49 protein-coding genes, 1 tRNA gene and 1 pseudogene (2 of these 51 only partly in view) are annotated in these 57,671 nt (G+C 41.5%); 20 read left to right on the top strand and 31 right to left on the bottom strand.

Annotated features, from left to right (window positions below):
- Together pncA and G457_RS0111585 are read right to left on the bottom strand one after the other, a co-directional pair.
- Positions 1-435 carry the 5' portion of a bifunctional nicotinamidase/pyrazinamidase gene (gene pncA / locus G457_RS0111580; protein ID WP_035483706.1) on the bottom strand. The gene continues 198 nt to the left of window position 1, outside the view, so the window shows 435 of its 633 coding nt (coding positions 1-435); the start codon lies at positions 433-435; its stop codon lies off the left edge, out of view.
- A complete protein-coding gene (locus G457_RS0111585; RefSeq protein WP_026946633.1) occupies positions 422-1,909 on the bottom strand; it encodes a nicotinate phosphoribosyltransferase in 1,488 nt (495 codons plus the stop codon). The genes pncA and G457_RS0111585 overlap by 14 nt, the downstream gene beginning before the upstream one ends.
- 179 nt (positions 1,910-2,088) lie before the next feature.
- On the opposite strand from G457_RS0111585, the gene G457_RS0111590 reads away from it, so the two are divergent.
- The 3 genes from G457_RS0111590 to G457_RS0111600 all read left to right on the top strand — a co-directional run bounded on the left by G457_RS0111590 (position 2,089) and on the right by G457_RS0111600 (position 4,267).
- Positions 2,089-2,682, top strand: coding sequence for an RNA polymerase sigma factor (locus G457_RS0111590; RefSeq protein WP_162142702.1), 594 nt, complete (start codon positions 2,089-2,091; stop codon positions 2,680-2,682).
- Positions 2,672-3,436 (top strand): hypothetical protein, encoded by a 765-nt coding sequence (locus tag G457_RS0111595; RefSeq protein ID WP_026946635.1) that lies wholly within the window; start codon positions 2,672-2,674, stop codon positions 3,434-3,436. Before G457_RS0111590 ends, G457_RS0111595 begins: the two co-directional genes overlap by 11 nt.
- A gap of 102 nt (positions 3,437-3,538) precedes the next feature.
- Positions 3,539-4,267, top strand: coding sequence for a hypothetical protein (locus tag G457_RS0111600; protein ID WP_026946636.1), 729 nt, complete (start codon positions 3,539-3,541; stop codon positions 4,265-4,267).
- Positions 4,268-4,339: 72 nt separating this feature from the next.
- Here G457_RS0111600 and G457_RS0111605 read toward each other — a convergent pair whose 3' ends face one another.
- The 3 genes from G457_RS0111605 to G457_RS0111615 all read right to left on the bottom strand — a co-directional run bounded on the left by G457_RS0111605 (position 4,340) and on the right by G457_RS0111615 (position 8,858).
- Complete coding sequence (locus G457_RS0111605) at positions 4,340-6,937, bottom strand: CHAT domain-containing protein (RefSeq protein ID WP_155847137.1); 2,598 nt, start codon at positions 6,935-6,937, stop codon at positions 4,340-4,342.
- Between the two features lie 162 nt (positions 6,938-7,099).
- Entirely contained in the window at positions 7,100-7,975 is an 876-nt protein-coding gene (locus G457_RS0111610; protein WP_026946638.1) for a hypothetical protein, read from the bottom strand.
- 55 nt (positions 7,976-8,030) lie between these two features.
- Positions 8,031-8,858 carry a DMT family transporter gene (locus G457_RS0111615; RefSeq protein ID WP_262900061.1) on the bottom strand — a complete coding sequence of 276 codons (828 nt, stop codon included), beginning with the start codon at positions 8,856-8,858 and terminating at the stop codon, positions 8,031-8,033.
- Between the two features lie 105 nt (positions 8,859-8,963).
- Between G457_RS0111615 and G457_RS0111620 the strand changes: the two genes are divergently transcribed.
- Entirely contained in the window at positions 8,964-9,413 is a 450-nt protein-coding gene (locus G457_RS0111620) for a peroxiredoxin (protein ID WP_026946640.1), read from the top strand.
- 1 nt (position 9,414) lies between these two features.
- On the opposite strand, the gene G457_RS0111625 is transcribed toward G457_RS0111620, so the two are convergent.
- A complete protein-coding gene (locus G457_RS0111625) occupies positions 9,415-10,065 on the bottom strand; it encodes an ABC transporter ATP-binding protein (RefSeq protein WP_026946641.1) in 651 nt (216 codons plus the stop codon).
- Positions 10,066-10,204: 139 nt separating this feature from the next.
- On the opposite strand from G457_RS0111625, the gene sucC reads away from it, so the two are divergent.
- The 6 genes from sucC to G457_RS0111660 all read left to right on the top strand — a co-directional run bounded on the left by sucC (position 10,205) and on the right by G457_RS0111660 (position 18,328).
- A complete protein-coding gene (gene sucC / locus G457_RS0111630; protein WP_026946642.1) occupies positions 10,205-11,419 on the top strand; it encodes an ADP-forming succinate--CoA ligase subunit beta in 1,215 nt (404 codons plus the stop codon).
- A gap of 10 nt (positions 11,420-11,429) precedes the next feature.
- Positions 11,430-11,503 (top strand) — tRNA-Arg (locus G457_RS0111635).
- Between the two features lie 186 nt (positions 11,504-11,689).
- A complete protein-coding gene (locus G457_RS0111645; protein WP_026946643.1) occupies positions 11,690-14,002 on the top strand; it encodes a PSD1 and planctomycete cytochrome C domain-containing protein in 2,313 nt (770 codons plus the stop codon).
- Positions 14,003-14,004: 2 nt separating this feature from the next.
- Positions 14,005-15,459, top strand: coding sequence for a DUF1501 domain-containing protein (locus G457_RS0111650; RefSeq protein WP_024282747.1), 1,455 nt, complete (start codon positions 14,005-14,007; stop codon positions 15,457-15,459).
- The gene (locus G457_RS0111655; RefSeq protein WP_026946644.1) at positions 15,460-17,586 is read left to right on the top strand and encodes a c-type cytochrome domain-containing protein; all 2,127 of its coding nucleotides are present in this window, start codon (positions 15,460-15,462) and stop codon (positions 17,584-17,586) included. It begins immediately after the preceding gene.
- A 4-nt stretch (positions 17,587-17,590) separates the two neighbouring features.
- Entirely contained in the window at positions 17,591-18,328 is a 738-nt protein-coding gene (locus tag G457_RS0111660) for a sugar isomerase domain-containing protein (RefSeq protein WP_051260801.1), read from the top strand.
- Here the strand turns inward: G457_RS0111660 and G457_RS0111665 are convergent.
- From G457_RS0111665 to G457_RS0111685, 5 genes are all read right to left on the bottom strand, one after another.
- Positions 18,325-20,865 carry a family 20 glycosylhydrolase gene (locus G457_RS0111665; RefSeq protein WP_035483708.1) on the bottom strand — a complete coding sequence of 847 codons (2,541 nt, stop codon included), beginning with the start codon at positions 20,863-20,865 and terminating at the stop codon, positions 18,325-18,327. The two genes, G457_RS0111660 and G457_RS0111665, sit on opposite strands and share 4 nt — an antisense overlap.
- 27 nt (positions 20,866-20,892) lie before the next feature.
- Positions 20,893-21,768 carry a formate/nitrite transporter family protein gene (locus tag G457_RS0111670; RefSeq protein WP_035483710.1) on the bottom strand — a complete coding sequence of 292 codons (876 nt, stop codon included), beginning with the start codon at positions 21,766-21,768 and terminating at the stop codon, positions 20,893-20,895.
- A 39-nt stretch (positions 21,769-21,807) separates the two neighbouring features.
- The gene (locus G457_RS0111675) at positions 21,808-22,716 is read right to left on the bottom strand and encodes a hypothetical protein (protein ID WP_155847138.1); all 909 of its coding nucleotides are present in this window, start codon (positions 22,714-22,716) and stop codon (positions 21,808-21,810) included.
- 203 nt (positions 22,717-22,919) lie between these two features.
- Complete coding sequence (locus G457_RS0111680; protein ID WP_026946649.1) at positions 22,920-23,318, bottom strand: group III truncated hemoglobin; 399 nt, start codon at positions 23,316-23,318, stop codon at positions 22,920-22,922.
- Positions 23,318-24,562, bottom strand: coding sequence for an alkaline phosphatase family protein (locus tag G457_RS0111685; protein ID WP_026946650.1), 1,245 nt, complete (start codon positions 24,560-24,562; stop codon positions 23,318-23,320). Before G457_RS0111685 ends, G457_RS0111680 begins: the two co-directional genes overlap by 1 nt.
- A 349-nt stretch (positions 24,563-24,911) precedes the next feature.
- Between G457_RS0111685 and G457_RS21385 the strand changes: the two genes are divergently transcribed.
- Positions 24,912-25,295 carry a single-stranded DNA-binding protein gene (locus G457_RS21385; protein WP_035483712.1) on the top strand — a complete coding sequence of 128 codons (384 nt, stop codon included), beginning with the start codon at positions 24,912-24,914 and terminating at the stop codon, positions 25,293-25,295.
- Positions 25,296-25,413: 118 nt separating this feature from the next.
- On the opposite strand, the gene G457_RS0111700 is transcribed toward G457_RS21385, so the two are convergent.
- Genes G457_RS0111700 through G457_RS0111715 form a run of 4 tightly spaced genes read right to left on the bottom strand, consistent with a single transcriptional unit; the run spans position 25,414 to position 31,974 of the window.
- Positions 25,414-28,818, bottom strand: a complete 3,405-nt coding sequence (locus G457_RS0111700; RefSeq protein WP_026946651.1) for an efflux RND transporter permease subunit — start codon at positions 28,816-28,818, stop codon at positions 25,414-25,416.
- 3 nt (positions 28,819-28,821) lie between these two features.
- Positions 28,822-29,958, bottom strand: coding sequence for an efflux RND transporter periplasmic adaptor subunit (locus G457_RS0111705; protein WP_026946652.1), 1,137 nt, complete (start codon positions 29,956-29,958; stop codon positions 28,822-28,824).
- Positions 29,959-29,998: 40 nt separating this feature from the next.
- Positions 29,999-31,357, bottom strand: coding sequence for a TolC family protein (locus G457_RS21390; protein ID WP_035483714.1), 1,359 nt, complete (start codon positions 31,355-31,357; stop codon positions 29,999-30,001).
- The gene (locus G457_RS0111715) at positions 31,354-31,974 is read right to left on the bottom strand and encodes a TetR/AcrR family transcriptional regulator (RefSeq protein ID WP_051260811.1); all 621 of its coding nucleotides are present in this window, start codon (positions 31,972-31,974) and stop codon (positions 31,354-31,356) included. Before G457_RS0111715 ends, G457_RS21390 begins: the two co-directional genes overlap by 4 nt.
- A gap of 227 nt (positions 31,975-32,201) precedes the next feature.
- On the opposite strand from G457_RS0111715, the gene G457_RS0111720 reads away from it, so the two are divergent.
- On the top strand, positions 32,202-33,005 hold the full coding sequence (locus G457_RS0111720) for an alpha/beta fold hydrolase (protein ID WP_026946654.1): 804 nt from the start codon (positions 32,202-32,204) through the stop codon (positions 33,003-33,005).
- Here the strand turns inward: G457_RS0111720 and G457_RS0111725 are convergent.
- From G457_RS0111725 to G457_RS0111745, 5 genes are all read right to left on the bottom strand, one after another.
- Positions 33,002-33,364, bottom strand: a complete 363-nt coding sequence (locus G457_RS0111725; protein ID WP_026946655.1) for a DUF2116 family Zn-ribbon domain-containing protein — start codon at positions 33,362-33,364, stop codon at positions 33,002-33,004. The two genes, G457_RS0111720 and G457_RS0111725, sit on opposite strands and share 4 nt — an antisense overlap.
- Positions 33,365-33,429: 65 nt before the next feature.
- Complete coding sequence (locus G457_RS0111730; RefSeq protein ID WP_026946656.1) at positions 33,430-34,038, bottom strand: class I SAM-dependent methyltransferase; 609 nt, start codon at positions 34,036-34,038, stop codon at positions 33,430-33,432.
- A 124-nt stretch (positions 34,039-34,162) separates the two neighbouring features.
- On the bottom strand, positions 34,163-36,820 hold the full coding sequence (locus G457_RS0111735; RefSeq protein WP_026946657.1) for a PQQ-dependent sugar dehydrogenase: 2,658 nt from the start codon (positions 36,818-36,820) through the stop codon (positions 34,163-34,165).
- A 98-nt stretch (positions 36,821-36,918) separates the two neighbouring features.
- Positions 36,919-37,617: an XRE family transcriptional regulator gene (locus G457_RS0111740; RefSeq protein WP_026946658.1), complete on the bottom strand. Its 699-nt coding sequence runs from the start codon at positions 37,615-37,617 to the stop codon at positions 36,919-36,921.
- Positions 37,618-37,821: 204 nt separating this feature from the next.
- Complete coding sequence (locus tag G457_RS0111745) at positions 37,822-38,220, bottom strand: four helix bundle protein (RefSeq protein ID WP_026946659.1); 399 nt, start codon at positions 38,218-38,220, stop codon at positions 37,822-37,824.
- Positions 38,221-38,582: 362 nt separating this feature from the next.
- On the opposite strand from G457_RS0111745, the gene dinB reads away from it, so the two are divergent.
- Positions 38,583-39,773 carry a DNA polymerase IV gene (gene dinB, locus G457_RS0111750; RefSeq protein WP_026946660.1) on the top strand — a complete coding sequence of 397 codons (1,191 nt, stop codon included), beginning with the start codon at positions 38,583-38,585 and terminating at the stop codon, positions 39,771-39,773.
- 84 nt (positions 39,774-39,857) lie between these two features.
- On the opposite strand, the gene G457_RS0111755 is transcribed toward dinB, so the two are convergent.
- The 5 genes and pseudogenes from G457_RS0111755 to G457_RS21395 form a co-directional block, all read right to left on the bottom strand.
- A complete protein-coding gene (locus G457_RS0111755; RefSeq protein WP_026946661.1) occupies positions 39,858-40,982 on the bottom strand; it encodes an ATP-binding protein in 1,125 nt (374 codons plus the stop codon).
- A 102-nt stretch (positions 40,983-41,084) separates the two neighbouring features.
- Positions 41,085-41,711: a hypothetical protein gene (locus tag G457_RS0111760; protein ID WP_026946662.1), complete on the bottom strand. Its 627-nt coding sequence runs from the start codon at positions 41,709-41,711 to the stop codon at positions 41,085-41,087.
- A complete protein-coding gene (locus G457_RS0111765; protein WP_026946663.1) occupies positions 41,708-42,082 on the bottom strand; it encodes a GntR family transcriptional regulator in 375 nt (124 codons plus the stop codon). Before G457_RS0111765 ends, G457_RS0111760 begins: the two co-directional genes overlap by 4 nt.
- Before the next feature lies 1 nt (position 42,083).
- Positions 42,084-42,932 (bottom strand): hypothetical protein, encoded by an 849-nt coding sequence (locus G457_RS0111770; protein WP_026946664.1) that lies wholly within the window; start codon positions 42,930-42,932, stop codon positions 42,084-42,086.
- Positions 42,929-43,777: pseudogene (locus G457_RS21395) on the bottom strand (ABC transporter ATP-binding protein). Before G457_RS21395 ends, G457_RS0111770 begins: the two are co-directional and overlap by 4 nt.
- A 295-nt stretch (positions 43,778-44,072) precedes the next feature.
- Between G457_RS21395 and G457_RS0111785 the strand changes: the two are divergent.
- The 4 genes from G457_RS0111785 to G457_RS0111800 are packed head-to-tail and all read left to right on the top strand — an operon-like array spanning position 44,073 to position 46,481.
- A complete protein-coding gene (locus tag G457_RS0111785; protein ID WP_026946666.1) occupies positions 44,073-44,522 on the top strand; it encodes a DM13 domain-containing protein in 450 nt (149 codons plus the stop codon).
- Positions 44,523-44,525: 3 nt separating this feature from the next.
- A complete protein-coding gene (locus tag G457_RS0111790) occupies positions 44,526-45,419 on the top strand; it encodes a hypothetical protein (RefSeq protein WP_026946667.1) in 894 nt (297 codons plus the stop codon).
- On the top strand, positions 45,412-46,038 hold the full coding sequence (locus tag G457_RS22245; RefSeq protein ID WP_051260806.1) for a Crp/Fnr family transcriptional regulator: 627 nt from the start codon (positions 45,412-45,414) through the stop codon (positions 46,036-46,038). Before G457_RS0111790 ends, G457_RS22245 begins: the two co-directional genes overlap by 8 nt.
- Positions 46,035-46,481: a hypothetical protein gene (locus G457_RS0111800; RefSeq protein WP_026946668.1), complete on the top strand. Its 447-nt coding sequence runs from the start codon at positions 46,035-46,037 to the stop codon at positions 46,479-46,481. Before G457_RS22245 ends, G457_RS0111800 begins: the two co-directional genes overlap by 4 nt.
- A 78-nt stretch (positions 46,482-46,559) precedes the next feature.
- Here G457_RS0111800 and G457_RS0111805 read toward each other — a convergent pair whose 3' ends face one another.
- The 4 genes from G457_RS0111805 to G457_RS0111825 all read right to left on the bottom strand — a co-directional run bounded on the left by G457_RS0111805 (position 46,560) and on the right by G457_RS0111825 (position 52,569).
- Positions 46,560-48,008, bottom strand: coding sequence for a HAMP domain-containing sensor histidine kinase (locus tag G457_RS0111805; protein WP_026946669.1), 1,449 nt, complete (start codon positions 48,006-48,008; stop codon positions 46,560-46,562).
- A gap of 12 nt (positions 48,009-48,020) precedes the next feature.
- The gene (locus tag G457_RS0111810; RefSeq protein WP_026946670.1) at positions 48,021-48,719 is read right to left on the bottom strand and encodes a response regulator transcription factor; all 699 of its coding nucleotides are present in this window, start codon (positions 48,717-48,719) and stop codon (positions 48,021-48,023) included.
- 109 nt (positions 48,720-48,828) lie between these two features.
- The gene (locus tag G457_RS0111815; protein WP_026946671.1) at positions 48,829-49,665 is read right to left on the bottom strand and encodes an alpha/beta hydrolase; all 837 of its coding nucleotides are present in this window, start codon (positions 49,663-49,665) and stop codon (positions 48,829-48,831) included.
- Between the two features lie 369 nt (positions 49,666-50,034).
- Complete coding sequence (locus G457_RS0111825; RefSeq protein WP_026946673.1) at positions 50,035-52,569, bottom strand: phosphoenolpyruvate carboxylase; 2,535 nt, start codon at positions 52,567-52,569, stop codon at positions 50,035-50,037.
- Positions 52,570-52,802: 233 nt separating this feature from the next.
- Between G457_RS0111825 and G457_RS0111835 the strand changes: the two genes are divergently transcribed.
- On the top strand, positions 52,803-53,834 hold the full coding sequence (locus G457_RS0111835; protein ID WP_248602856.1) for a lactonase family protein: 1,032 nt from the start codon (positions 52,803-52,805) through the stop codon (positions 53,832-53,834).
- Here G457_RS0111835 and G457_RS0111840 read toward each other — a convergent pair.
- Positions 53,831-54,898 carry an o-succinylbenzoate synthase gene (locus G457_RS0111840; protein ID WP_026946675.1) on the bottom strand — a complete coding sequence of 356 codons (1,068 nt, stop codon included), beginning with the start codon at positions 54,896-54,898 and terminating at the stop codon, positions 53,831-53,833. The two genes, G457_RS0111835 and G457_RS0111840, sit on opposite strands and share 4 nt — an antisense overlap.
- A gap of 58 nt (positions 54,899-54,956) precedes the next feature.
- Between G457_RS0111840 and G457_RS0111845 the strand changes: the two genes are divergently transcribed.
- Positions 54,957-56,174 (top strand): S-adenosylmethionine:tRNA ribosyltransferase-isomerase, encoded by a 1,218-nt coding sequence (locus G457_RS0111845; RefSeq protein ID WP_248602860.1) that lies wholly within the window; start codon positions 54,957-54,959, stop codon positions 56,172-56,174.
- 4 nt (positions 56,175-56,178) lie between these two features.
- On the opposite strand, the gene G457_RS0111850 is transcribed toward G457_RS0111845, so the two are convergent.
- Positions 56,179-56,595 carry a LytR/AlgR family response regulator transcription factor gene (locus tag G457_RS0111850; RefSeq protein WP_026946677.1) on the bottom strand — a complete coding sequence of 139 codons (417 nt, stop codon included), beginning with the start codon at positions 56,593-56,595 and terminating at the stop codon, positions 56,179-56,181.
- Between the two features lie 92 nt (positions 56,596-56,687).
- Between G457_RS0111850 and G457_RS22250 the strand changes: the two genes are divergently transcribed.
- On the top strand, positions 56,688-57,671 hold the 5' portion of the coding sequence (locus G457_RS22250) for a hypothetical protein (protein WP_051260808.1). The gene runs 507 nt beyond the window's last position; only the first 984 of its 1,491 coding nucleotides appear in the window; the start codon lies at positions 56,688-56,690; its stop codon lies beyond the right edge, outside the window.

Raw genomic sequence — 57,671 nt, forward strand, 5'->3', positions numbered from 1 at the left:
CCTTTCAATTCCTCTTTCCTTCAAATAATCTCCCAAACCAGTATCTCCTCTGCGGGCATTATCAAAAAAACCAGAATAAGAATCTACTCGAGGGTTAGTGCCTTTTTGAAATACTGCTGCCCAATTACTAGGATCCAGGTCTTCATGGAATTCTGACCCATGTTCACCTTGTACGCAGTGAACCGGCCAAAGAATTTGATCAATGCCATCTAAATCTATCAGTTCACCGGGCTTTTTTCCACTGTGATTTGCTGCGAAGCTTAAGTGATCTTCCGGATGCAAATCTTGCGTAGCGACTACGCAAGAAAATAAAGGCTGAATGGAATTGATTAGCGGGATGATTTGATCTCCTTCGCTAACCTCCAAGGCTCCTCCAGGCAGAAAATCATATTGTAGGTCAACTATAATTAATGCGTCCTTATCAGTTAGATTCATCTTCAATTTCTTTAGCTTTTAAAACCAAGTCCATGCGCAAATGGTGCAGATTTTCTTCCAAACCAACCGGATAGACATGGGGATTGACTAGTCGCTTGTGGGTTTTGTCAAAGGTCTTCAATTGATCCTGAGTCCGCTTCCTGATGGACTGAATATCCGGACATTTATAGACTTTTTTCCCTTTTTCAAAAATCGGCTTTAGTAATTCCTCACTTTGATAAAAAGCAGGCATAATCCGCTTTCTTCTAGTAGCATCAATAGGATCGATGATGACAGTTCCTTTAGAGTCAACTTCTTGACCCTCGAGGTAAATCATATCTGCGACAGCTTTTCCGCCTGAAAAATACCTTCGGACATTATGCACCCCTGGAATATTGATTTTAAGTGATTGTTGGGAAACCTTGATTTTTGGAATCCATTCACCCTCAGGACTCTTAATTCCCGAAAGTTTATACACCGCTCCCAATGCCGGCTGATCAAAGGCAGTGACTAATTTGGTACCTACCCCCCAAACATTAATCGAGGCTTCCTGCGTTTTCAAGGAAGAAATCAAGTACTCATCCAAATCATTGGATGCAACGATTTTCGCATTGGGAAAGCCTGCTTGATCTAGGAGTTCACGGGCTTGATTGGAAAAGTAAGCCAAATCACCGCTGTCGATTCGGATTCCGATGAGTTCCTTTCCCATGCTTCGAAGCTTTTCTCCTACTTTGATAGCATTTTTCACTCCCTGAATCGTATCATATGTATCCACCAAGAAGACAGACTGATCAGGAAACGCATCTGCATAAGCTTCAAATGCCTCTAACTCCGTCTCAAAAGACATAATCCAGCTGTGAGCGTGAGTGCCAGAAACAGGAATCCCAAATAACCTTCCCGCCATGACATTGCTTGTAGAAGTACATCCCCCGATAAAGGCCGCCCGGCTTGCGGCAAGCGCTCCGTCAATCCCTTGAGCTCTCCGAAGACCAAATTCCAAAACAGGTTCTCCTTTTGCGGCCAATGTAATTCTAGCCGCCTTGGTTGCAATCAAGGTTTGAAAGTTCACGATATTAAGTAGTGGGGTTTCGAGTAATTGACACTGAATCAGGGGACCTTTCACTCGAAGCATGGGAGCATTGGGGAAAACGATAGTCCCCTCCTCCACTGCCTCGATATCACATGAAAAACGCATCTCACTGAGGTAATCCAAGAAACCCTTTTCGAATTGGGGAGAACCGTCAGGAGCTTTCATCCCTGCCAGGTAATCGATATCCTGCTTTTCAAATCGAAAATTTCTACAATAATCCACCACGTATTCCAATCCGGCAGCCACGGTAAAACCACCATTAAAAGGGTGCTTTCTAAAAAAAAGGTTAAATACAGCCTCCTGATCACCTTTCCCCGCCTTCCAATAGGCATAAGCCATGGTCAGCTGATAAAAATCCGTAAGCAGAGCAAGGCTGCCAGTGTAGAGGTCTTTGGTGATTTTCATAAAATTTTCCTTTCCATCAAAAATAAAGGTGTCAAACGGGTATCAAGAGTTTTTTAGGGAATTTTTCAATGAAACAGAAGTCTTTTCTCTTCTAGTCAAGATTTTATTTACCTATTTTGATTACATTTTTACGAGTGAACACGACTTATTATTGAAAGCGGATGAAGCTAGAAAAAAACTTGAGCGATCTAGAAATTACTGAAATGATCCAGAGGAATTCGAATCCGAATAAGGCAATAGCACAGCTTTACGAACAGCATTATGATATGCTAGAAAGTATGGTAATACAAAATTCAGGAACAGAAGAGGAGGCTGCAGATATCATTCAAGAATCCATGCTAGTGATGGTTCAAATGATAAAGACAGGAAAGTTCAGAGGCGAATCTACGATCAAATCCATGCTTTACAGCATTTCCAAAAATAAATGGATATCCGAAATCAGGAGAAAAAGAAGCAGTCAGGCACGACATGAAAATTACCTGACAAAACATGAAGAAAATGAACTGGATGTCAGCGAGGCAATCACCCATCAGGAGAATTTAAATTTCGTCATGACTTTGTTTGATAAGCTTGGTGAAACGTGCAAAAAAATACTCAAGCTCTTCTACTACGAAGACATGGCCATGAAAGAAATCTGCGAGAAAATGGAGTTCAGCTCCGAGCAGGTATTGCGGAATAAAAAATATAAATGTCTCAAATCATTAATTGAATCAGTAAAGTCTTCTCCCCATATCGGAGAACAACTCTTGAAATCATTAAGAAATGAAAAATAAACTAGACTTATTCATTTTGGAAGATTACCTAGACGGTAAACTCAGCATGGACCAAAATCAGGCCATTGAAGAAGAAATAAAAAACAATCAATCACTGGCTGATGAACTCGATGCCTTGAAAATCAGCCGGGAAGCAATTGAATTGGCTGGTTGGAAATCGACAATTCAGGATGTGCAAGCTTCCTACTTATCCGAAAGAAAAAAGAAACCATCCGATGGAACCAAAACCATCTCCAACTTTCAACAATGGAGCATTCGAGTGGCAGCTTCTATGACGATTCTACTTGTAGGGTTGGCCTCATTTTTGGTAATTTCTACTACACCTCAAGGGGTAAATGAAGATTTTCTTTCCTACAATATCCCAGTCATGAGAGGTGAATCGGCTGAGATTTCTTCTTTGAAAAAGGCCTTTAATGAGTATGATTTTGAAGAAGTAGTAGCGCTGGCAAAAGGCAACAGTGACTTGACCATAGAGGGAAAATTTATTCTAGGGATGGCCTTCCTGGAGCTACGGGAAGGTAAGCTTGCTGTCGATGAATTACGGGAGATTGAGACTGTCAATGAATCCTCTTCTGAGAAAATGTATGTAGAAGAGATAGACTATTATCTCATGCAAGGCTACCTTCTAAGTGGCGAATATGATCTAGCTCAAAATCAACTTGAAAAAATCCGATCAAATCCGAGACACAAATATCACCAAACTATTAATCGCTGGGACGCACTAAAAATCAAAATTTTGGATTTGAAATATTAATCAGATCTAAACTGAGAAAAAAAATTAAAAAAAATCCTTCGAAGCGGTTACAAATATTTATCCGGCTCCGACCTACTACCAAACAATCAAAAATACTAAACCATGAAAAGATACCCATTAATTGCAGCAGTTGCCACTATGATTGGCTTTGCTTCTTGCTCTGAAGAAAATGATCCTATCGCTATCGGAGATGGTGATGTACAAATGGCAGTAGGCGTTAAACTCGCCAATTCATCCAATCCAAATTCAAGAATCATGGAAGAAGGAGTACAGATTAATTCCGGGTTCATCCAAGTCAAGGAAATAGAATTGGAAGTCGAAGGAGAAGATGACAATGGAAGATTCGAGCGAGAAATTGAATATTCATTCCCAGAGATCAAAAAGATCAATTTTGATCAGTTCTCTTCTGATGCTGACTTTTTCATCAATATAGCCTCAGGTACTTACGAGGAAATCGAGTTTGAAGTGGATCTGATTGATCACCGAAATGAACCAAGCATTTACCTCGAAGGGACCTTTACAAAAAGTGACGGCAGCTCGGTTCCCCTGCGTCTTGAAGTTTATGGAGATGATGACGATGATTTGGATTTTGAGTTAGAATTGGAAGGAGATGATGATGAGTTATTCTTCTTCGATGGATCAAATAATCCTTTCGCCTTGATGGAGATAGATGCAAGTAAGTGGTTTTTAGCTGTATCTATTGTGGATTTAGAGGATGCGGAGCTCACTGATGGTGTTTTGGTGATTTCCAGAGACCAAAATAGAGGTATCTACAATCGAATTCTCGAGCGAATAGAAAACTCCTTAGATATCGAGCTAGAGTTGGACTAGGGCACTGACTCTTTCGATCCGATCCGGCAGAGTAATTTGCCGGATTTTTTTATTCTAAATCCGACTGATTTTCTATCTCCGGCGAGAAATTAAAAACCAATAAATCAATCCGGCCAAAATCAGGATAATTCCCACAATGAGAATAAGCTGAATCATGGAGCTCCAAATAGATTTCTCCTGAATCTGCCCCACCAGGACAAAATTGGTCCAATAAGGAGTATCCCGAAACTGTACCATTTCTGGATCTTGGAGTAAGCTTAGCTTTGCCTCCCTTAGTGCCTCAGCATAAGTCAAACCCGCGTCTAGCCCCTTGTAAAACTCTTTTGATAAATAGGCTGCTACCCGATCTTCTGTGAGCCATAGCGTGGATATAAGATTATCAGCTCCTGCAAATGAAAAAGCCCGAGCCAGACTGACAAGACCTTCTGATTCACTGAATTTGCCAGACCCGGTCTCACAGGCACTCAAAAATACCAATTCGACCTGATCAAAAGCTTGATACCTCAATTCGTTTTCGAAAAGTCTATAATCTCCTTCAGGATAAAATGCCACAAAAGATGCCTCATTATCTTCATCAGAAGCGATGGCATGGGTAGCTAAATGAATAACTTTATTTTGATCTGCTTGAGCTAGAAATCGCTGAAGTGTGGCTTCAGAGCCCTGAATCTTCAAGCCCGGCAAGCTCTCAATTTCAGCTGCCGATCCATGTAGAACGGGAAGTCCCAATCCCTCTGGACCTGAGCTCCTATCAAAAGGTGCAAAGCTTATCATGCTCGATCCATTCCAAGGAGAGAGTTCTTGAGTTTGAATTTGAAGGGCCGAAAATTGGTAGCTGATCGGTAGTTTTTCGATAAGCATTTCTCCATCAACGTAAAGCTCATCAAAGGAAACACCAGAGAAAGCACCATGTGGAACAATCATTAACAGTTTGGATTCACTGATTTCATTTCCCCAGTTTTCAAAAACCCGAACACTCAGTGAATCAATAAATTCAGGGATTTGATATCGCATACCTGACTTCCAAGATCTAATTTGCTCTTTCCATGCCAGTACTTTATCTCGATCCTTTTCACTCCAATCAAAGATTTTCCAGTCAAGATTTTTATTGCTCAGCAATGAAGTGACTAGGTAATCATCAGCTTCAAAAAAGGATAGTAAAACAGTGTTGTCAGGCAGTCTATTTTGAATGTTTGCTAGAGTGAGATTAGCAGAATCCTCTTCTGTTTGGGAAAACTCCTTGATCTCATCACGAAGTCTAGATAGGCTGACCTGTAATTCAGTGTATTCAGATTTGAGATCTACGAGCTGAGATTCATCAAAATTCTCATACTGATCTCGATAATTTTTAGCCAATTTTTGTAAAATCAATCGCTCTTCCTCAAGCAGTTTCTTTGGAATAGCTGATTTTTGCCGTCTCTTAGTTTCCAAGATACCCAGCCTGAGTGCGGTTGACTTACTCTGTTCTGCCCAAAGGAATACTTGATTTTTGATTCTTTCTTCATGACTGCTTCGGGAAAAATCTATTAACTGCCTAATTGCTAATTGGTAGGCTTGTAAAACCTGATCACCCAAGAATATTCTGGCCTCATCATTATCGAAATTTGCTGATATAAATTCAGCTAATGCAAAGGCAGATTCATAAGAATCCCAGCCTAATTCGAAAAATTCGGCTTCTTGGTTTATCCTGTATAAACTCCAAGCTGCACGAGCCTTAGAGACCAAGCTTTCAAAAAGTGTAACTGCACCCATTCCCAAGGAAAGTTCTTTGGGGTTGTCAAAGATATCTTCTGAATTAAAACTGGGATGTAACTCTCTGACAGATAAATGATAATAAGTGACTGCTTCTTGAAGCCTGTCTTGCTTTGATTTAAAATCTCCAAAGTTGGCTAAGAAGATACCTCTTTGGTAGTTTTTAGAAGGTATTTGGAGGCTATCCAAGGCAAACTGTGTGGCCTGGAGCAGACTATCTACTTTTGATAGATTATTTTGAAGGAGAAATGCTTTCGTTTGGAGGTTCAAGTAGGATAAGTAATTCGTACCAGAAACGCCATCGATCTGACTCAGTACTTCCAAAGCTTCTCCTCCCCTTTTTTCCTTTAGAAAAGTATTTGCCAGGTTAATCCGAACTTGATTGGAGTTGATATTCCAATCAAGGAGTTGGAGGTAAATCGAACGCGCACTATCGTATTCTTCTAAATGGTAGAGCGCGGAGGCTTTATTGCTCAAAAAACTGTAGCGGGCAAATTGTGCATAATCTCCGGAAGTCTCCAAGTATGATTCTGCCTGTGTGAAATATTGAATACTTTGAAGATAATTCCCGGTCTCGAAGTAGTAGACTCCCAAGGCATTAAAAAGCCGCTCTGGCAAGGTCCCTGTACTGATTTGATCCTGAAGACGTTCAGCTTCTTTCAGATGAAAAATCGCGCTGTCAAGTCTACTCATCCGAAAAAGAACCTCACCGAGGTACAAGTTTGAGGCATAGACCAAGGTATCTGGCTTTTGAAATCCCTTTGTGAAAAATAAGGCCTTACGGTAGGTGTTTGCAGCTTCTGACTGCAAGCCGTAGATCACTTGTAGGTTACCCAAATGCTCGGCAGCTCTTATGAAATCGAATACTTCATCAGAATCTGGAACCTCAGAGAGAATTTCTGAATAGAGTTCCATTGCCATTCTATCATCTTTCTCCTCTGGAAATGGTAAAAAATAAAGAGAATCAGCCTTTTGGATTTTTTGATTTTTCTCTTGCCCTTTGACAATTAGAGGTATAAAAAAAATGCTAAAACATAAAAGACGACTCCAAAGATTTGACACTATTAGGGACTGTTAAAGCCCCTACTGTAGATTCGCCACTATTACAATAAATGGTGGCCTTGGCACTCTTCGGGGCCTGGTTTGATTTGCTATCCTGAAATTAGACGATTTTCCTGATCTAAGCTCATTGATTAGATCACTTTTTTCTTCAATATCATCCAAAAGAGCCTGTGGGATATCGGCCACTGTTTCATAATAAAAGAAACGCAACGGAATAGAATTTAATGCTTCCCCGCTCAAATCTGCCAATCTATAAAATAACTCAACATCAAGAACTTCTCCATTCACAGGAGTGGCACCGAAAGTACCATTTTCCACTGTCTCCAATAAATCAAAGATGCCATCACTTGAAATCTCAAATCCTAAATCCTCTAATAACTGCCCGGTAGGATTCTCGGTATCAAAGTCACAACTACTATCGTCATCGTCATCATCATCATCGTCGTCATCATTACAAGGTAGGGCAAGCCCTGGAACTCCGTTGTATATAGGCGCTGCCAAGGTTTGATTTTGATCCAAAACATACACTCCATCCAGGTAATTGACTCCTCCAATAGTCAGAAAAGTCTCACATGTCTGGTTGCTTCCCTGAGGAGTAAATGTGATTTTGTATTTAAGACCTGTTTCACTCGCATTGATATCGATAACTCCTGAACTAGGATCGATTGCTAAGCCATTTGGACTTGCTTCGAAAGTTCCTTGGATAGGATTAGTAGGGCTTACAAGTATATTTTGTGTGGCATTCAAATAATATATCGTATCCGCGTAGGCAAACTGGTTACAGTCAAAATTTAACTGACCATTTCCTGGAGGATCTTCCGTTTCTTCTACACAAGAAAAAATGGAAAGGAATATCAGCGCGAATGCTATTAGTGATAGAAAAGATTTAGGGCTCATCTTTAAAGGTTTTCTTTTAAGTCGCATCTCACTTTCAAAATGTAACCACTTCATACTACTTTTCTCTTAAATTCAATAATATTCCCAGTACAACCAAGCCCATACCTATGTAAGAACCAAGCGTAAATGTCTCTTCGAAAAAGATATACCCAAAAAACAATGCATAAATCATTCCCAAATATGTTAGGCTTGAAACTTTAGACACATTTGAGTTTTGATATGCTAAAGTCAGGAAGTATTGTGCTGCCTGAGTACAGATTCCAATCCAAAGCAATATCGCCCAATCCCAACCCACGGGATTTACCCAATTGAATAATACAATAACCGAGGCAATGGGTAAGGTCACTAGAGGAAAGTAAAAAATAATCACCAAAGGGTGCTCAGTATTCTTCAATTTTCGGATCACATTGTAAGCCAAGCCCGAAAAAAGTGCAGAAATAATTCCTATGCTGGCATAAAGCAAATCCACTCTCGGATCAAAACCTTGCACCACAATCACACCTAGAAAAGCCAAACCAAAATAGAAGAATTGAATAGGCTTGACCCGTTCCTTAACTAGAAATATCCCCAAAATCGTGGTGAAAATCGGTGATAGGTATTGAATGGTCACAGCACTTGCCAAGGGGATTTTCTGAAGCGTGTAGAAAAAGGTAATCAGTCCGATCGATCCAACTACACCTCTGATTACCAGTAGTTTTTTATTGTTTCCAAAGACATATACACCCTGACTTTTCAGAAAAGCATAACTGAAAATAAGGCTAAAAATGGAGCGAAATAGGATGATTTCGATCGCCGGAATATGAGGGATAAACTTCACAGACACATTCATCAAGGCAAAGAATATTCCTGCCAAAATCATGGACTGCACGCCGGATAGTTTCAAGGTCGGGGTATTTTTTAATCAGTTGGAGCAAGTAAGAAAGAAAGAATCATTTTTCTTTACTTTGAGTTCAAGCTAACAAACAGTTTTAAATACAGTTTCAAACTCATGGCATTAAAAATTGGCACCCAAGCACCAGACTTTTCTGTAAAAGGGACTTCTGGACTTTCACTGAATCTACATCAAGACCTATCTGGAAAAAGCTTTGTATTATACTTTTATCCGAAGGACTTTACCCCCGGCTGTACAGCGGAGGCTTGTGAGTTTAGAGATCAATTTGAGGCTTTTCGGGATTTGGATATTCCTGTCTTTGGAGTAAGTAGAGATTCTATCGAGACACATGAGAAGTTCAAAAAAACTCATAAACTTCCCTTTGAGCTTTTGGCAGATGAATCCGGAAAAGTTTGCAAAGCGTACGACGCGCTCATTCCACTCATCAAGATGCCCAAGCGAATCACCTATTTCATCGATTCGGACATGAAAATTGCCGGAGTATTTCAGGATATGTTTGAATCAAAAAAGCATATCGATGCCATGCTGAAAAAGTTGAAAAAGTAGGCTAGACCATTACTCCATCCTTCATTTCCAGCTTTCGATCAGCCATGGCTGCCAGCTCTTCATTGTGAGTGACGATGACAAATGCCTGTCCTAGTTCATCCCGAAGCTTGAAAAAAAGCTCATGAAGCTGATGGGCATTTTGCGTATCCAAGTTTCCACTTGGTTCATCTGCGAAGATAATTTTGGGATCATTGATCAAAGCTCTGGCCACAGCCACTCGCTGTTGCTCCCCTCCCGAAAGTGCAGAAGGCTTATGGTCCAATCGATGACTGATTGACAGGATTTCTGCTAGTTCTGAAGCTCTTTTTTTCAACTTAGACTCGGATTGCCCTTGGATAAACCCGGGGATCAGAATGTTTTCTAAGGCCGTAAATTCCGGCAACAGATTGTGAAACTGAAAAATGAAGCCTACCGTCTGATTGCGAAAGGTGGCTAGCTTATCTCGATTCAGGGCGAAGATATTTTTCCCTTCAATCAAAACCTCTCCGGAATCAGGATCATCTAAAGTGCCCAAAATATGTAAAAGCGTACTTTTTCCAGCACCGGAGGAACCTACGATGGAAACAATCTCCGAAGATGATATTTCAAGGTTTACTCCTTTCAAAACATGAAGGTTTCCGTATGACTTATGAATCTCTCTGGCAGTCAGCATTATAGATTTCTTTCTAAAGGATTAGCAAGTTGGATATTTTTAGAAAACGGGAATTAAAGGCTTTTTTTTGATAAAAAAGGATTTTTTCAGGTTTGATTTATAAAGCTGAAGGGCTTAACTTCGCCAAAAATTTTGAGCAATGAACATACACGAGTATCAGGCGAAAGAAGTATTGAAAGGTTACGGAGTCCGGATTCAAGAAGGAATCGTAGCAGACAGTCCAGAAGCTGCCCACGAAGCTGCAGTTAAGTTGAACGCGGAAACAGGTACCTCTTGGTATGTGATCAAAGCTCAAATCCACGCTGGTGGTCGAGGAAAAGGTAAAATCCAAGAAACTGGTTCAAACGGCGTGGTATTGGCCAAAAAACTTGAGGAGGTAGGTGAAAAAGCTAAGAATATTCTTGGCGGAACACTTGTAACTCATCAGACGGGTCCAGAAGGTAAGAAAGTAAGTAAAGTTTTGATCGCTGAGGACGTTTACTATCCTGGCGATTCAGAACCAAAGGAATATTATCTATCTATCCTCCTAGATAGAGCCAAAGGTTGCAACGTAATCATGGCTTCTACAGAAGGCGGAATGGATATCGAAGAGGTTGCAGAAAAATCTCCTGAGAAAATCATCAAAGAGTGGATCGATCCGAAAGTAGGATTGCAAGGCTTTCAGGTAAGAAAGGTCGCTTTCAAACTTGGACTTAGCGGAAATGCTTTCAAAGAAATGGTCAAATTCATCGCTGCTCTTTACAAGGCATACGAAGGAACGGACTCCTCTCAGTTTGAGATCAATCCTGTATTGAAGACTTCAGATGACAAAATCCTAGCAGTAGATGCTAAGGTAAATCTTGACGACAATGCTTTGTATCGTCAGAAAAACCTTGCTGAGCTTCGCGATATCTCTGAAGAGGATCCATTGGAAGTGGAAGCTGGTAAATCTGGTCTAAACTACGTGAAGCTTGACGGAAACGTAGGCTGTATGGTAAATGGAGCCGGACTAGCGATGGCTACCATGGATATGATCAAATTATCCGGTGGTGAGCCTGCCAACTTCCTAGATGTGGGAGGTGGTGCTAACGCTACTACCGTTGAAGCCGGATTCAGAATTATCCTTCAGGACCCAAATGTTAAGGCAATTTTGATCAACGTGTTTGGAGGAATCGTAAGATGTGATAGAATTGCTAGCGGAGTTGTTGAAGCTTACAAATCTATTGGCGATATTCGCGTTCCAATTATCGTAAGACTTCAAGGTACCAATGCAGAAGAAGGTGCCAAGATTATCGACGAGTCGGGATTGAAAGTTTTCTCGGCGATTACATTGAAAGAAGCAGCTGAAAAAGTTCAAGGAGTACTTCAAAGCTAAATCGGAATAAGCACTCGTAGTTCAACTGGATAGAATATCGGATTTCGGCTCCGAGGGTTGAGGGTTCGAATCCTTCCGAGTGCACAAAGCTCAGACTTAGGTCTGAGCTTTTTTTTTGCCTTTAAATCCTATTTTTTATCTCCAAAAATTAAAATCTAGAGCCCATTTTTTCAAATCTAGAAAAACCTCTTTTTTTAGAAAAAGGGAAAAACTTTTTGAAAATTTTTATTTAACTTACTTTTTCAAAATAATTCAATTCAGCTTTTGAAATTGTCGGCAAAATATTCGTTTTACACGCTATTCCTTGCAGGTTTATTCGGATGGGGATGTACAGGCACCTCATCCAATTCTCCTGAGTTACAAGCTGTAGATCAAATCAGCTATAACTTTCATATTCGTCCCATCCTTTCAGACAAATGCTTTGCCTGTCATGGTCCCGACGCCAATAAGCGGGAAGCTGGATTAAGACTGGATACCGAAACAGGAGCCTTCGAAGCCCTGAAAGAAAGCCCAGGTAAATTCGCTTTGGTAGCTGGAGATCCAAATGCATCAGAAGTCTATCATAGAATTATATCGGAAGACCCATCCGAACAAATGCCTCCTCCCGAGTCCAACTTGAAGCTTTTGGATTCTGAGATCGAACTAATCAAAAAATGGATTGAGCAAGGAGCTGCTTACGAACCTCATTGGGCTTTTGTCAGGCCAGAAAAAAAACAAATCCCTGAAGCTCCTGACTGGGCTAGAAATGAAATTGATCATTTCACCTGGAAGAAGATGAAGGAAAAAGGGCTAGAACCCAATCCAGAAGCCGAAGATTATGAATTGATCAAGCGAGCGAGTTTAGATCTGACTGGCCTTCCTCCTAGTCCAGAAATTTTGGAACGATACCAGGGTTTTGAAGGAGAAAATACCTACGAAGACTTATTGAATAATCTTCTTTCAGAGCAAAGCTTCGGAGAAAAGTTAGCGATCCTTTGGCTGGATATTTCAAGATACTCGGACAGCTACGGCTATCAAGATGACAATATCCGAACCCAATGGCCCTATCGGGATTGGCTCATTCATGCCTTCAACAATAACTTACCTTACGATCAATTCATCACTTGGCAACTGGCTGGGGATCTACTTCCCAATCCGACCAAGGAAACAATTTTGGCGACAGCTTTCAACAGAAATCACAAATACACCGAAGAGGGAGGCGTGATAGATGAAGAATACCGCATCGAATATGTTTTGGACAAAACCAACACCTTCAGCACAGGGGTGCTTGGCATTACCATGGAATGTGCACAATGTCACGACCACAAGTACGATCCATTTTCTCAGAAAGAATATTTTGAACTTTTCGCCTTCTTCAATAATAGCCGGGAAAAAGGTTTTGAAGGAGATGTCAGCGTCTCCAAACCTGCCAAAACGCCTATTCTATGGGTAGAGCAAGAGGACTTGGGAGGCATCTTGGATTTCATTAACCATCCCGATACAAGTAGATTAAGTATTTCCGTGATGGGTGAATTAGATGAAGAAGAGGCTCGGACCACCTATATTCTGGACCGAGGAGTATATGATGCACCGACCGATCCTGTAAATCCATCAACGCCAGCATCTATTCTGGAGTTTTCGGATGAGCTACCCAAAAACCGACTGGGACTGGCTCAATGGGCAACCAATAAAGATAACCCTCTGACTGCCAGAGTATTTGTAAATTTGATTTGGCAAGAAATCTTCGGAACAGGTATCGTAAAATCGGCAGGGGACTTTGGAATGCAAGGGGACCTTCCTTCCCATCCCGAACTGCTGGACTGGTTAGCGGTGGATTTTATGGAAAACGGTTGGGACATCAAACGGCTACTAAAACAAATCCTTTCTTCGGCCACCTATCGACAATCTGCTCAAATCACAGACAGACATCTCAAAACCGATCCGGAAAACGTGTATTTGGCTCGAGCTCCGAGATTGAGATTACCGGCTGAAAATATCCAGGACTTGGTATTGGCAAGTAGTGGTCTTCTGGTACAAAAAGTTGGAGGACCTAGCGTAAAGCCTTATCAGCCCGATGGTATTTGGGAAGCAGCCACCTCAGGCCGGGGAGAATTGGCGAAATATGCGCAGGATACTGGAGAAAGCCTTTACCGAAGAGGAATCTACAATTTCATTAAACTGACTGTTCCACCTCCAAAAGCAATCATCTTTGACGCTAGTAATCGAGACCGATGCGAAGTAGGCAGAGGAAGAACCAACACCCCCCTTCAGGCTCTCGTCATGCTCAATGACCCCATGGTTTTGGAAGCTGCTCGTGTCCTCGCGAGTGAGCTAACCAATAAACATTCTGAATCTGAAGCAGCCATTGAAGAAGCATTCAAACGCATACTCTGTAGACCGATGAAAGCCTCGGAAGCCACCTTGATTTCTGACTATTTTGAAGATCAGTTGGAGCGATTTGGATCAGAACCGGAGACTATCAAGCCAACGCTCGCTGTGGGAGAATATCCACTCCAGGAAGAGGATATAAATCCCAGAACTGCCGCACTGATGCAGGTGATTGTCAGTCTGTATAATTTAGAAGAAACGATAACCAAAATATAGCGATGGAGAAGGAGTTTTTAGAGCATGGATTAAGTTTGAATCGAAGGAAATTCCTTTCCAGATTAAGTCTAGGCTTAGGGAGTGCCGCCTTAGGTTCTCTATTGATTCCAGACCTTTTTTCAGGCAAATCGGAAGCAGAAGATGCTATCATGGCCGCTTTGCCACACTTTGCTCCGAAAGCCAAGCGAGTTATTTACCTTTTTCAAAATGGGGCTCCCTCCCAGCTTGAGTCCTTTGATTACAAACCACTTTTGCAGAAAAATTACGGGATGGATCTACCTGAGTCTATCCGGATGGGTCAGCGATTGACGGGTATGACCGCCGGACAGGATAAGTTTCCTTTGGTTGGTTCCTATTATGACTTCAATCAATATGGGGAAAGCAGGGCGTGGATTTCCTCCATTTTCCCCTACACCGCCAAAGTAGTAGATGACATCTGTATCATCAAATCCATGCATACGGAGGCCATCAACCATGATCCTGCTTTGACCTTCTTTCAAACAGGAGCTCAGGTAGGAAACCGACCCAGCATGGGTTCTTGGCTTAGCTATGGGCTTGGAAGTGAAAACAACAACCTACCGGCCTTTTGCGTGCTTCTAAGCCGTGGCAGAGGAAATGGTCAGGGTGTTTACAGTAAGCTTTGGAGCAATGGTTTTCTAGATGCCACTCATCAAGGTGTACAGTTCTCAAATTCAGAGGATCCAGTGCTTTATCTCCGGGACCCTCATTCTATGAGTAGAAATGAACGGAGAAAAATGCTGGATCACATTGCCGCCATGAATGATCTGAGCTTCAAGGAATTCAACGATCCGGCTATCACTGCAAAAGTCCAGCAATACGAGATGGCTTTTCGAATGCAGACTGCTGTACCAGAAATCACCGATGTCTCCAAAGAGCCTGATTCAATCGTCAAGCTATACGGACCAGATTGTCTTGTACCGGGAACCTATGCTGCCAACTGTCTTCTCGCTCGAAAATTATCTGAAAGTGGCGTTCGTTTTGTTCAATTGTATCACCAAGGCTGGGATCAGCATGATAATCTCCCCAGTCAAATGGCTATGCAGGCGAAGGATGTAGATCAAGCTTCTGCTGCACTGATTACAGACTTAAAACAGCGAGGACTTTTGGATGAGACCCTTGTTATCTGGGGAGGGGAATTCGGTAGGACTAATTATTGCCAGGGAAAAATAACACTGGAAAACTACGGTAGAGATCATCATCCTCGAGCTTTCTCAATTTGGATGGCTGGAGGCGGTGTGAAGTCTGGAATGGTCTATGGAGAAACTGATGAATTTGGCTACAACATCACTGAAAACCCGGTTCATGTCCATGATTTCCAAGCCACAATTCTCCATTTGATGGGAATAGATCACGAAAGGCTTACTTATAAACATCTGGGAAGAAGGTACAGGCTGACAGATGTATCCGGTCATGTAGTCAAAGATATTTTAGTCTAAATGGCCCGATCCCGCATTAGCCCATCAGCAATTCTAGAAAACCTACTTTTCGTATGGTTTGGCTTTTCCGCGATTCTTTTAGTCGGAATAGAAATCGCAAGTATTCCACCTTTTCTTCAAGTATTGGGAAGAGCTCACCCCCTACTTTTGCACTTCCCCATAGTTTTGGTGATGGGTGGATTGTTATTTTGGGTCTTACCAAGGTCTTACAAAAGTGAAGCATACGCTCAGATTGCTCCTTTTCTTTTGCTTTTGGGCGCAAATTTCTCCGGGATCACGGTAATCGCAGGTTTAGTGTTATCCAGTGAAGGGTATGAAGGCGATGCGCTCTTTTGGCATCAGTGGGCCGGTATGATCACCTTTTGGGGAGGAAGTTTTTTCTATTTTTTTCAAAAAAGAAAGCAAAATGCACTTCAAATTCCTTCAATCCTTTTGATGCTTTGTATTGTTTTGACCGGACATTGGGGAGCTGCTATCACGCATGGAGAGGATTTCTTACTTGCTCCACTCAAAACAGCTGAACCTGAGGTCACACTAGCCGAGGCGGAAGTTTTTGAGCACCTAGTCCGACCGATTCTACAGAGCAAATGCGAAAGCTGCCATCGAGATGGAAAGGTAAAAGGTGAGCTTCGGATGGATATTGTAGAAGGCTTACAAAAAGGTGGTAAATCAGGACCTTTTATCCTTGCTGGCGACCTTGACAATTCCCTTTTAATTAAACGAATCAATCTGCCCTTGGAAGAGGAGGAGCATATGCCTCCCAAGAATAAAACCCAGCTCACCGAAGAGGAAATGAATATTTTGACTGCTTGGGTCAATTCAGGAGCAACTTTTGATCAAAAAGTCGCTGATCTTCCTGAAGAGCATGAATTATTTCAATTTGCATCTAAGACCTTCGATAGTAAACAGGAGTATGATTTTGATGCAGTATCTGATGAAAAGCTTGAAGAGCTGAATACATTTTTCAGAAAAGTAAATCCCATCTATCCTGAGTCCCCTGCATTGGAACTCTCCTACTTTGGAATTGCTGCTTTTGACCCAAAATCGCTTTCTGACTTGCAGGAAATCAGGACTCAATTGATTTCATTGAATTTAGACAAAATGCCTCTTGGTAATGCTTCACTAGATTTTCTAAATGAATTTCCAAATCTTGAAAAGCTATCCTTGAATTTTGCAGAGCTTAGTCAAGATAAATTGGAGCGCTTTCCAAATATTAAGAGCTTGAAAGAGCTTTCTCTTTCCGGCATTCAACTATCACAAGTTGCTTTGGAGAGAATTTCGGGAATGAAAAACCTTGAAAAGCTTTTTCTCTGGCAGACAGGATTATCCGCTGAACAAAAAGCCAATTTAAGAGCTCAATTGCCAAATACCGAAATTGACTTTGGCTTTGATGGATCGGATGTAATTCTTCCTCTTAACCCTCCAAGAATCAAACAGGAGCGCATTTTATTTTCAGAAAGCCTAGAAATGGAACTCAGCCACCCCATTCCATCTGTAGAAATCCGATACAGTATTGATGGAACCGAGCCAGACAGCTTGTCAAGTCCCGTTTACGAATCACCTATCACAGTGACAAGTTCCGGAAAAATAAGGGCAAAAGCTTTTGCGAAAGGGTGGATTGGATCACAGGAAGTTAGTTCCATATTTATGAAATCCGGAATAAAACCTACAGAATATCGCTTGTTGACCCAGCCAAACCCAAGATATCAGGGCGATCTTGAAGAGACGCTATTCGACCAAATCAAAGGAGAAAATAATCACACTTCTGGTGAGTGGCTGGGCTACAGCGAGGATCCGTTTGTAGCTGAGTTGATGCTGAAGGAAAGTCATTCAATTTCAGAATTGGCGATTAGTTTACTTTACAATGAATCAGCCTATATTTTTCCACCTACTCGGGTAGAAATCATTGGTTGGAAGAACGGAAAAAGCACCATTATTCATTCTGAAAAACCAGAACAGTCCGAAAAAATAGGAGAAATTAGATCCGAACTCCTTTCCTATTCTTTGAAAGATGCTGATTTCGATAAAATCCAAGTCAAACTCTACCCCATCCAATCACTTCCACCTTGGCATCCCGGAGCAGGAGCCAAAGGATGGGTATTTGTCGATGAAATCCTTTTAAACTGAAGTTATGGAAAAAGCATTTGAGCGGTTTCATCAACTCATACTCTCCAAACTCAAAGGAGCTTTCTCACAGGAGCAAGAGATTCTTCAGGCTTCAGAATGGGTCGCAAGCACCATTCAAAATGAAGGTTGGATTTACACTGCTGGAACGGGCCATTCCCATCTTTTAGCAGAAGAGATTTTTTACCGCGCAGGGGGATTTGCAAGGGTTTACCCAATATTAGATCCACCTTTGATGCTTCATGAAAGTGCTTCGAAAAGCTCTATACTCGAACGGGAAGAAGGATATGCCCATAAAATCCTGAGTCAAATAAACTTAAGCTCAAAGGATACTCTTATAATCGCTTCAAATTCAGGGAGAAATGCTGTAACGATTGAACTTGCTCAAGCATTCCAAAATCAAGGAGCAAAGGTAATTTGTATAACCAACCTTGCTCATAGTCGATCTGTGGCATCACGACATAGTTCCGGTTTGAAGCTTTACCAAGTAAGTGATTTGGTTTTAGATAATCAGGGCGAAATCGGTGATGCTGCAGTTGAGATTTCAGGAATTCCAGGAAAAGTAGGAGCAACTTCCACTGTGGTAGGAGCAGCACTTCTTCAAGCCATTATGGCGCAGGCTGTGGAGAGCTTAGCCAAAACAGGTACAATTCCAGAACTTTTCATCAGTGCCAATACCGAAGAGGGCGAAAAATATAATGACAGCCTTTTGGAGAAATACAAAGGACAAGTTCCTCCGCTTTAATTTTCCAACCAACTCACATGACTACCTTGGCCACTTTTTGTAAATGCTTTAAATCGGAGTTTTTCCGAAAAAGGAATAGGTTCTGAATAAAGAGAGCTTTCTGCTGTAGGTTCAGAACCATCCGTGGTGAAACGAATATTCAAACCAAGTATCTCTGTATTAGCATACACCATTCCTTCACGCAATTGAAGTCCGGGAGGTGAAATGGAAATTTCATATCCTCCATTAATTTTCTCCAGCTTAGGAATTTCTATTTGCCCAACTTGATTGACGAAGATATTCCACTCCAATTCTCGCTTTTCTAATTTTTCCCGAATAGTACTAGCTTCCGACCAATCTGGATCTCCGACCCATGCACGTTCGGTAAGTGCTAAGAAACGAGGTAAAAGGTACGATTCTAGCATTTCTGGGCTTTTTACTGTCTCCGTCCAGATCTGTCCTTGGATCCCTAGAATATTTTCTTTTCCCTTTTCGGTGAGTTTTTCAAATGATTGCTCCGCTTCTTCCCAATCCCAAGGCTTTCCTTCCACGGTCTCGTCGTGAGATAGGTGGAATTTTCCCGGGACAGTTTGCCAGGTATTGAATAAGCTCGTGACTCCAGACCAGGTATGTCCCCGATCTCGTGGATCCCAACTTGATGAAAGATCAAAATAGTAATTGGCACTGGAAGAAATTACGACAGGGAATCCATCATTAGCCAATCGATAGGCCATGTCTTCCCCTCCCCAACCGGCAACGGCATTCCAAGCATACAGCTGCCAAGAACGATCCGAAAAATCAGGATTAGGGATGACTTCCCCCTCTTCAAGCTTTTGTCCTATCTCTTCCCAACCGGCTTGTTGGATACCTTGACGCTTCAAAAAATATCCAATTCGAGATCGAAAATAATCTCCCAAGCCCGCCTTAGTCATAGACTTGTTCTCTTTCAAAAACTGCTCGCAAAGCGGAGAATTTTCCCAAACTCCATGAGGTACCTCATCTCCTCCCGTATGGAAGGTTTTCAAGCTAAGTCCTGCATCTTCATAGAGCGCTTTAATTTCGGAAACTACCGTTTCAAAAAATTTGTAAACAGACTCTCTACACACACAAATGGTATTATCTCGAAAATTCTGAGCAGATAGATAAGGCGAGTTATCATTAGGGTCGATCAAGCGAAATTCCTCAGCTTTTTCAATTTCTCCGAGTTGACTAAATCGCTCGTATCGCTTCTCCATCGCTTTAATTGCAGCTCGAGAATGAGCAGGAAAACCAATTTCAGGAATCACTTCAATCTTTCTTTCGGCAGCATAAAGAAGTATTTCTCTGAATTCCTCTTGAGTATAAAACCCAGAACCGGGTGATTGCCCTTTCTCTACTCCAGAGGCATAAAATGGCCACAAAAAGTCTGTTTCATTATCAGAAAAACCTCGCTTAGATGCATATTCAGACAATTCAGGAAGTGCTTTTACCTCAAGTCTCCATCCCTCATCATTAGCCAAGTGAAAGTGAAAGGTATTTAGCTTATACAAAGCCATCAAATCCAGTAGCCGAAAAATCTCATCTTTGGTTATAAAATTACGACCTACATCCAAGAAGAATCCCCGATAGGAGTAAGCAGGATGATCAGAAATGCTAATCTGCGGTAAAGTCAATTGATTGGAAAGCCCGTCCCAGAAATCCGCTGACTGCAATGCTAAAAAAGATTGGACGCCATAGAAAGCACCTTTTTCGTCAGAAGCAAGGATTAACACTCTTCTGTCCCTGATTTCTAAGGAATAACCCTCTGATGGAAAGCCTTCCTTCCTCGAAATTCGAATCTGAACCGGTTTTTCTGCTCGGTCAACGTCAGGGTTATAATGAGCCTTAATCTGCTTGGTAAGATAAGTTGCCGTCTCTGCAAAGACCTTATCCCCCACCACAGCCAAACCTGCCTGAGTAACCTGAATAGTTTCGCCTTGCCTTGACCAAAAATGAGGCGTAGGAACAAAGGGAGGAATCTCTTCTATAGAAAGCTCCTTGAGCGATTCGTTTTGGGAAAATAAAATAGCTGGGGTGGGAACTGGCAATGGACTTCCTGCAGCATATTTTTCAAGGTCCCAAACACTCATTTCATGTTTTTGATACCTCAGATTACTAGCAATACTTCCATCTGCTAAGGTGAAAATTAGTCCATCCGGCGCATGGCTATTTTTGAAATGAGGATTACGACTTAGGTATTCGATTTCGAGCTTTTCTCCAACAGGAATCAATCCTACAGCCTCTGAACCGGTTAAAACAAAAAAGTCCCCAGCCAAATGCTTGATCTCATAGTCAGGGGATTTGAGCTGAGCATTCAGGTCGAAAAAGACGCTATTGAAATACAACTTCCATCCTGGTTGGATAGCTACCTCACTCTGATTTTCGATTATAAATCCAGCCTGATGGGAATAGGGCTCAGAAAGCTTATTTTCAACAAGATCCCATTCAATTTTCAGAGATTTTTCGGCTTGATTTTGAGCAGTGCAAGCAAAGGATAGCGAGAAACAAATCATTAAAATAAGGAGAATTATCCGTTTCATGGTTTTGTGATTTCTTCTTTCCGAACTTTAATTTCCAATGTTAAAAATAAATGCCCGGTACTTCAAAAGGGCAACGAAAATTGCCCCACCAAAGGCATTTCCCAAGAGGGCTGTGGATTGAAATGTCAAATAGTCTGAGAGGTGAATTTGATCAGAAACTAGAAAGCCTGAAAATACCTCAATGCTACCAATAACGCTGTGATGAAGACCTGCAAAAGATAGAACTGTGGTGATCAGAAAGATGATCACAATCCGGCTTATGGTATCTCTGGAGGAAGCTAAAAGCCAAGATAAAAGTCCCATCAGCCAGCCTGCAATGATTGCGCTGACAAATATCACAGGGACGGTTCCATGCAATACATGCATCGCGATAGCTTCAACTACTTCATGGTCAAATATCTCCAGCCTCGGTCCCAGCCAAGTCAGAACAAAACTCATAAAATAACCCCCGAGAAGGTTGCCTGCTATGACCAATCCCCATAGCTTTAACATACTGCCAATTGACCGCTTCTTGTTTAGCACAGGCAAAGTCAATAAAGCTGTCTGCTCAGTAAAGAGAATGCTCTGACCCAATACTACCAAAATGAATCCAATTGGATAAACTAGTGAAATGGTTTTGAAAATTTCCGTTTCATCAGATCGTCCTTCAAGAAAAAAGTAAAATGTACAAAGCAGTAAAAAGCTAAAGCTAATCTCTAATCCTGCTGCAAAAGAACTCAAAAGAATGCTACTGGAATTTTTATCATAAGTCTCCAGAGCCTCAGTAATTTGATCCCGAAGAATTTCTCCATGGGTTTTGGCTCCGTCTGTCTTCTTCTTAGAAGTTTTATTGATTTCACGGTCTATTTCCCGCTGCTTTTCTTCTTCGAGCTGTTCGGGTCTCTTATTTTTTTTCCAAATCATAGTTTGACAGGGATCAGCATTTCACTGAAAATTAACTTATCAGTAATTTCTGCAAGCTAAGACAATTTGATTTTCAAAGACCCTATCATTTTTAAGGATATTGAAAAAATCCTCTAAAAACCGGACAGACTCTCGGTACTGACTGGAAGTCATGTATTCTTCATAATTGGACACCACCTCAAAAATTCGCTCTTCTTTTTGCAAAAACTCGTCTCTTACCGTATAAAAAACCTCCTTTTCCCTACAAAAACCTCGATACAATCGATCTGTCACACTTTCAATATCAACCAAATCACTCACCTGTGCATAAGGCGGATTGACTAAGCCAGTCATATCAAAATCATAGGCAAGTGGGACCAGTTTCTCTTCGGGAAGCATGAGCGTTTTGGAATTATGCTTGAAAAGACCTGAAAAATCCGTATTACCGATCATCATCTGAAAGAAATCATGGCGGACAGCAGGCAAATCTTCCAATAACGTTCCTAAAATCCTTTTGTCATCTACAATTTCTCCATCAAAACGATCCGCTACATCATCATCATCTTCCAAAAAGAAACCCAACATGACCTCTTCCTCATCCTTTTTATCTTCATTGATAAAAGTGACACGCATCATTCGGGTTTCAAAAATATACTCACTTACTTCTTCAAAAAGTTGATAAGCCATAAACTCTTTCGCCAGATATGACTCTGCTGTTTTAGAGCGTGAGCAAGGAAATACAACTTTGATACTTTTATTTTCCTCAAACATCGTCCCCTCACGATTCTTCTTTTTAATTTTCATCCGGAGGGGTGGATAATAGCAGTTACTGAGACGAAAATTTCCCCTCACGCGGAGTTCAATAGGCATTTCTCCCCACTCTCCATCGGGGGACTTCACCCAAACTAGTTCCTCGGTAAATGTGCTGTCATTAGTAGTGCTTCGAAGATCCTTAATTGAAAATGCCATCTTGATGTCGATGATTTCATTGGATTCAAATAGATCCTCTTGCGCGAAGGATATTGAAGCTGTAAAAATCAGAATGAATAAAAAATAAAGGCAAAAAGCAATTGCCTTAGATGATAAATTAGTCATAAGAATTGATCGTCTTGTTAAAGTTCAATTAATCTAGGAAAAAACACTTGGTTTTCAAGGTTTTAGTATGAAAAAGTCTAGCGGGGTCTAGCTTCCCAAATACGCATAAAAAGCATATGCGCCATCCTTCGGGCATGTTCCTTGGCATAGTTGGCATGTTCTCCAATAAAATAGCGGTCAATAGTCTGAAACCACAATTCCAGCCAATTCCCAAAATGAACTTGATCAACCTGATAATCTACCTTTGCATCCACTTCCCGGTGAACTTGGGCAGGATTGAATTTTCCTTTGCCCGGACCTGTATTCAAAAGAATCATTTCCCAGAAATCGCTCAGATGAACTAGATGATGATCCCAATCAGAGACCACATGATTGAAAACCGGTCCTAAATGCTCATGCTTCCGCACTTTTTCGTAGAATCTACGAACCAAAAAATCTACATCCTTCCGACTTTCTATTTCCTTTCGAAGCTCCATCAATCTTTAAGTACGGGTTGAAGTACCTCAAGTTTTCCATCAATATTTGATGGAATAGGAAGACCCAAAATTTTACATATCAATGGATAAACATGAACGTTTTCGAAAGGCTCAATTACCAAGCCCTCCTTAATTTGAGGCCCTTTTGCATAGAAAATCCCATGCATAGACTTGTAATCAGGGCTATATCCATGCTCTCCAAAAACATCGGTCTTCATACTTGCTGAACGATTCTGGTACCGAAAAATTCCGCGATCATCAGTCAAATAGTATCCCAAATCAGGAATAATCAATAAATCACCAAGTAGGTCACGATGCAAGCTTAAATCCTGATAGTACTCTCGATCCTCCACATCCACTACATGAATGTGCTCTCCACGTGCTTCGATAGTCTGGATGACTTTTTTCTTTTCCGACAGGTCTTCCAAGTGCAAATGAACCAAAGCTCCTGAGTTGACCACTCGTGCATTGATGTCTTCTACCAAGGGATCTAGATTGATGAGCTTTTCCTTTGGAACAGCCTGCATTCCATGGTCGGAAACCAAAACGACGTGAATTGGTAAATCCAAACTTTTCAATCCTTCAAATAGGGCCCCAAGTTCCCGGTCCAGCCTTTTCAAAGTATTTCCCAATTGCTCATCATTATCCGGGCCGTATCGATGCCCGGTATCATCCATATCCGAAAAGTACATGGTAATCAACTGAGGTCGCTCGTCCTCTGGAAGCTGAAGCCATTCGAAAACTTTCGATATACGCTGAAGATTGGGCACTCTTCCATCATAGTCATAATAGTAAGATGGCCTCACGCCTTGAATATCTGCCTCACTCCCTACAAAAAAGTAACTCGCGGCAGTCATTTCATTTTGCTCAGCTAGAACCCAAAGTGGCGTCCCTCCATACCAAGTCCCATCGGTCACTACCTCTCGATTAGAAATAGAGTAACGCTGTTCTTTTTCGGGGTGCCAAAAATTGTTGTCCACGATACCATGATGCTCCGGTTTAAGTCCGGTAGCGATGGTGTAGTGATTTGGAAAAGTTTTGGTTGGAAAGGATGGAATCATTGCTTCTGCAGCTGTTCCTTCTGAAATAAACTTACTTAAATTTTCCGGCTTAAATCGCTCAACATAATCATAACGAAACCCATCCAAGGAAATCAAGATCACATAATTTTTGGTACTTTCTTGAGAAAAAACCTTCCCTATGATCAGAAAAAAGAGAAAGGAAATGGATAGTATTTTCCGCATAAATTTTTGTTTCAAAATTACCTTTCCCAACCCGCTAATTCAATCTATTTCGGTTTTTATTTTGAATGCAAAAAGTCAAAACCCGCTAGAATTATTTATTCAAAATGGACTTCCAAATCAATTAACCGATTAATAAGCCATATTTTTTATTAATAACCCTTTTTGAAAAAAAGCGCTTCAAATAGCTACAGAGGCACATTATCCGACAGCAAACGACTACTATCGGATACAAACGGATACAAACGACTGCTTACCGAGTAATAAAGCGCCCTCATTGCAACTTTGGATCATCAAGTTTTCCTCTAGCGAAAACCACAAAACAAAATTTCTAACCAAAACACACGTAATCATGAACACGCTAAGAAACAAAGTACAATTGATCGGTCGCCTAGGTGACAATGTAGAAGTAAAGACTCTTGAGTCTGGAAAAGTATTGGGAAAGGTAAGCTTGGCTACCAACGAGACTTACAAAAACCAACAAGGAGAAAAGGTCACTGAAACCACCTGGCACAATTTGGTCATTTGGGGCAAGTCAGCTGAGATCATTGCTAAATACACTTCCAAGGGATCCGAACTTGCAGTCGAAGGTAAAATCACCAACAGAAGCTACACTGACAAAGATGGGGTAAAGCGCTATCAGACAGAGATCGTTGTCCATGACTTTATGTTCCTAGGTGGCGGTAAAAATCAACCCTCAGAAGCCGAAAAAGAGGAAGCAGACCTTCCTTTTTAAAAAATGTTAAATCCAGAGTTTAACTCGAAAAAACTTTCAATTTTTCTCAAAAAGTAAAAACCCCCGGGACATTGTCCTCGGGGGTTTTGTCATAAAAAAACCACCAACCTTAAATCAATCATGCCTTTACCTTGCGTATAGCCATATTTAGCTTGTCAGCCAGCAAGTACATAACTGGTACAATTACTAACGTAAGGAAAGTCGCGAAGGTTAGGCCAAATATTACTGTCCAGGCCATTGGACCCCAGAAATCTGCATTGTCTCCTCCGATGTAGAACTGTGGATCAAAGGAACTCAAAAGACTTCCGAAATTAATGTTCATCCCAATAGCCAAAGGAATCAATCCAAGTACAGTTGTGATCGCGGTCAAAAGCACTGGGCGAAGACGGGTTTTACCTGATTCTACAATACTTCCAATTAAGTCTTCATAGCTCAAGAATGCTCCTTTGTCGACACCTAGTTCTTCCCTTCTTCGCTCTCTGACCAGATTGGTATAATCAATCAATACGATGGCATTATTTACCACCACACCAGCTAGGGAAATGATTCCGATACCCGTCATGATTACCACGAAGTCCATATTGAAAATCACAAGACCCAGGAATACGCCAATCGTACTCAAAACTACCGAAGCCATAATGATAAATGGAGTAGTCACGGAATTGAATTGAGCCACAATGATTAGGAAGATCAGTGAAACTGCAATTCCCAATGCGCGTGTCAAGAATTCCTGCGATTTGGCTTGTTCTTCCTGCTCACCTGTGAATTTGACCTGAATACGATCCGGTACTTCATAGCTAGCCATCAAGGTCTTGATCTTTTGATTGATCTCGGTAGGATTGTAGCCATCCAGTACGTTGGAATACATGGTAATGACTTTCTCCAAATCCTTACGCTTGACAGATCCATAAGTTGAGCCATATTGAATGTCGGCTACTGCCGAGATCGGAACCTCTCTCTTTGTCCCAAATTTATCTCGGAAGCCAATCTTCTTATTGACAAGTGTATTGATGTCATACCGATAGTCATCCATCAATCGCAGTTGGATCGGATAGTCATCCTCTCCTTCTTTATATTTCGAAACCTCTAGTCCAAATAGTGCTGTTCTGAGTTCCGTAGCGATGGAGGATGTGGAAAGACCAAATCTTCGGGCTTTTTCTCGATCAATATCCAAGATTACCTCAGGACTACCGAGAGAAAGGTCAGTTTTCAATTCCTCTAATCCGGGAATATTCTGATCTTCAAGGTAATCTTTGGCTTTACCAACGTAGTCAATTAATTGCTCATAGTTTTCCCCGATGAATTCAATATTTACTGCCTTTCCTACAGGAGGTCCATTTCGCTGCTTATCGACTGTAATGAGCACACCAGGATACTGTTCCACTAGATCCCTGATCACTTCCATGGCTCTATTGGTATTCACCCCTTGACGATCGATATAATCCACAAAACCAATGGTGATTTTCGCCTTGTGTGGGGTAGTCTCATTACTTGGTCCTTCGGTAGGGTCTCCTGTACCCTCACCTACTTGAGTGATGAAAGATTCGATAATTGGATGAAATTCATTCAAAGCCTGATAGACTTCATCTTCCATTCGATCTACAAATTCATCGGTGGCTTCGATATCCGTTCCGATTGGGAATTCCACGAAGACATTGACCAATTGAGGCTGATTGTCAGGGAAAAATAGAATTTTCGGAGATCTTACAAATAAAAGAGCTAGCGAAAGAATCAACAATAGGTTTACTCCAGCAAAGAAGAAATAAGGGTTCCATCCTTTAAGAGCAAACTTGAGCGTCTTCTCGTAAGCATTCTCCAAATTGACCAAAAAGACTGTCTGAAACCACCTGATAGCTTTTCGAAGTACAAACACATTAAAGATGGTCAATAAACTCGCTACAAGCGCCAATGACCCAAAGGCCGTCCAACCCAAGAGGTAGAAAATAACGGACAATACCAAAAAGATACCTGCAACGATGATGGGCTTTTGCTTTTTCTTCACCACGTTGATATCCTCCACCTTCATGTACAAGGAGGTCAACACAGGGTTAATCACTAAGGCAACAAATAGTGAGGAGGATAAAACGATAATCAGCGTGATGGGCAAGTATTTCATAAACTCACCGACGATATCATCCCAAAACGCCAAAGGCAAAAAGGCCGCCAAGGTAGTGGCTGTTGAGGTAATAATTGGCCAAGCAACCTCTCCTACTCCTTCTTTCGCTGCACGAATTGGATTTTTTCCCTCAGACATCAGTCGGTAGATATTTTCTACAACAACGATTCCATTATCCACTAGCATACCTAGGGCAAGAATCAAGGAGAAAAGCACCATGAGGTTCAGCGTAATTCCGAATGAGTTTAGCACCAAAAAGGAGATAAACATAGAAAGCGGTATAGCCACACCCACAAACAAGGCGTTTCTAAAGCCTAGGAAAAACATCAAAACCAAGACTACCAGAATCACCCCAAAGATGATGGAGTTTTCCAAATCACTTACTTGAAGTCGTGTCTGCTTGGATTGATCATTGGTGATGGTAATTTCCAGGTCTTGTGGGAATCGATTAGCCTTTGCGTCATCGATAATTACCTTGATTTTATCAGCTGCATTGAGCAGGTTTTCACCTGATCGCTTGGTCACATTGATAGTTACTACCGGGAGATTCTTGCTACGAGCGTAAGAAGAGCGCTCTTTGTAAGTGTCTTCCACTTTTGCTACATCCCGAAGGTAAACGATCTTTTGATTGTCTGTTTTGACAATGATGTTTAGCAAGTCCTGAGGATCTGAAAACTCTCCATCAACACGCAGCGTACGGGTAAAGTCTCCTGAACGGATATTTCCTCCTGAAACAGTCACGTTTTCAGACTGCACCGCACCGGAAATATCATTGAAAGTCACCCCGGTTGCTTCCATTTTGTAGGGGTCTGCGTTGATTTGAATCTCACGCTCTACCGTACCAGCGAGATCTGCTTTGGAAATCTCTGGTAACTTCTCGATTTCGTCTTCCAGGTATTCACCAAATTTCTTGAGCTCAGTCTCTGAATAATCTCCAGAGATATTGACATTCATGATTGGAAAGTCCGAGGTATTCACCTCCACCACATTTGGATCCTGATCGAGGTCAGTTGGCAACTCACTTTTTGCCTTATCTACCGCATCCTTTACGTCTTGGATGGCCTTTGATATTTCAATCCCAGGATTGAACTCAATAACAATGGAAGAAAAATCCTGTACCGAGGTGGATTTGATATCCTTTACATCATTGAGGGACTTCAGTTCCTTTTCGATAGGTCGGGTGATCAGGTTTTCCATATCCACAGGCGAATTACCCGGATAAGGAGTACCCACATAAACCGTTGGAATAACTATCTCTGGAAAACTTTCCTTAGGCATCGTGCGATAAGCACTCAGGCCAAGCACGGTGATAATCAGTGTCAAAATCACCACCGAGGTGGAATTGTCGACACTGAGACTGGATAGTCCAAATTCCCGAGTGGTTTTCAATTTTTGTTGATCTGACATGATTTAACCTTGTGCAATGTTTACGTTGAAATTATCTCCTACTTCTCTGAAACCCTTGTCTACCAAGGTCTCATTTCCTTGAAGACCCTCTAAAATCTCTGCATTGTCGTTAAATGTTTTACCACGCTTGACATAGGTTTTCTTTGCTACACCGTCCTGAACGATATACACATAGTCACCTTTATTGTCGCTAAGAATCAAATGATTAGGAACAATCACTGAATCATCATTCTCATAGTCTTTGATTTTCATGACGGTCAGCATGTTGGGCTTCACCATTTTCATATTGGGAAGAAACACCTCTACCTTGAAGGTTCGGTTATTGGGATTGATAATTGCCCCTACCGAACTCACTTTTGTCTTCAGACTTTCACCGATAGAAGGGAAAGAAATCTGAACGCTGTCTCCTTTGCTGAGTACACCGACATAGGCCTCAGACACGTCAGCTTCGATGAAAAGATCACTCTCACCCACAAACTGGAACATTGGCATACCGGGCTGCACCAATTCACCAAGTCTCACGTCTACAGATTCAATAGTACCAGTAAATGGCGCTCTGATGATAGTCTTATCCAATTGAGTCTTTAGCGAGGCTAAGTTTCTCTCCAAGCCTTCTTTCCGATTCTTTGCTTCCAAATACTGAACTTCCGTACCGATTTCCTGGTCCCAAAGTCTTTTTTGCTTTTCAAAAAGCATAGTAGCAAGCTCCAAGGAGGTCTCCAATTCATCAATATTCCGCTGAATCGACTCTGAATCTACTCTGGCAAGAACAGATCCTCGCTCTACTCTCATTCCTTCAATGGCAGGAATTTCTAATATTCTTCCTCCTGTTTCAGCTGAGATGACCACATTCTTTTTTGACAGCACAGAACCTGTCACCTCTACGAAGTGCTCGAAATTAGCTCGCTGAGCACTCGCAGTTGTAATCAAAACAGACTTTTTGTTTTGAGAGGCAAATTCAGGATCCAAGCTTGCGATCTCAGATTCCAATTGAAGGATTTTGGTCTGAATAGAGGAAGCTTCTTGTTGTAAGCTTTCTAATTCAGCCTTTTTTGTTTCAAGTTCAGATTGTTCTGCTCCGCAGCTGTATAAAACCACGGCAGTTAGACCCAGAAATAAAAATTTGTATATCGCTTTCATATTAATTTTACGGAGTTGAGTCCCAAAACTGGGAGTTGGTTTAGTTGATGATGTCATTTTTAAGGATTCCTAATGCTTTTTCTAAATCTACTTTTGCGATCAAACCGTCATAGAGCGCTGATAAATAATTGAATTCTGCCTCAACAAGCGCTGCATCGGCATCTACTACTTCAAGGTTTGACCCGACCCCTTCTTGATACTTGATTTTAGCTATGTCATATACTTCACGGGCTAATTCCAAATTTTCCCTTTGAACCGTCAGGATTAGCAGGTCATTTTCTAAAGTGGATTTCGCTGAGAAAACCTCATTTTTTATGCTTTCTCTCAAGAAACTTCGTTGGTTCTCCAATTGCTGAATTTGAATTCGGTTTTTCTGAATTCGGGCACTTTTAAGCAAACCATCAAAAATCGGAATCTGCATACTAACACCTAGTAAAGAGCTTCCAAACCAATTCTGTTTGTCAAAAACCGTATTGAAAGTATTTCCTGCACCAGCACGCTGTGCATTTGCCACAAAATCGATAGTCGGCATATATTGAGCCTGATTATTCTTCAGGTCCAAACCGATCAATTCAATATTTGTATTTAGCTGGGCCACTTCTATTCGTTCTACCCCTTCATCGATCAAGAGAGCATTTAATTCCTCAATGGGATTGAGCTCAGCCAACGTCTCAGTAGGCCGAAGACCATACTCCATAGGAAGTCCAATCTGAAGTTTTAGAATTTGCTCACTTACTTCTAATGAGGTCCTGGCTCTTTCTACCTGAGAGTAGGTATTATTTCGCTGTACTTGAATACGGGATACATCGATCTTTTCTGCAAAACCAGCTTGATTCAATGCCTGAGTTTCCGAAAGTAAAGTATCGATCCGAGCCAGATTTGCTTCTGCAAGCCGAATCCTTTCGAGATTGACCAAAACTCCAAAATAAGCTTTCTTCACTGCCTCTATGGCATCATTCTCGGTCTTGATCAGATCTAGATCGGTCAGTTGCTTGTAGGTTCTAGCTGCTCGAAGTCCGACAAAAAATGAACCGTCGAAAATCATTTGTCGGAGATTTGCTCCAAGATTAGATTGGTAACTAACCCCAAATCTCGCAGGAATGACATCGGAAGGAATATTGGGATCCCCAAACGGTGGTTCATTGGGAAGAAATACGACCGGAATGGCGGGATTATAATTCAAATCAAAGTTTCCATTGATCTGAGGTAGTCCCGAGGCGGTAGTTTCCTTGATTGTTGCCTTAGAAATCAGTGTTTCTAATTGAGCATTTTTTACATTCACATTATTCTCCAAAGTGTACTGAAGCGCCTCTTCTAGAGTCAATTCGACTATTTCCTGAGCTTCTACTTTGTAAAATAAACTGAACAATAAAAAGAAAATAATAGCTGGTATTCTCATTTTTCTGGGGTTGAAACAGATTTTTCTTGTTGGATTTTATAGGCTTCTCGTCCTTTTTCTGTGAAGATTCCATGCAGGAAATGGTCCATCATCTCGAGCTGAACTTTCACGATATCGTATTCCTTATCCTGAAAGTTGGATGGATCCATAGCATTGGTGATTTGATCTACTCGAATACGTGCTAAGATGGGGGCCTCTATTTCAGGTCGGAAATAGCCCAATTTTTTCCCGCGCTCAATGATTTCGGTCAATTCATGTAATATGACTTCTTCCTTATGTCTTGCAAAAACAGACCAAGCTTCCGGAAAATACTTTTGAACTTCATGAATCGTGATGGGGTTGATAGACTGCAAGCGATGCCTCATCATGCGAGAAATACTTACAAGAGTCTCGATAACCTGATCATCGGAACTATTCATAATCTCGTCTAGCTTGCACTGATCCTCACTCAAAATCCGTTCAAAGGCAGATTTAACCAGTTCCTTCTTGTCCGAAAACTCCTGATACAGCGTCTTTTTCGAAATTCCCAAGTGTCTGGCAATATCATCCATTGTGACACTTCGAACTCCGAATCTAGAAAATTCATCTACCGCTGCATCTAATATCTTCTCTCGCATCTCATGCATCTCTATTGGTATTCAGGTTGCGAAACTATGGAAACGATAGGAAAGTTCAAAGTTTCCCTAGTTTTTTCTAAAATTATATTTGGGTATTTATCAATATTCTTTTTCCAAACTGTTCGTTCACGAACATTTTTGCATATTTTTGATATATAATTTTGTACAATCAATCACGTTCATCTATAAAAATTTGTAGTTTGAATAAAATATTAAAGTTTTAATCCATGACTCGATCTATCGAAACCAAACTTGGAAAGCTTTCCTACCTCACCTATGGAGAAGGCGACAATACTTTTATCCTATTTCATGGATTTGGACAAACCCAAGAGGATATGGCTAAATTTTTAGAGCTTCGCAAAAATGGGTCGAAGTATATCCTCGTTGATATTTTTTATCATGGCAAAAGCCAATGGTTTGATTCTGCGACACCTTTGACCAAAAACACCTGGAAGTTTTATATTGAGCATTTGATGAAGAAGGAGGGTTTTCATGAATTTCACCTGATTGGATACAGTATGGGAGGGAAATTTGTCTTGTTGACTTATGAACTTTTTGATAAAAAAATCAATAGTCTTACCCTACTCGCTCCGGACGGCATTAAAACCGGTCTTTGGTATAGCATCAGTAGCTATCCGGGATCTTTTCACGGAGTTTTCAAAGGAGTTGTATTCAAGCCCAAGCTTTTCTTTGGATTTATGAATGGATTAAATTCAGCGGGTTTGCTCGAAAGCAGCATTGTCAAATTTGTACAGACTCAGATGGAAACTAGCTCCAAACGGGCTCAAGTCTATTTCACTTGGAAGGTCTTTGGTGGCATTCAATTGCATTTGGGAAAAATTATTCGCCAACTCCGGAAGAATAAAACCCCGGTTGACCTTTTCATTGGAAAATACGATCGGATGGTTACGGAGCAGAACCTAGCCCGATTTTCATCCAAAGTACCTCATTTAAGACAGCACAGTTTGCCAGTCGGGCACGGAAGACTCATTGCAGCTACGGTGGATTTTTTGAAGAAGACCAAAAACTAACTTTCCTTTCGCCTCACAATCAAATACCAATCCCCTTCCAGGGCTAGGTATCCATAATCATAGCAAAAGTGATAGACCGATCCCTTTTTGGTTTCATAGGTGTGAGTGAAATAGACAAAATCGAATCCTTCACGCATCAATCTATCCTTTGGAGTTTTGTACATATCCTCTCCGGAAGGAATCAAAGACTCGAGAATATTTCGGTTTTTCTTTAGTCGATGGTTTATCCGACGCATAAAATTGCTATTGTCTGCGTACTGCTTGTAGTTGTAATTATTCCTACACTGATCGTCGCAGAACTTCTTATCGGCCCTACCCTGAATAGGCGCTCCACAATTAAGACATGTTTTCTTTTCCATAGCATCCAAAAAAATTCTTTTCAATTTAGATAATTAGTTTAAAAAATCAAGAAAATTGAAGAAAACTATAGCCGAGCTACCAATCGTATCACGGAGGACAATCCGTCATGAAACTCTCCTTCCTTGATCTCAAGCACCTTTTTTTCAAAAAACAACCAGTCTAAGTCCCCAAAATCCTCTTCCAACTCTTCTTTTGAAAATAACATGCTGGCATCTTTGGGCCCTCCTGATTTCGGATTTTTGGAATTGTAATCCAAATGTTCCTTGGAAAAAGCCTCGAGGATAATTTGCCCCCCAGGTTTCAGGAGTTTTTTCAATGATTGATGAATAGATGTGCGAAGAGAGGCCGGAAAATGTGCAAAAATCAAAACGATCAGATCAAAAGAGTTCTCCTTGAAACCTTGTTGATCAAGGAGCCCAACTCGATAATCAATGGAAACTTCTTTTTCCTCAGCCAGTTTATCTGCTTTAATTTTAGCGGATGAGCTGATGTCAAAAGCCGTCACATTCCAGCCAAGAGTTGCTGCAAAGACGGCATTTCGTCCTTCTCCTTCTGCCGCAAAAAGAGCCTTACCAGGCTTTATCCCAACTAATTTCGATTGTAAAAATAGATTAGCTTCTTTCCCGTAAACGTATTCATCAGCGGCATATCGCTCATCCCAAAACTCTTTCATGATCATTTGATTGATTAGAAATGGAAATAAAAAAGGGAACCCCATAGTTCCCTTTTTTGGTATTTATTACTGCTTTCTGATGTCATCTGTATTTTTACAGGTCTTTTCAGAATGACTCCTATATTCATTTTAGAAATTGAATCCGATCTAGATTAAAGGTATTCCAAATCGAAATCCCTGAATCTGTCTTAAGAACAAAATAAAGGTCCGCCGTTTCATCGGATTTCTTCAGTGGAATCACCTCAGTAAAATAGCCCCTTCGATCACCTTGAAGTAGGACTTCAGAAATACCAATCCTTGGTCCCGTCGGAGAACCAAGCCGAATTTCTAAACGACCTTCTATCCCTGCAGGATTTACAAGAATCTCCACTTGCCTTATTCCCCTTAAGTCAATTTGGTCAAATGCAATCCAGGAATTTCGCTGGGTAAACCGGACGAAATTCAGCCCATTTGCATTGGCCTTCGCCGAATTTTCAAAGCGATCCGCAGTCACTGCTTTTATATCTGGGTGGCGGAGAGTTAGCTGGACATTTCCTCGAAGCGGGTCTATACCATTGGCTCCTTGGTCCGTATAGCTTGCCTGCACCAAATAGTATCCTTCTGGATTATCAGATTGCTCTGGGGAAAACTCTCCCTCTAAAGGCCAGTTGACTTTTCCATAATCAGGATCTTCCAAAGCCAAGATAAAATCGACCATCTGCCCTACTTGCTCTTCCGGCAAGTGAGTATGCCCAGGCATGATGCGCTCGCCTCCCCAAACGCCCCCACCGCCATTTCGGATCTTGTCGATAAGGTATTCTTTGGCATCGGACTGGCCCTTGTATTTGGCAGAAACTTCTTGATAGGTCGGTCCAACCGACTCATTGGCAATCGCATGACAGGCTTTGCATCCAGCTTGGTTGATGAAATTTTCACCCACAGAAACCTGCTCCTCTTGATGGCCAGCCTGAATCAGATCAAAGCCTCCTGCGATGTAATCGATAGAAAAATCAATCGCTTCGGAGTCTATTTCACCATCTTCCCGATCCACAACTTGCACTGAATAGTCCACAGGCTGCCCTTCAAAGTAAAAACTTGTATTACCAGCCCATTCGATAAATACCTGAGGACGTTCATTTCCTACCCGAATTTCCAGGCTTGTGGAAGCTTTTTCTCCCTCCAAATCAGTAACTGTCAGTGTAACTGGATAAATTCCTGGATTTTCGAAAGTATGGGAAGGGTTTGGGGAATTGCTACTTGGGCTACCATCTCCAAAATCCCAGGTATAAGTCAAGCGATCTTCAGGATCAAAATCCATGGAACCTTCTGCAGAAAAAGTCACATCAAGAGGAGCCGCTCCCGTTCGTTGATTTGCAGAAGCTTTAGCCAGCGGCTCACGGTTTCCAGGTGCAAATTCAATGCGATACAAACCCGAATCATCATTCTGGGCCCGCCAGTAGGTTCCGTATTCCAATACATAAAGTGAACCATCCTTAGCAAACTGCATATCTACAGGTTTGTCAAATACAGTCGAGGGCATAAAGCGCTCCATGGTATCGTATTCGAAATTTTCGGTCAAGGAAACCGTGAAAATCCAATTTCGCATCCAATCATAGATAAAAAGCTTGTCATTATAATAGCCCGGGAATCGAACGGCTGAATTTTCATAATCTTCCCGATGATAGACAGGCCCTGCCATGGCATTTCTACCGCCTGTGGCGAGCATGGGAAACTCCTCCGATTCATCGTAAGGATACCAGATCAAAGCCGGCTGTGCCGGTGGCAATTGCTCCAAACCCGTGGTATTTGGGCTGGTATTCACAGGAGCAGCCGGATCGAATTCAAAAAGACTTTCCTGAGTTTCAAAATCGTATTTCCAGTAAGGCTTATTATTTCCTACAAAATACGGCCAACCGTAAAATCCAGCCTTTGTAGCTAGATTAATTTCATCATGACCTTTGGGACCTCTGCGAGCAGAATCCACAGAGGCGTCAGGCCCCACTTCACCCCAAAAAAGATTTCCAGTATGCTTATCAATGGAAATTCGGTATGGGTTTCGATTACCCATCACATAGATTTCCGGTCGGGTATTGGGCGTGCCCGGAGGGAAAAGATTGCCTTCAGGAATGCTGTAGCTTCCATCGGCTTCCGGCTTGATTCGAATGATGGCTCCACGAAGATCGTTCGTATTTCCGGAGGTCTTTTGGGCATCCACATTGGCGGGACGATCTTGACGCTCATCGATGGGATTGTAATTATCCGATTCAAAAGGCGTCGTATCATCCCCGGTAGAAAGAAAAAGCAAACCATTGGCATCAAACTCAATCGATCCGCCCGAGTGGCAGCATCCCCGAAAGACAGGAATTTCCAGCAGGATTTTTTCGGAACTTAGGTCAAGCCGATTTTCGACAAAATCAAATCTGGAAAGCCGGTTGACATCCGGGCTGTAATCATTGGGAGCATAGTAGAGGTAGATCCAATGATTTTGGTTGAAGTTAGGATCCTTGGCCAAACCCAAAAGCCCATCTTCTCCTTCGATATACACGTCGAGCTCACCCACCACAGTAGTCTCCCCTGTGGCAGCCTCGTACAATTTCAGCAAACCAGCCCGCTCGATGAAAAGCACATCTCCGTTGTCCAGGACTTCAAGCTCCATGGGTTCGTTGAGCTTTTCGACCAAAGTCACTTTAGTGAAGCGAGTCTCGTCCGGCTTTATAGTAGCAAAGGGGTCAACATCTTTTGGGGAGCAGTTCCAAAGTAATCCAAGTAGGATAAGGCATCCTGAAAAACGAAGGGAATTCATGAAAGCAGGTTTTTAGGTTTATTGAATCTTGAAGATACACATGCCCTCGTAAAAGCCATGAACCAATGGTGGAAATGAATTGATTCCTCTTCAAAAAATCACTCACTCATGACCAAGCGATATCGCCACACCTCCCGAACTTGCTCTATCTCTACATCGAAGGGTGGATAGATTGGATTGGAGGAACAGAGCAGAATCTTTTGAACAGACTGAATACGGTTGTAAGCGATTTTAAAAGTCACACCATCCTGCTCGGTGACTATCACATAGCGCTCCCCGTCTTTGATTCCAAACCAGTCATCCACGTATTCACAGACAATCCATGCTCCATCAGGAATCGGCAGCATGGAATCTCCGTCCACCTGAAAAACGCGATGCTTTTTGTCCATGGGAAGAAAAGGCAGGGAAAAGCGGGGAAGCTCTGAGATAAATTCAGGATCAGCAAAGCCAGCCAAATAACTGGCCTTGGCCCGCTGAGAAACCACTTCGATCAATTCACGTCCCTCCGCATCCACGGTGGTGGAAAGAATCCGTAGCTTTCTTCCCCGGAGGAATTGATCTGTCTCCAGCAATTCCCGGAGTTTGTATTCGGAATAAGAAGCCAAATCTTCTTTGATCAGGATGTCAAGAGAAACGTTGAAGTATTCAGCAATTTTCACCAAAATGTCCAAAGGAGGCGTGATAGTGAGTTCGTATCCTGCCAGTTTAGATCTAGAAATCCCTAAAGCCTGGGCAAGAGATTCTTGTGTGAGGTTTTTCTTTTTTCGGAGGAATTTAAGATTTAATTGGATGAGCATATTTTTCTGAATTTCTAAGAGGCAACAATGGGTAAAATATTTTTTTAAGATAGCTACGCAGATAATTTTTAAGATAGCCCTGCGGGCAGATAGCTATCTTGCTGAACGAAGTGAAGCATATCTTGGCGAATCCATATCTTATCTTCTTTATTTCTAGACAGCTACGCAGATATTTTTAAGATAGCTCTGCAGGCAGATAGTCTTTCATTTTGATGAATTTTTATCTTTTGCGTTATAGGCAATTTTAATTTGATGGTTCAGTTTGACCTGAAGGCTCTTGGAAATAATTTTGATTTCTTTGTATGCATCATTTGATACAATTTTTCGCTCAAAACCGAGATCTATCCAGTGATCAACACTTTCTGATAAAGAAGCTCTTGAGATGTAGTAGAATCTAATCCTTTCAAGAAAATGAAACCTAGCATATCCTTCTGCTATATTAGCTCCTATCGAATCCATAGAACTTATCATCTGATCTCCCCATATTTTTCTTGATGGATAATCCAATCTTTGGTAAATACCCCAAGCGAAAGCAGAAAGCTGCCTTGATAAAATGTAGATTTCAAGCTCTTTGAGAGGGATGTATTTTGATTTTTCACTCATGATTAATTCTATTTTAACCTATCTCATTGAACGTAGTGAAGCATATCTTAGCAAAGCCATATCTTCTTTATTTCTAGACAGCTTCGCAGATAATTTTGAAGATAGCCCTTCGGGCAGATAGCCTATCTTGCTAAACGAAGTGAGGCAAATCTTGGCGAAGCCATATCTTCTTTATTTCAAGACAGCTACGCAAACACTTTTTTAAGATAGCCCTACGGGTAGATAGCTATCTCACTGAACGAAGTGAAGTATATCTTTCATTAATTGACAACTCCCGCCACTTCCCTTAATCCCCTTCCCCAAATCTAATAAAAATGATTAAATTATAAACATTAAAATGTCAATAATATTAACAAAAAGTCATGGAGGGGAAGCGAAGTATTGCACATATGGATTTGGATACGTTTTTCGTGTCGGTGGAGCGGCTTTTTGACAGCAGGCTCAATGGAAAACCCATACTGATCGGGGGTTCGAGTGATCGGGGTGTGGTCGCCTCCTGCAGTTACGAGGCAAGGAAGTTTGGGGTGCACTCGGCCATGCCTATGCGGACAGCCCGGCAACTCTGCCCCGAGGCCATCATTGTCAAGGGGGATTTTGAGAAATACAGCCAAAAATCACATGAGGTCACCGAGATCATCCAAGAATCTGTTCCGCTCTTCGAAAAGTCCTCTATCGATGAGTTCTACATCGATCTGACTGGGATGGACCGCTTTTTCGGTTGCTTCAAACTCGCTCACGAACTCCGGCAGCGTATCATCCGAGAGAGCGGACTGAACATTTCCATGGGGCTGTCGGAAAACAAAACCGTCTCCAAAGTGGCCACCGGCGAAGCCAAGCCCAACAATGAAAAGCAGGTACCCAATGGAGAGGAAAAACCCTTTCTTGCCCCCCTATCCGTGCGGAAAATCCCGATGATCGGGGAGAAAACCTCCCAAACCCTCTACAATATGGGTATCAAAAAGGTCCATACCCTGCAGCAAATGCCCTCCCAATTGCTGGAAGCAACTTTTGGGAAAAATGGGAAGATGATCTGGGAAAAAGCGAATGGCATCGACCGTAATCCGGTTATCCCCTACTCCGAAGCCAAGTCAGTTTCTTCCGAAAATACCTTCGAAGAAGATACCATCGATGTCAAGATGCTAGAAGCGACCCTAGTGGCGATGACCGAGCAACTCGCCTCCAAGCTTCGTCAGAAGGGGCAACTCACCGCCTGTGTGAGTGTGAAGATCCGCTATTCGGACTTCGAGACGCACAGCATGCAGCAGCGGATTCCCTACACTTCGGCAGATCATAGCATCCTGCCTGTGGTGAAGGAGCTTTTCCGCAAACTCTACAGCCGCCGACTACTCATCCGACTGATCGGGGTGCGCTTCAGTAGCCTGGTCTATGGCAATTATCAAATCAAACTCTTCGAAGACAGCCAAGAACAGATCAATCTCTACCAAGCCCTAGACCGACTCAATGTCAAGTACGGCGACAAAACCGTCTGTCGGGCCGTCGCCATGGGTGTAGGGAGGAGAAGATTTAAGCCTTTTAATGGGATGGAGGTTTAAGCCTTGGATAAGCCTGATATTTTTTACAATTTAGGAATCATATTCCCAAACTGTAAAAATATGGTAGATTAATAACCCTCACTTTTAAATCAAAAACTCAAGATAGTTTTCTCGATGAACCACCTGAAATTCGGTTTCGGGATACGCTTCAGCAAAACCCAAGGGAAGTCTTGCCCTCCGTTCAGGGTTCCATTTTGCCTCAAAGGCATAGAGCTTCCCTCCTCGCTCTTCCAACCAATCCAATTCCTTACCCGTGGTGGTTCGCCAGAAGTAGACATTCGTCGGAATCCGGTGATAGGCCAAATACTTCATACGCTCGCTGATGATGAAATTTTCCCAAAGTGCACCCACATCCGCACGAAGTGCTACCGAATTGAAATTATTAATAATGGCATTTCGGATGCCATTATCCCAAAAGTAAATCTTACGGCTTTTCTTGATTTCCCTTCGCATATTCCGGCTGAATGAGTTCAATCGAAAGATCACAAACGCCTTTTCTAGCAAGTCCAGGTACTTCTCGGCGGTTCCCTTATCGATCCCGATGGTATTCCCCAAGTCATTGTAGGTAACCTCCGAGCCCACTTGCAAAGCCAAGGCGAGCAGTAGCTTTTGAAGAATTGCAGGTTTTCGAACCTCTTCCAAACTCAGCAAATCTTTGTACAGGTAACTGCTAGTTATCTCTCCCAAAGCCTCTTGCGCATCGGCAGGAAGATTGATCACCTCCGGATAAAATCCATAAATAAGCCGGTCTTCTAAGAGCCGCTTCTCCTCACGCTCGGAAGTATGTCGGCACAATTCTTCCGTGGAAAATGGATAAAGCTGAAATTCTCGCTTTCGTCCAGTGAGCGGTTCATTGATGGTATTGGCTAAATCCAAAGCAGAGGAACCGGATGCGATCACCTGCACTTCCGGAAAATTATCGATGAGCAATTTTAATGTTAGCCCAATATTTCGAACTCGCTGGGCTTCATCAATAAATACAAGCTTCCGATCTCCGATCAACGATTGGAGGGAAGTCATCGTCGCTTCTTGCAAGCTCAGCCGGTCGTCTATATTATCACAATTCAACCACAAATCTTCTATATTCAGCTGCTTTAAAAGTTGACGCATGAGCGTAGTTTTCCCAACTTGACGTGGACCCACGACCAGTAAAAGCTTTCCTTGATGGATTCGTTTGAGCAATTCTGTCTCAATGATTCGATGGATCATGAATCAAAAATATGTATTTTATCGATCGTAACCGAAAATAAACATGTAATTTTTCGATTACGATCGAGAAATATCAAATTATTGATCAAAAAGAATTGACTCCTACTCTACGAATACCGTTGCTTTCTCACCTTTTTCAAGATTGATTTTGCCGATTTTACTCGGAATGCTCAGCCAAGCCCGATCTTCCAGACTTCCCGTCAGCTCCCCGATCCTTCCCTTGATAAATAACTGTCCATTAAGAAAATCTATCGTCACCTGATCGAGTTCACTCAATTGCAACTCGTGTTCAGGGCTTTGGAAAGCCAAAGAATCCATGCTAAGATTTTCCAAGATCAGCCTGCTCTCATCCAAGACTTGAATCTCTCTGAGACTTTTCACTTTCAATAGGAAACTCCCATTGGAGGCCTGCTGTAGCTGATCAATGTGTAACGTATCATTGGTAACACGATACTTTTTAATTGGCTCTGATTTGGGAGGCTTTACATCCCCTCCGTGAATCGTAATGTATTCCAAATAGGTAGAGTCAGCCAGCACTATTTTCAAATAACTGGAGTTTTGAATTTTTACTACCGAAAAATCATTCAATTCAAACTTTTCTCTCCGAACTTCATCTACAATTGAATAATTTCTTTGGGTAGTCATGGCGAAAGAAACAACCAGACTAATCACCAAGGTAATCCATAAAAAACTTAGATATCCAATAATTATTTTATTGCTCTTTTTCATTTTTTAGCATCATTTGAGTGGATAACTGCAAGAAGTGATTCAAGATCTTCTGAATTGAGTTGTAAAACCTGAATCTGATGAATGATCGGAGGCAAGGTCTCCTTAAAGAATTCTTTTCGCTGAATGCCCAAGAGGGTCGATCTGGCCTCCGGTGAAATAAAAAAACCAATTCCCCGCTTATTCTCCAGAATCCCCTCCTCCTCCATCAGCGCATAGCTACGCATGACTGTATTCCGATTGACTTCGATATCTGCGGCAAGTTCCCGTACAGATGGAATTTTATCTCCAGGCTGCAACTTCCCAGTGAGTATCTGATCGACCATCCAATCCCGGATCTGCAGAAAGATATTTTTATGTTCGCTGAAGTCCATCTTATACCTGCTTTTCTTTCAGTTTGAAATAAGCCACCACATAAGATAAAACCACCGCCAGCCAAATCCAGATAGCTGACATAATGATTATCAAAGGCGTATCAGGGAGCAATTCAGGTTGATCAACCTTGAGGATTTCATATTTCACTTGTCCATTTATAGATATAGATAAAGTTCCCGGATCCATGATCCATGATAAAGCGATAGAAGTCGCACTGATTGCCAAGTAAACCACAAAAAGGCTGAATGGCATCCAGATAAAATTATACTTTCCAAAAATCAAACTTCCAGCCCAAATCAAAGATGGAATCAAAGCAAAAAGACCCAATAAAATTAACTTGATAAAAAATAACTGCTCTCCGAAATTTTCTATCAGCCAGAACTCCTTCCATTCCAAAATCCCTATATTATCTATGGTGACATTGGTAAAGAAAAGCGGACCAAACAATTGGAATAAGCCCAAACCTAAATTAGAAGCTCCCCAAAAGATAATGGGATAAATAATTAACAAGCCAGCCATCTTAATTGAAAGCTCGACTATATATTTCTCTGCTATGCTAGCCGGTAGCATCAAATAGCTTTTTGCATTTTGAGGATTTCGTAGAGCTAGGAAGCTTTGTCCCACCCAAAGCAAACAAATGACAAAATATCCACTGAGAAAAATGCCATGAACATAACCTGTTTCGAAGGTAAGATAGCCATGATTGGAAAATAGGATCAATTGGTAAACCAAAATAATCAACCCAATAAACCCAAATATGGCGGTCAAATATGTCGTTTTATAGGTAGCCCAATAATATTGTAGAAGCCAACCCATTCGGGTCAAGCTGATAGCTTTAGCTGTTTTCATGCTGTAAGAGAATTAGTTTTTGAAAGAAAAGAAGCTATTGGAACACCTGAGGTGACCCCTTCAAAGAGTAATTCTAGGTTCACTACCGTTTGGGCTTGAGTAGTTCGTTCCTGAATGAATTGAACTCCCAAAGCCGATGACTGGGAATAAATCGCACCGGAAACTTCCGATTGACTGACACCAAAATGAAGCGAGTCAGCTAAGTCGCTAAGGTCTGCATCCAGTTTGATTTGCCCTTGATCCAAAATCATCACCCGGTCCAATATATTCTCCAAGTCCCTTATCAAATGCGTGGCAATTACCACTGTCTGATCTTCACTTAGCACTGAAATCAGTTCCTTACGGAATGCAGATTTACTCGAAATATCCAAGCCATTCGTCGGCTCATCCAGCAGAATCAGGGCACAACCCGAACTCAAAGCCATCGCCAAGCCGACCTTTTTCTGCTGACCAAAAGACAGGTTTTTTATTTTTTCCTGTGAGTCAACTTCAAATCGATCTAGCAACCGAGTGAAAATCTCAGTATCAAACCGTGGATAAAAAGGCTGTAAAATCTGCTGATATCGCTCAGCAGACAAGTGTCCGGGAAGAAAGTTTTCATCCGGTACGAAAAAGACCTCGCTTAGGAAAGTCTGATTCCTTTGCTCCGGAGAAAAACCCAAAACAGACACCTGACCCGAATTTGGAAATAATTAACCCGCCAAAATTCGGAGAAAGCTAGACTTCCCCGCTCCATTTTTACCAAGCATCCCAATGATATTGCCAGTCCTGCTTTCCCAGTTTAATTGGGAAAAAAGTTGGGACTTTTTTGAATAGGAAAAATCCAAGTTTTGTACCTGAATCATAAGCAGTGTATTAGTGTCATAGTGTATTATGACACTAAAATACAAAAACAAAATATTAATCCAAATCGAAAGGAAGTTTTTAAAAAAAAACAAAAACAACGCAACCAAAGATTGAATCAGATATTGGAAGAAAAAGAGAACCGCCTTTTTCCAAAAAAAAGGTGAAACCGAATACAATGAGCTAATTCAACAGTATTGTACCACCATTTCTCCTCCATTAAAAAGCTTTAAACTTCCGTGACTTTTTCGTGATACTCTTCAGCCAATTTTGACTCAAATCAAAACCAATAAAATCATGAAAAAAGTAATGCTACTCTTTTACATCGCCTTCTTGGGAATTGTCTCATGCACGGAAGACAGGGATCCGGTTGTCATCGACCCTACCCAACCGACAGGAAGTCTGACAGTCCTTCGATCTGGAACTTTCATCGATCAAAATAATGCAGGATCCAGTGGGACTGCCAGCTTGGGTACCGATACACAGGGAAAAGAATTTTTAAGATTCGATGGGGCATTTAATACGGCCTTGGCTACAGGAACTGTCACCGTCTTTCTATCCACTTCAATGGAATTTATGCCTGATCCAGCCAATGGAAACCCCAATCTCTTACCACTTGGACCAGTAAGAATGGCCGGAGAGAATTTCTTTGCAATCCCAGCAGGCATGTCCACTTCCAAATACACCCACGTCATCCTTTGGTGCGGTTCTGTGGGCGTTCCTTTTGGCTATGCAAATCTCAATTAAATTATGATGCTCACTCAAAAAGGAAGCTTGTTCCGAATCCTTGGAATCGGATTGAGCTTCTTGCTTTGCAGCAATGCTGGCTTTGCCCAAAGCGGATGGACTAAGGAAAAAGGTGAAGGATTCTACCAGCTAAGCTTCAATCGCTTTAGCTCTTCGGATTATTTCACGCTTGGAGGAGAAAAACTCAGTACAAATACCTTCACCCAAAATTCATTGGTTTTCTATGGAGAATACGGCTTGACCGAACGCTTCTCCTTGATCGCCAACTGGCCCCTTCAAATTTGGAATGGGTTTAATACCACGGAAACGGTCAGCGGCTTGGGTGATTTGAGGTTGGAGTTTAAGCATTCCTTACTAAAAAAGTACTTGCCTTTGGCCATTTCTATCGCTCCGGAAATCCCAATTGGTCGTGCAAATAACTTTGCCCAAAGTACTCTCAATGACTTTGAATCCATCAATCTGCCTTCAGGAGATGGAGAATTCAATGTATGGACAACCCTTTCAACCTCTTTTGCCTTGCCTAATACGCCACTATATGGAAGTATTTTCGGTTCCTACAATTTCAGGACTTCCTATGAAAATGTATCCTTCTCAGACCAAGTTGCGATCGGAATCGAACTAGGGTATCAAATCGCAGGGAAAGTCTGGGTCAATGGCCGACTCCAGGGGCTCAATTCAGTAGATGATGTCTTGGTAGCAACAGACTTTGTTCGGGGAGACGGTACGGAATATACCAGCTACAGTTTTGGTGCATCGGTACCGGTTTATCAAGATTTTCATCTTTCTCTGAACTATAGAAACTTTGCCGATTTCCTTTACTCACGGAAAAATCTCTATTCGGCAGCTACTTTTTCGATTGGAATCTATTATCAAGTAAAACCCAAAACCAATGAATAAAGCAGACAAATCCTTTACTCAACCCAATTTCCCTCAGCTTCTTCGATTTCAAAAAGGAGAGCAGATATTGGGGCAGGGAAAACTCTTCCAAGGCTATTTTCTCATTAAATCCGGATTGGTCAAAACTGTCCGCTACCAAGAATCCGGAAATAGCACACTACTCTCTATCAAAGATCAGGGTGAATTTCTGGGCGAATTTCATGAAGAGCATACAGAGAAAAGACTCTCCTATTCAGCATTTGCCATGGAAGACAACACGCTAGTAGAGAAAATACAAATGGAGGAACATCCCAACTTAAAGCTAATGCGGATCATTCAAACTTTACAGGAAGAAATCCACACTGCAAGGCTTCGACTGGAGCGGATGTTGTTCCAAGATGCAGAATTCAGAATCATCTCTGTGCTAAAAGATCTTGGAGAGCGGTTTGGAGAAAAATACGGGGATGAAACCCTCCTCAAACTCCCTTTAACACATGAAGAACTTGCCAAGTTGACGGATACCAGCCGTCAGACTGTAACGACTATCCTTTCTGGCTTAAAAGCCCAAAATAAAATCAATTACAGCAGGGGAAGAATTCTTTTCCGAAATATTCATCAACTCAAAACTCCCAACTTATGAAAACTCTAATTCAAATATTTGTAGTCTCCTTCCTTTCCTTGATCCTTTCCTGTTCCTCAGAATCCATGGAGCCCATTCCCCCCGACGACTCTAATCAAGTCGGTGAAAACTTTGAGATTTTGAGAACTGGAACGCTTAGTGCTCAAAGTTCAACTAATACCCGTGGCATGGTGCAATTGATCCAGGATGATGAGAATAAGTTTTTCATTCGGTTATCAGATGATTTTACAACAAAATTCAGCACAGGTACAGTGACTGTTTACCTTTCTACCAGTCAATCTCTAAACCTAAATAATGCCTCCACCTTTCAATTGGTATCGATTGTGGGAAAATCTGGAGAGCACTTTTTTTCCCTTCCGGGAATGCCAGATGAAAAATTTACCTATGGAATTATTTGGTGTGGAGCCGCTGGAATCCCTTTTGGTTTTGCACTTATGGAATGACAAAAGTTTTAAATCATCTCCTAGCCAAAAAGCCTCCGTTTAGATTGAACAGAGGCTTTTTTATTTTTTTAAAAGACTTTATGCAGGCAAAACAAATTCAAATTCTGTGTAACTCTCGGAGTCAGATGAAATGTGGATTTCGGAGCCGTGGATTTCCAGTATTTTTCGAACGATAGCCAGGCCAAGTCCTGACCCTTCAATTCCCTTCATGTCTTTATCTACTTTGTAATACCGGTCAAAAATGGATTCCAAATCTTCCTTTGGGATTCCTTCACCGGAGTTTTTTACCCGGATTTTCACTCCACCCGGTGCACTGCAGGCTTCCAATTCGATATGGCCATGATCCGGTGTGTACTTCACAGCATTATCCAATAAATTCTGAATCACTCGGTCAATCAAATACAAATCAGCCTCCACAAAAGGCAAATTCGCACAGATACTGGAACTGATAGCAATATCTTTGGATTGGGCTAAGAGTTCGTATTTCAAACTGGAATCCACCAATAATTCCTGGATTTTCAACTTCTCCTTTTTTACCTGCATTTGTCCCGACTCCAGTTTGGAAAGGTCAAATAGATCCGTTACCAGTTTGGTCAATTTATCAACCGAATTGAGAATAATTTTGTAATAACCACGCTTTTCATCCGGGGTCAATTTTTCATCCCGAATCTGAAGGGTTTCCACATAGCCATTAATAATCGCCAGAGGATTTCGCAAGTCATGGGATACATTGGCGATCAATTCCCGACGAAGCGCATCTACATTTTTGAGTTCCTCAATATTATCCAGAATGGTATCTGCCATGGAATTAAAGGTTTTGCCTAGCAAAGCCAAATCAGAATTGGAGGTAGACTGAGGCACTCTGGCTTGCATATCTCCTTCTTTGAATGCTTCCACTGCCACGACTACTTTTCGAAGGTGTCTAGTCCACCAAGCTATCAAAACCAAGCCAATTAAAAGACCTACGATCAAGGTGATGAGGATGGAATTCAGCGTCAGTCCTAGCCAATAAGAACCCAATAAATCGGAGCTGATAGTATCGAATTTTTCACTTTCCAAGGTAATGTAGACATAACCTTGGAGTTCCCCATTTTCATAAACTGGCGCTGCGGAAAACACTGAAGTTGTACCGGGATTTCTCGGATTATCACCCAAAACAAATTCGCTTCCTCCTTCAGAAATAAATTGTTCCACTGGTTCTATATCAACAGCCTTCAGCTTGACCAATTGATCCAACACTACATAGGATAATATCTCCCCTTTCGGATTTAACAAATACACCTCGATTCCAGGATTAACGGCCATCATGGAATGCATAATGACTCCTAAGGCCTCTTCGTCGATTTTGCCATCTTGAAAGGGGTTGACTTCCTTGATTAAATAAGAAGCCACTTCCGCATTGAGTTTTTGGGTAGTTTCCTGAAAATAGCGCTGGGCATTTTTAGCAGTAATCAGGATATATGAAGCTCCAACCAAGAGTAATACCAGAATTAGGGAAAGCGATAATCTCCAATAAAGACTTTTCATAATTTTCGGGGGTTAGAGTTCGTCATTGAAGCGATAGCCTACGCCCCAAGTAGTTAAGATGTAGGAAGGATTGTTTGGATCCGATTCGATTTTGGATCGAAGGCGATTAATATGTGCATTCACAGTATGTTCATACCCACTGAAATCATAGCCCCAAATCAATTCCAGCAGCTCCCCTCTGGAATAGCTTCTCCCGGGATTTTTTGCCATGAGATACAAAAGGTCAAACTCTTTTGGAGTCAGCTCTACTCTTTTTTGATCAAATTGAACTTTTCGTTTTTCTATATCGATTTCTAACAGCCCCTGATAAATGAGCGTTTTTTCTTTTTTTAATGCTAAAAGCTGGATCTCCTGTCTACGAAGAATTGCCTTAACCCGAGCTAGAAATTCCCGGATTTTAAAGGGTTTGGTCAAATAATCGTCTGCTCCAGACTCCAGCCCCATGACTTTGTCAATTTCCTCTGATTTGGCTGTTAGCATCAAGATTAGAGTAAAAATTTCCAAAGCACGGAGCCGTTGACAGATCTGAATCCCATTCATCTCAGGAAGCATCACATCTAAAATAATTAGATCGAATTCCCCTTTTTGGGCCAATTCGAAGCCTTTTTTACCATTATCAGTCACCTGCACTGCATAACCATCATCCTTTAAGTGAAGCTGAAGCAATTCATTGATATTGGGATCATCTTCTACGATAAGTATCTTTTTCATATTTTCGGAATGAGCCGAAAAATAACCCCAAAAGATCACGAAAGTATCACAGGACTGAAAATCCTTGTCTTTAGAAAAAAACAATTGACCACTTCATGTTGTCTTAATTTCAAACTCTTTGTCTTACCCACTCCAAAATCAAACTCAATACCTCTTCTCTGTCCAAATCATTGAGCAATTCATGATAAGCCCCTTCAAAAATCTGATGACTTTTATCCTGTGAAGGTGAATTATCATAAAGTAAGCGCGAGCCCTCAGGATTGGTCAGCCGATCTGCTGTCCCATGCATAATCAAAAAAGGAAAATCGAATTCACTAGCATTAGATTGAATAAACCGCATCATTTGAAGCAGTTCGTAGCCTGTCCGAACAGGAATTTTATCCTGATAAACCAAGGAATCATTTTTATATTTTTCCACCTCTTCAGGTATTCGGGAAACACCCTCAATATCTAATGCCAAGGCTTTCAGTTTCGGGGCGATTTTATTCAAGATTCCAGAAATCGCTACCAAAAGCGGTGAGGTACCACCAGCTTCCTTGATAGCTGGAGCTGATAGAATAACCCCGTTGGTTTCAGGTTTATACCTTAGTGCATAGGCTGCCGCCAATCCCCCACCCATGCTATGTCCGAAGATAAAAGTTGGAACACCGGGCGCATAGGCCTTCACTTTCCCATACAAGGCATGAATATCTTCCAAATAAGTCTGATAAGAATCAAAATAAGCACTGGGACTGGGAAGAGCTGACTTTCCATGTCCTCGCCCATCAAAGGTAAAAACTGCCACACCCAGCTCTCCTAGCCCATTTACCAAAGATTCATATCTTCCGCTGTGCTCACCAAGACCATGAATAAGCAATAAAGCCGCTTTGGGTTGATCTGGCATCCAGGCCTGAAGATAAAGTTTCACTCCATCTGGGGATTGGTAACTTGTTTCGAGATGATTCATGGCTTTAATTTTTTGGAAAATGGAAATTACAAAATATTCATTTCCTTTCTGGAAGCCTGATAGGTTTGCATTTGGCCTAGTTTAAAAAAACCTTGTGACCGCTTCAAAAAAAGCGTACGAAGTGGCTACAAAAGCCATTTCTGTTCGAAAACGAGTACTTCTTTTTAATCCTGAAATTAAACCGATGGACAGGAAAAAAGCCCTGAAATCATAAAAATCCCAAAAGCCGGAACCCAAAACTGTTTTCTGTAGTAACTGATGTAACTATGTCGCATTAAGGTTTTGCTGCTCATACGGAGAGTAAGGCTTTTCTTATAGTTTAGTTGATCAAGACATGGTAAAGAAAGCTCCTTGCGGAGCTTTCTTTTTTTAAGCTGCATTTCTTGCTGCATTGATGATTCCAAACATGCTTCGCAAAATCAATTTTTGAAGCGTTTTATCATCTTTGCTCTCTTCGAGCATGGTTTGAATAGCATATTGCTGAATGGTGATTAGGGGCAAGACTATTCGCTCACGGATGGAAATGGATGTGCGGCTCACCGGATTATCCCTCATCAGCTCTTCCATCTCTGCCACTTGCTTGATAGCAGCAATAGATCGCTGATATTCCTCGTACATGAGTTCCCAAAATTCACCATAATCCTTATTCTCTTTAAGGTAAGCAGTAGCGGGATAAAAGCATTTGTTCAAAGATTGCATAGAGTTACCTAGCAGAGTCCTGAAGAATAAACTGCGCTGATATAAATCTCTGAGCTCAGCAATTCTACCCTGTTCTTCCAATTCAGAAATCGCCGCTCCTACACCGTAGAATCCTGGAATATTCTGCTTCATCTGCGCCCAAGAACCCACAAAAGGAATAGCACGAAGATCTTCAAATTTCAATCCATCTGATTTGCCCCGCTTCAAAGGTCTTGAACCAATATTGGTCATTCCAAAAAACTTCAAAGGGGTCACATGCTCCAGATAAGGCACAAACTTGGGATGGTTTTTAAATTCTTTGTAAGCTTCATAGCCTCTATCAGCCAATTCTGAAATGAGTACACGTTGACTTTCTGAAAGGTTTCGCTCTTCATCTGAGTACAGGTGGTTTTCCAAACCTGCACTTAATAACTGCTCAAAATTGTAGACACAAGAAGCCTGCTTTCCATAATTGGCCGAGATGGTTTGACCCTGAATCGTCACTTGGATTTCTGCATTTTCTACCCGATCTCCAAGGGAAGCATAGAAATTATGCATATTTCCACCTCCTCGAGCCGGCGGTCCACCACGGCCGTCAAAAAACACGACCTCAATGCCATTTTCCCGGGAAACCCGAGTCATTTCTTCTTTCGCTCTCAAGATAGACCAATTGGCCTTGAGATAGCCACCGTCTTTGGTTCCGTCCGAAAAGCCCAACATGATCGTTTGCTTATTTCCTCTGTGTTGAAGGTGTTTTTGATAGACAGGAAGTTTATAAAGGAAAGACATAATTTCAGGTGCCGCTGCTAAATCATCGACTGTTTCAAAAAGAGGCACAATATCCAAATTCATCCCTTTATCATCTGAGTCAAGACTAAGTTTGGTCAGTTGAAAAACCTCCAAAAGATGTTTTACTGATTGACAGTTGGAAATGATGTATCGGTGTAAGGCATCCGGGCCATTCCTGTCTTGAATGGTACCAATACTTTGAATAGAACGAAGCATTTCCTGATGAAATTCATCTTTGAACTTCTCTACTTTTGGTAGTGATTTTAAGGATAGAATTTGGTCTATTTGAGCCTTTTCATCTTCCTCCCAAGATTGACCCTCTATCTGCAAAAGTTCATCCCAAAGCCCATCATGCTTACGACTATCCTGCCGCATATCCATGTATGAAAAGTGAAAGCCAAAAATCCGAACCTTCAAGATGAATTCGTCCAGAAGCTCTAAGAATAGCCCATCATGATATTTGATCAGCGCTTCTCTTGCAGTCAGCAATTCTCCTAAAAGTTCTTCAGCACTGTTATATATCGGTTTTTCCTCAAATAAAGTCACAAAAATACCGCGCTCTACCCGGAGCATCACTTCCTCGACATGCTTGAAAGTCAGTCTCCTTCTTAATTTTCTTAAATCCCTGTAGTAGCACCGAAGAATCCATTTTTTGAGCCGTTCTGCTACTTTCAAAGTCGTTTCATGGGTCACAAATGGATTCCCATCCCGATCACCACCTGGCCAAAACCCAATTTTCAATAGACCAGGATTTTCCCAAGTATGTAGAGGTTGCTCCAGGCTTTTTAGCAGACGAATCATGATATCAGAAATGCTTTGGTAAAAGACGTTTTCCAAATACCAAATCAAGCTAACTGCTTCATCAAAAGGAGATGGCTTTTCCCGATTGATAAAGCCAGTTTTTCCCAGCTGCTGCAAAAGCAAATTGATCCGGCCAATATCATCATGTCGGATGGCATCTTCCAGATCCGTTATAATTCCTAGAACATTCCCGGGATAAAATTGAGTTGGGTGGGCTGTCAAAGTCAAACGCACGGAAAAAGTCTTTAACTTTTCAATTAAAGCTTCTTTTTTCCGGTCGCCCTCTGCCCTTGTAATCAAGGCTTTGATCGAACCCTTTCCTCCCAAATCATTGATTTTTTCATAGGCTGCATCTTCGATGGAATCAAATAAAACCACCTGACGCTCTACGTACTGAATCATTTGGAAAAGGAGATCGCTGCGTTCTTTCTCAGAATTATTTGGCATCATATCCTTGAAAAATCCCTCTATGATTGCTCGGGGAGATTTACCTTCTTCAAAACCTTTCGTACAGGAAGTTGCCAATAAAGGAAGCATAGTGCCTGTTCGAAAAATATGATCAAAAGGAAGATCCAGAAAAAGTGAATTATAAATAGTAAATCGCTTGGCAACTTCAGTCTCGTAGGGTGTTTGCATTTTATTTGGTTTGTAAAGCTTGCTCAAATTACGAATTTTTCTGCTTTTTGGCTAAATTTTTACCAATTCATCAATTCCAAAGTCGATTTATTTAGCATTAATCAGCAGGGCAAAGCTCCTTTCGATTATTGACTTTTTTCGTACTTTCCCAGATGAAAAATATCTTAGTAGCCTTCTTAATCTTAGCGACTTTTTCCTGCGCAGAGGAATCAAAAATCGAAATTGAAAAAAGTATGAAATATAACTTTCTAGTAGGCAGTTATACAGACAGTTCAGAAGAAGGGATCGGATTATTGAGCTTCAATCCAGAAGATCAAGCAATCACATATAAGGTTATTGCACCGGGAGTCAGTAATCCCTCCTTTGTTCTTGAATCTGGAGAATTTGTTTTTTCTGTAGAAGAAAATGAAAATGGGGCTTTAAAGTCTTTCAGCTGGAACGAAGAAAAATCGCAGCTTTTTCAGATCGACAGCCTATTCAGCAGAGGAGCACATCCCTGTCATATTGCAGAGAAAGATGGGATTTTGGCCGTCAGTAATTACAGCGGTGGAAATTTTTCCATTTACCGATTAGCTCCCAAAGGGCGGTTAGAATACCTTCAATCAATCCAACACTCTGGTAACAGTATCAACCAAAGCAGACAGGAATCTGCTCATGTTCATAGTGCAAATTTCAGCCCTGATGGGAGATTTTTGCTTGTTGCTGATTTGGGAACCGATCACATTTATACCTATCAAATTGACAGAAATAATTCGGAGCCAGTCAGCCTTTTGTCAAAAACGGCCATGACTCCTGGAGATGGCCCTCGACACTTGGTATTTTCCCCAAATGGGGATGAAGTTTATGTGGTTCAAGAACTGACCGCCACTTTAGAGGTTTTTGCTTTTCAGGATGGAAACCTCATTAGTCAGCAAAAGCTGTCACTTTTAGAACCTGACTTTAAAGGGGCTGTGGGAGCAGCGGAAGTTCGAGTTTCAAAAAACGGAAAATTCATCTACGCCTCCAACCGTGGTGACGCGAACACAATTTCTGTCTTTGCAAAGACTGATGAAGGTCCATTTGAAACGGTGCAGCATATTTCAAGTGGTGGGAATATGCCCAGAAACTTTTCACTGACATCTGATGAAAAATACCTTTTGGTAGCGCATCAGGCATCAGAAGACGTGGTTGTTTTCGAGCGAAATATCGAAAATGGCATCCTCACTCCTACCTCTATTAAAGTATCAGCGCCAAAGCCAGTATATTTATTCTCAGTAGAAAATTAACGAGGAATTTCCCAACTCAAATCCTTTTGGTAGCGGATATGACCAGCAGAAATTACAAGCGGTGAGTTTAGATTATTGTGGTAAAGCTGACCGGTACCTAGGCCCTGAGGTACCCTCGGATTGAATTTCGAAGCTAATTGTGCGATCGCATTCAGACCGATATTGCTTTCCAAAGCAGAAGTCATCCACCAACCAATCGCTCGTTTTTCGGCCTCTTCTATCCATTCTTCTGACTCCAAAAAGCCACCAATCAGAGTTGGTTTTAAAATGATATGCTGTGGTTTAATATGGTCTAAAAGCAATCCTTTATCCCGAATTCCTATCAATTCCTCATCGAGTGCTATGGGTAGTGGGGTCTTGGCACAAAGCTTTGACATCTCTGCCCATTGCCCTGCTGCGATGGGTTGCTCTATGCTATGGATTCCTAGCTCTGCCAATCGTTCGAGTTTGGAAAGAGCCTCCATGGTACTAAAAGCCCCATTGGCATCCACTCGGAGAGTCAATTCATCCTCAGAGAAGCGCTCCCGGATATAGCGAAGTAAATCCAATTCCTGCTCAAAATCGATAGCTCCGATTTTCATTTTGATACAAGTGAAACCTTGCCTGATTTTAGCATCGATTTGCTCTCGCATAAAGTTTCTATCTCCCATCCAAATCAAGCCGTTGATCGGAATCGGCTTTTGCCCATCGTAGAAGTTGTTTGGGAAAAACCGCTTTTCTCCATCCTGAAAAAAGTCCATGATAGCCATCTCCAGGCCAAATCGAAGAGAAGGAAAGTCGGAAGGAACGATATCCTTTATAAAGGCCAACAAGGATTCTTGCTCCTCAGGAAAATCATAGTTTGAAAACTCATTTAAGAAATCCTGCACCTTGGCCTCAAAATCCGGTCTATCATCAACACTCAGCCTTACCAGTGGAGCAGCCTCTCCCCAGCCTATTCGGGAGTCCTTTGAATTTACAGCCTTGATCCACCAAATATTGCGGGTCTTCAGTACCCCTCGGGAGGTACCTGCGTCAAATCGAAATTTCAAAGTGCGGGGTACGAGCTGAAATTTTAAAATCATGGAAACGAATGGGTATTAAATGAGTTTGAAAGTATGAACTATATTTGCGGCCAAATTGATTGAAATCGTGCAAAAAGTAAACCTCCAAGAATACGAATATACGCTTCCTGAAGAGCGAATCGCAAAGTATCCACTTGAAAAACGGGATTCTTCCAAGCTACTTCATTACCAATCAGGAAAAATTTCCCATCATCATTTTTTCGATTTACCTGATTTTTTGGATAAAGGAACCTTGCTTGTGTACAATGATACCAAGGTGATACCCGCACGACTGATCTTTCAAAGGGAGACGGGAGCCCGTATAGAAATATTTCTACTCAACCCCGTCCAGCCTACCACAGTGATTCCCGAGATTATGCTTTCGACCCAGCCAGTGACTTGGCAAACCATGATAGGCAATGCTAAAAAGTGGAAAAGCGGTGAGATTCTAAAAGGTGTGATAGAAATCCAAGGCCAAAAAGTGGTCTTAGAAGCCAAATTGGTGGACAAAGAGAATAAATGGGTAGAATTCGATTGGAATAGCGAAAGTGTACCTTTTGTAGACATCGTCGAATCAAGCGGGGAGGTCCCCCTTCCTCCCTATCTCAATCGAAAAGCGGAAGAAAGTGACAAGGACCGCTACCAAACGGTCTATTCAGAAAAGGAAGGAGCTGTAGCGGCACCGACTGCCGGACTTCATTTTACTGAAGAAGTTTTTAAAAATCTTCGCAAAAAGGGAATCCAAGAAGCTCAAGTGACTTTACACGTGAGTGCAGGGACCTTTCAGCCTATCAAAGTGGATGATGTAACTTCCCATCCTATGCACAGTGAGCAAATTCACCTTCAAAAATCAACCATTGAAAAGCTTTTGAATCAGGAAGGCCCAATTGTGGCAGTGGGTACCACCTCAGTCCGTACACTTGAAAGCCTGTATTGGTATGGGGTCCAGCTTTTGGAAAACAAGGGCATTGCTTTTCAAGTCGCTAAGTTGATTCCCTATGATACAAGAGAGAGTCTGCCTTCAAAGAATGAATCCCTTCAAGCAGTTTTGAATCAAATGGAGGCAGAAGGAAAAGTAGAAATCATGGGCGAAACAGAAATTTTCATTTTCCCCGGATATCAGTTTCAAATGATCGACGGATTGATCACGAATTTCCATCAACCGGGGACCACTTTGATGCTATTGATCGGCTCTTTGATTGGCGATGATTGGAAAAAAGTCTATCAGGAAGCCTTAGATAATGATTATCGCTTTTTGAGTTATGGTGATAGTAGTTTGCTTTGGATCAATAAATAAATAATTATTCACTCGACAGACGCTGAATTCCATCAATCAAACGCTGATAATAAGTACGTCCTACCGGAACCATATCCTCTTCAATTTTCACCTCCCGGGTGGAAATCACAGATATTTCATCTAAGCGAACCATGTAACTTTTATGGACCCGCATAAATTGATCTTTTGGCAAAGCATCTTCGAAATCTTTGAGAATATTCCGTACAGAAATCACAAAATTTCTGGTGACTAGAGTCGTGTAATTTCCGTCCCCTTTCAGCCACAAGATATCCTCATACTTGACTTTCACCAGAGTACCTTCTTGACGGACAAAAAGGGCGCCTTTAATCAAAAGAGGTTTTTCTTTTTCCAAAGAAGCCTCTCCCTGACCATTGCTATTCCCATTACCGTTTCTCTTGATATTTTCTAGAAGCTCTTTCATTGTCTTGGAATTTATTATGCAACTTACTATTGAATCGCATTGTTTAGAATTCGTACTTTTGCATTTAAGATTTATTGGCTAGCGATATCTGTATGAAAATCAGACAGTTTTTTATTCTGTTTTATTTAGTTTTTTGGGCGTGCAATCCTAAAGAGGATCCCAATCCCATCCCCAATCCTCCGATTGAAGAAGATCAATCCTTAGTATCCTTTGAAGGAATTGATCTTTTGAATGGCCAATATTCGGGCAAGCAAAAGTTTGCAGATACATGGGAATTGGAAATCAAAAACCTTGAAAATCAGGCTTCTCAAATCATCACTTTGACCCCAAATGAATCGCCCATTTCCTCCCCTATTTCACTCCCTTTCAGCAAATACAGTTACCGCTATCGATCCGCAGAAATCCCTGAATTCTCCGAGCCTCTTCCAGTAGATATTCTGGGTGAATTTGAATTAAAAAACTCTACAGAAACTATCCGCTTACAAGTATCGGGACTCAGTGAGCAACTCAAAGTCAGTGCAAACTTTGATTTAGCCACTCCCCAAGTAATTGCTCCCTTTGAAAAAAACCTATTCTCTTATGAGAGCAGCTTTCAAGCCTATTTGAATTCCAAAGAGCTATTAAAAATCAAAGTCCCTTTGCCGGGTTCAATTGACCACCTAATCCAATTTCACAAGCCAGAATCTTCAGAAAATTACTCCATCGAGTATCCGGTTTCGGTCCCGGGTTTATACGAAAGAAAAATCAAATTAAACACGGATGGCTTCCCTTGGTCACTCATTCCTACACCACTAAATACCCTTGATGAAGAACTCGATGAAATCTCTGGTTTGGCTTTCTATCAGAATCGACTTTTTGCAATTAACGATGGAGACAATCCAAATCAAATCATCGAATTGAATCCTTTAACGGGAGCAATCCTCAGGAAAATCACTGTGGAAAATGCTACCAATGTAGATTGGGAGAGCTTAGCACAAAGCGATCAACACCTATTTATTGGGGATTTTGGAAATAATCTAGGGGCTAGAAAAGATTTGACCATTTATCGAGTGAATTGGGAAGATGTCCTGAATGAA

The organism is Algoriphagus marincola DSM 16067 (genome assembly GCF_000429405.1).
Lineage (GTDB): Bacteria > Bacteroidota > Bacteroidia > Cytophagales > Cyclobacteriaceae > Algoriphagus > Algoriphagus marincola.

Bases quoted from the DNA above. Each gene is read 5' to 3' on its own strand.
- G457_RS0111745 (WP_026946659.1), bottom strand. From the start codon at position 38,220: ATGAGTGAAAAATCAAAATACATCCCTCTCAAAGAGCTTGAAATCTAC.
- G457_RS0111650 (WP_024282747.1), top strand. From the start codon at position 14,005: ATGGAGAAGGAGTTTTTAGAGCATGGATTAAGTTTGAATCGAAGGAAA.
- G457_RS0111740 (WP_026946658.1), bottom strand. From the start codon at position 37,617: ATGCTCATCCAATTAAATCTTAAATTCCTCCGAAAAAAGAAAAACCTC.
- G457_RS0111675 (WP_155847138.1), bottom strand. From the start codon at position 22,716: ATGGCATTTTCAATTAAGGATCTTCGAAGCACTACTAATGACAGCACA.
- G457_RS0111735 (WP_026946657.1), bottom strand. From the start codon at position 36,820: ATGAATTCCCTTCGTTTTTCAGGATGCCTTATCCTACTTGGATTACTT.
- G457_RS0111765 (WP_026946663.1), bottom strand. From the start codon at position 42,082: ATGGACTTCAGCGAACATAAAAATATCTTTCTGCAGATCCGGGATTGG.
- G457_RS0111605 (WP_155847137.1), bottom strand. From the start codon at position 6,937: ATGGCAATGGAACTCTATTCAGAAATTCTCTCTGAGGTTCCAGATTCT.
- G457_RS0111585 (WP_026946633.1), bottom strand. From the start codon at position 1,909: ATGAAAATCACCAAAGACCTCTACACTGGCAGCCTTGCTCTGCTTACG.
- G457_RS0111665 (WP_035483708.1), bottom strand. From the start codon at position 20,865: ATGAAACGGATAATTCTCCTTATTTTAATGATTTGTTTCTCGCTATCC.
- G457_RS0111725 (WP_026946655.1), bottom strand. From the start codon at position 33,364: ATGGAAAAGAAAACATGTCTTAATTGTGGAGCGCCTATTCAGGGTAGG.
- G457_RS0111660 (WP_051260801.1), top strand. From the start codon at position 17,591: ATGGAAAAAGCATTTGAGCGGTTTCATCAACTCATACTCTCCAAACTC.
- G457_RS0111815 (WP_026946671.1), bottom strand. From the start codon at position 49,665: ATGAATCATCTCGAAACAAGTTACCAATCCCCAGATGGAGTGAAACTT.
- G457_RS0111825 (WP_026946673.1), bottom strand. From the start codon at position 52,569: ATGCAAACACCCTACGAGACTGAAGTTGCCAAGCGATTTACTATTTAT.
- G457_RS0111790 (WP_026946667.1), top strand. From the start codon at position 44,526: ATGATGCTCACTCAAAAAGGAAGCTTGTTCCGAATCCTTGGAATCGGA.
- G457_RS0111680 (WP_026946649.1), bottom strand. From the start codon at position 23,318: ATGGAGCTTCGAAAGGAAATAGAAAGTCGGAAGGATGTAGATTTTTTG.
- G457_RS0111840 (WP_026946675.1), bottom strand. From the start codon at position 54,898: ATGATTTTAAAATTTCAGCTCGTACCCCGCACTTTGAAATTTCGATTT.
- G457_RS0111730 (WP_026946656.1), bottom strand. From the start codon at position 34,038: ATGAAAGAGTTTTGGGATGAGCGATATGCCGCTGATGAATACGTTTAC.
- G457_RS0111620 (WP_026946640.1), top strand. From the start codon at position 8,964: ATGGCATTAAAAATTGGCACCCAAGCACCAGACTTTTCTGTAAAAGGG.
- G457_RS0111805 (WP_026946669.1), bottom strand. From the start codon at position 48,008: ATGAAAAGTCTTTATTGGAGATTATCGCTTTCCCTAATTCTGGTATTA.
- dinB (WP_026946660.1), top strand. From the start codon at position 38,583: ATGGAGGGGAAGCGAAGTATTGCACATATGGATTTGGATACGTTTTTC.
- G457_RS0111715 (WP_051260811.1), bottom strand. From the start codon at position 31,974: ATGCGAGAGAAGATATTAGATGCAGCGGTAGATGAATTTTCTAGATTC.
- G457_RS0111625 (WP_026946641.1), bottom strand. From the start codon at position 10,065: ATGCTGACTGCCAGAGAGATTCATAAGTCATACGGAAACCTTCATGTT.
- G457_RS0111700 (WP_026946651.1), bottom strand. From the start codon at position 28,818: ATGTCAGATCAACAAAAATTGAAAACCACTCGGGAATTTGGACTATCC.
- G457_RS21385 (WP_035483712.1), top strand. From the start codon at position 24,912: ATGAACACGCTAAGAAACAAAGTACAATTGATCGGTCGCCTAGGTGAC.
- G457_RS21390 (WP_035483714.1), bottom strand. From the start codon at position 31,357: ATGAGAATACCAGCTATTATTTTCTTTTTATTGTTCAGTTTATTTTAC.
- G457_RS0111600 (WP_026946636.1), top strand. From the start codon at position 3,539: ATGAAAAGATACCCATTAATTGCAGCAGTTGCCACTATGATTGGCTTT.
- G457_RS0111755 (WP_026946661.1), bottom strand. From the start codon at position 40,982: ATGATCCATCGAATCATTGAGACAGAATTGCTCAAACGAATCCATCAA.
- G457_RS0111720 (WP_026946654.1), top strand. From the start codon at position 32,202: ATGACTCGATCTATCGAAACCAAACTTGGAAAGCTTTCCTACCTCACC.
- G457_RS0111835 (WP_248602856.1), top strand. From the start codon at position 52,803: ATGAAATATAACTTTCTAGTAGGCAGTTATACAGACAGTTCAGAAGAA.
- G457_RS0111810 (WP_026946670.1), bottom strand. From the start codon at position 48,719: ATGAAAAAGATACTTATCGTAGAAGATGATCCCAATATCAATGAATTG.
- G457_RS0111785 (WP_026946666.1), top strand. From the start codon at position 44,073: ATGAAAAAAGTAATGCTACTCTTTTACATCGCCTTCTTGGGAATTGTC.
- G457_RS0111770 (WP_026946664.1), bottom strand. From the start codon at position 42,932: ATGAAAACAGCTAAAGCTATCAGCTTGACCCGAATGGGTTGGCTTCTA.
- G457_RS0111670 (WP_035483710.1), bottom strand. From the start codon at position 21,768: ATGATTTGGAAAAAAAATAAGAGACCCGAACAGCTCGAAGAAGAAAAG.
- G457_RS22245 (WP_051260806.1), top strand. From the start codon at position 45,412: ATGAATAAAGCAGACAAATCCTTTACTCAACCCAATTTCCCTCAGCTT.
- G457_RS0111685 (WP_026946650.1), bottom strand. From the start codon at position 24,562: ATGCGGAAAATACTATCCATTTCCTTTCTCTTTTTTCTGATCATAGGG.
- G457_RS0111595 (WP_026946635.1), top strand. From the start codon at position 2,672: ATGAAAAATAAACTAGACTTATTCATTTTGGAAGATTACCTAGACGGT.
- sucC (WP_026946642.1), top strand. From the start codon at position 10,205: ATGAACATACACGAGTATCAGGCGAAAGAAGTATTGAAAGGTTACGGA.
- G457_RS0111705 (WP_026946652.1), bottom strand. From the start codon at position 29,958: ATGAAAGCGATATACAAATTTTTATTTCTGGGTCTAACTGCCGTGGTT.
- G457_RS0111610 (WP_026946638.1), bottom strand. From the start codon at position 7,975: ATGAGCCCTAAATCTTTTCTATCACTAATAGCATTCGCGCTGATATTC.
- G457_RS0111850 (WP_026946677.1), bottom strand. From the start codon at position 56,595: ATGAAAGAGCTTCTAGAAAATATCAAGAGAAACGGTAATGGGAATAGC.
- G457_RS0111800 (WP_026946668.1), top strand. From the start codon at position 46,035: ATGAAAACTCTAATTCAAATATTTGTAGTCTCCTTCCTTTCCTTGATC.
- G457_RS0111760 (WP_026946662.1), bottom strand. From the start codon at position 41,711: ATGAAAAAGAGCAATAAAATAATTATTGGATATCTAAGTTTTTTATGG.
- G457_RS0111655 (WP_026946644.1), top strand. From the start codon at position 15,460: ATGGCCCGATCCCGCATTAGCCCATCAGCAATTCTAGAAAACCTACTT.